The sequence below is a fragment of the Achromobacter aloeverae genome, from assembly GCF_004121055.1.
Lineage (GTDB): Bacteria > Pseudomonadota > Gammaproteobacteria > Burkholderiales > Burkholderiaceae_B > Bordetella_C > Bordetella_C aloeverae.
Window position 1 is genome coordinate 630934 of record NZ_PYAL01000001.1, and the last position, 55419, is coordinate 686352.

Consider the following 55419-nt stretch of genomic DNA (forward strand, 5'->3'; position numbering starts at 1 on the left):
CGCTGGAAGGCATATCCGAAACCTTGGGCAAGGAGGTCCGGCCCTTGGGCATCGCCGTCACCGCCGTCGCGCCGGGCTCGTTCCGCACCGATTGGGCGGGACGGTCCATGGTCCGGACGCCGCGTTCGATCGCCGACTACGATGCGCTGTTCGCGCCCATCCGCCAGGCGCGCGAGGCCAAGAGCGGCAAGCAGCTGGGTGATCCGGCCAAGGCCGCCCGCGCCATGCTCGCGGCGATCGACAGCGACCATCCGCCCGCGCACCTGTTATTGGGCAGCGATGCCTTGGACCTGGTTCGCGGCAAGCTCGCCGCCCTGGCTGACGAGATCAGCGCGTGGGAAACGATCAGCAGATCGACGGACGGATGATGCGACCACCCCGCGCCCGGATGGGTTAAGGTAGCGCATCCCATCCTGCTACGCATGCCTCATGGAAGTCCACGATCAACTCCGCGCGCTGCTCGACGAGCAAGGCGTCACCTACAAACTGCTGCGCCATGCCGCCGAGGGGCGGTCCGAAGCGGTAGCCGCGATACGCGGCACCGCCGTTGGCCAGGGCGCCAAGGCGCTGGTCTGCCGCGTCAAGATTTCATCCAACAAGCGCGCCAATGTGCTGGCCGTGTTTCCGGCCGACCGGCAGGCCGACCTCGACGCCATCGCCCAGGCCTGCGGCGGCAAGAAAGCGTCCCTGGCCAGTCGCGAACTGGCACGCGAGCTGACCGGTTGCGAGATCGGCGCCATCCCGCCCTTCACGTTCAATCCAGACCTGGAGCTGCTGGTCGACAGCACGCTGGGCCAACGCTACGAAGAGATCGTCTTCAACGCGGGCCGGCTGGACGCCTCCATCCTGATGCGGGCGGACGACTACCTGCGCCTGGTCGCGCCACGCACCGCGCCGTTCTCGTCCGAACGCGCGGCGGAGACGGCGTCCGAACCGCAAGCAGCGGCTGCACGAAGCTGAAGACAATAAGGACGTCATCACATGTGCCTGGCCGTCCTCGCCCTGCGTGTACTACCGCACCTGCCGGTGCTGATCGCCGCGAACCGCGACGAATACCATGCCCGCCCCACCGCGCCCGCCGCGCCCTGGGACGACGGCTCCGGCATCATCGCCGGCCGCGACCTGAAATCAGGCGGCACGTGGATGGGCATGACGCGCGGCGGCCGCTATGCACTGGTCACGAACTTCCGCGACCCCATGCGCGTGCTGCCGGATGCGCCTTCGCGCGGTGACCTGGTCGGCGACTTCCTGCTGGGTAAGGAAACGCCCGCCGAATACATGGCGCGCATCGACGCGCAAGGCGCGCGCTACAACGGCTACAACCTCATCGTCGGCGATCTCGACGGCGCCTGGTATGGCAGCAACCGCGGCGGGCCCGCGCGCCCGCTTGCGCCTGGCATCTATGCCCTCTCCAACCATCTGCTCGATACGCCCTGGCCCAAGCTTGCACGCACCAAGGCGGCATTCACGCGCTTGCTGCAAGAACGTGCCCAGCCTGACATCGATGGCCTGCTCGATGCGCTGGCCGACCGCTCGGCGGCGCCGGACGCGGAACTGCCCGATACCGGCATCAGCCTGGAGCGCGAACGTTTCCTGAGCAGCCCCTTCATCGTCGACCCGGTCTATGGCACGCGCAGCTCCAGCGTGCTGGCCCTGGACTCGCGGGAATGCCGCTTGCATGAGCGTCGCTTCGGACCCGACGGCAACAAGGTAGGCGAGGTCGACCTGCGGTATCCCCTGCATGCACCAGCCTGACGGCGACGCGCAAGCTGGGCGGAAAACTGGCAGGCGGAAACAGCAGACGGGGGATACGCGTCCCCAGAACTTTTTCGGATGCCGCCCATCGAAACCTTCAGGTCAGCAAGCTATGCGGCCGGCGCGGCCGTCCCGCGCCGCACCGGCCCAACCCGCGCATTGCGCGTTTCCTGGAGAAAAACCATGAAGCAAGAACCGACCCGCTTTTTGACCCCCGTTTTGACCTCCACTACGCAAATCCATCGCTATCGTGCGCTCACGGTCACCGCCCTCGCTGGCGCGCTGCTATGGGCCGTCGCCATGGCCAGCGCCCATGCCGCCCTGCCCGCCACGCAGACGCAAGGCAACGTCGAATACGTCACGGGCGGCATCGGACTGGACGAATCGGAGTCGCTGAAGGCCGCGGAAAAAAGCTATCCCCTGTCCCTGCTGTTCGCCCGCAAGCTTGACGGCAAGAACGACTACACGGCGGATGTGAAGGTGGTGATCACCGATGCCAAGGGCGCCAAGGTGCTGGACGCCACCAGCGGCGGTCCCTATATGCTGGTGAAGCTGCCCCCTGGGCAATACAAGGTTTCCGCCACGCTGGATGGCAATGAGCAGACGCGCCAGGTCTCGGTGAAGGGCAATGGGTCGGCGCATGCCGGCTTCGAGTGGAACGCGAAGAGCACGAAATAAACCTGGCACCTTGCGTCTAATCCCAGCGCCTGGCGACTAAAGCCGGCGCCTGGCGTCGGCAAAGCATCTCCCGCACGCCGTCCGGCCGGCTCCGCTTGCTTTGCTGCGCACCCAAGAAAGAAGGCGCGGTACCCGCGCCTTCTTGCATTGCCCGGATGCCCGGCGTCAGGCGGCCTGCAAGGCCGGATAGTCCGTATACCCTTCCTCTGTGCCCGAATAGAACGTCGAGGGATTGGGCGTGTTCAACGGCGCATTCAACTCGAAACGCTTGGGCAGGTCCGGATTGGCGATGAACAGCACGCCGTAGGCCACGGCATCGGCCTCGCCCGCGCGCAGCACGGTCGCCCCGGTATCCTGCGTGAAGCCGTCGTTGGCGAACACCACGCCGCCGAACGCCTGCTTGATGCGCGGCAGCAGGCGGCTGTCGCCCAGGGGTTCCCGGATGCACAGGAAGGCCACCTTGCGGCGGCCCATTTCACGCGCCACGTATCCGAAGGTCGCGGCCGGATCCGAATCGCTGATCGAATGCGACTTGCCTTGCGGCGACAGGTGCACGCCCACATGGTCCGCGCCCCACACGGCAATGGCCGCATCGGTCGCTTCCAGCAGCAGGCGTGCGCGGTTCTCGATGGAACCGCCGTAGGCGTCGTCGCGCTTGTTGGTGCTGTCCTGCAGGAACTGGTCCAGCAGGTAACCGTTGGCGCCATGCAGCTCCACTCCGTCGAAGCCCGCCAGCTTGGCGTTTTCCGCGCCCTTGCGATAAGCCGCCACGATGCCCGGTATCTCATCCAGCCGCAGCGCGCGCGGCGTCACGTAGGGACGCTTGGGCCGCAATACGCTGACGTCGCCTTCCGCCGCGATGGCGCTGGGCGCCACGGGCAGTTCACCATCGAGCAGGCTGGGATCGGAGATGCGGCCTACGTGCCACAGTTGCAACACGATGCGGCCGCCATGCCGGTGCACCGCGTCCGTCACCTTCTTCCAGCCCGCCACCTGTTCGTCCGACCAGATGCCCGGGGTGTTGGGATAGCCCACGCCTTGCGGCGTCACCGACGTTGCCTCGGTGATGATGAGGCCCGCGGATGCGCGTTGCGTGTAGTACTCCGCCATCCGTTCGGTGGGAACGCGGCCGGGGCCGGCCTGCATGCGCGTCAGGGGCGCCATGATGACCCGGTTGGGCAGGGTCAGTCCGCCGACCCGCAGGGAAGAAGAAAAAGTGCTCATGAGGGAGATCCTTTACGCGAGAATATGCGTGGATTCTAAAGAAGGCCGGCCCGGAATATTGAACGGCGCCGGCGACAACAGTTGTCGGGGCGTCACTCCTCCCCGACCCGCCCGCGCAATTGCTTGACGCGTCCATGCGTCACCTTGCGCTGCACGCGCCGCTGCTGCGAGGCCCGCGTGGGCCGCGTGGCCTTGCGCGGCTTGACCGGCCGCGCCGCGTGCCGCAGCAGGGCCACCAGCCTGTCCAGCGCATCGGCTCGGTTCTTGTCCTGGCTGCGATAGGCCTGCGCCTTGATGATCACCACGCCGTCCTTGCTGATGCGCCGGTCGTCCAGCGCCAGCACCGCCGCCTTCAGGTCGTCCGGCAGCGAGGACGCGCGGACATCGAAGCGCATGTGCACCGCGCTGGAGACCTTGTTGACATTCTGTCCGCCCGCGCCCTGCGCGCGGATCATGTCGAATTCGATCTCGCGCTCGTCGAGCGCGATGTGTTCATTGACGGGAATCATGGGCCGAGTCTACTCCAATACCGCGGTCCGCCAGGGGAACGGCGCCGTCCCAAGGCCTCGCGGCGGAAGGCAGACCATTCCAGCGGAAGGCAGCTCATTCCATATCGTGCACCAGGTGACCGCTGGAAATCGTGTCCAGTTCGTTGCCGGGAATGACCATCACCAGCCGGCTGCGCAGCGGCGTGGCCCGTATCACCAGGTGCTGGATGGGCTGCTGGCGGTTGTCGTGGACCAGGCGCGTGGCGCGCAAAAGGGGCGAATTGACCTTGACCTGGAGGTGCTGGGCCGCATAAGGATCGGCCATTTCCGCGGTGACCTCCTGCACGACCTCGCCCAGCTGCGTGCCGTCGCTGGTGAGCAGCTCGTACAGCGGTCGCTTGCGCAACGCCGGGGGCGTAAGCAGCGGCGCAAAGCGCGCAGGCATCCAGGCGTCCAGCAGCATCAGGGGCGTTCCCTTGCGCTCGCGGACACGGACGACATGCATCGCGTCCACGCCGTCGGCCAGGGCGAGCAAGCGCGCCACAGCCAACGGGGGCCGCGCCAGTTCCGATACCAGCACCGCCACCTTGGTCTCGCTGGCGACACGCTTCAGGCCTTCGAGATAGGTCAGCGAAACGGCGGCTGGGGCCTTCTGCTTGACCGCCAGCACGAAGGCGCCTACCCCCTGCTCGTTCCGGATCAAGCCCTCCGCCTGCAATTCGGAAACCGCACGCCGCACCGTGATGCGCGACACCCTGTAATGCTCGCTCAGGGCTTCCTGCGTGGGCAGGCGATCGCCCTCCCGGTAGACGCCGTCCAGTATCTGCTGCCGCAACGTCAGGAAAAGCTGGTGATGCAGGAGCGCACCCTGGGCTTTTAGAGAGATACCGTTTTTCGGCATAAAGATCCGGACAGCGTTGGAGGACTATGGGTTCAGCACATGATGAGCAGCGTATTTTGCCACGCGGACGCCACGCACGCGCCACGTCGCCCGCGTGCGGGCATCATGCTCAGGGCGCATCTTCGCTCAGGTGCAGCCGCTTGATGAGGTCCTCGTATTCGTTCATGTCCGCCTGGAAGCGCTGGCTGAACCGAGCCGGTGTCTCGCCGCCGGGATCCGCGCCAAGGAACCTCAGCTTGTCCTGCACTTCGGCATCCGCCAGCACGGCCTTCACATCATGATAGATGGCCTGGACCGTGTCCGGCGGCATCTTGCCAGGTCCGAAAAGGCCATACCAGCTGTGCGACTCCAGGTTCTTGACGCCCTGCTCGAGAAAGGTCGGCACTTGCGGCACCAGGGCGCTGCGGTGCGTGGACGCCACGCCCAGGATCTTGACCTTGCCCTCATTGAGGAAAGGCAAGGCGGACGTGATGCTGGCGTATCCCGTATCGACCTGCCCGCTGATCAGGTCGGACATCCACTGCGGCGAGCCTTTGTACGGGATATGCCGCATGCTGAAATGCTCGCTGTCCTTGAGGCGCTCCCCGTACATGCGGGTGCTGGTCTCGGCACTGCCGAACGTGAACTTGTCAGGATTCTTCCTGGCCTCGGCGATGAAACCCTGCACGTCGCTGGCCTGCACCTTGGTGGAGGCGACCATGACCACCACCGGAAAAGCCAGCGTGGTGATGGGCGTGAACGCCGTCCGCGTGTCGTAAGGCAACTGCTTGGCCATCATATAGGGGTTGATCGCGATGGAAGCGACCGACAGCAGCAGCGTCGTGCCGTCCGGCGCTGCCTTGGCCACGTAGGCGGCGCCGATCGCGCCATTGGCCCCGGCCCGGTTTTCCACCACGACGGGTTGACGCCACATGGCGCCCAGCTTCTGGGCAAAGAGCCGTCCGACGACATCGGTTCCCCCGCCGGCGCCATAAGGCACGACCAGGGTGACGGGCCGGGTGGGATGGAAGGCGGCGGCTGGCGCCGCGGCCGCGAGACCTTGTGCCAGGCTCCCGGCCACCAGCGCAGCGATGCAACGGTGCAGGTGTTTCATGATCTTCATGTTTTTCTCCATGCTTGGCGCCTCTACAGGCGCATGCCCATGCTTCGCGCCTGCTCCGTGTCGAAGCGCAGGCACTGCTCGTCATAGCGGTGGCCCTTGGTGACGCCGCGTACCGTGCCGGGCTCGGTCGAGCCCAGGTATTGGGCCCAGCCACCCGGTAGGCGCAACGAGTCGGGCACGGCCAGCCACAGGCGGTACAGCGTGCGTTTCCTGTCTTCGTCGGGATGGTCCTCGAAGCTCGTCCGCGAATGGAGCATGGTCTGGTTGCTGAGTAGCTGCAGGTCGCCAGGCTCCATGTGCATGCAGAACATCAGGTCGGGGCGGCGAACCACCGCGTCCAGGTAGCCTATGGCCTCCGACTGCAGGCTGGTGAGCCGCGGCACGCCTTCGATTTTCTGGGCATTCAGTACGCGGTTACGGTTCCATACGCAGAAGGTTCTTCCCGCTTCGAAACCGTAGATAGGCACATGTATCCAGGCCGGCTCGTGCGGCTGCTGGTCGCCGTTGCGGCTATACGGGTACGGGCTTTGCAAAGCTTCGAGCAAGTCCGGACGTTCGCTCGCGATCGTTTCGAAGACCTTGACCGAACTCGTACACATGCTCATGCCGCCCACCGGCGCCTGGTTGTAGCAACTTAGAAGCACGACGTCGGAACCGTCGATGTGGAAGTCCAGCTGCGCATTGGACGAATAGCCACGCCCGGTGGGACTGCGGTAGCTGGCGCCCACGTCCTTCACTTTGTTGATGTAGGCGCTGTTCCGGTCTTGCGGACGCGCCACGCCGAAATGCAGGCCGATTGCCCAGGTGAGCAGTTCGAATTCCTCCGGGCTGACGTCTGCGCGCGGCAAGCCCTTGATCAGCGCCATGCCCCGCCCATCGCGGACCTCCCGGAAGGCCGCGCGGATGACGTCCAAGGTCGCGGGCGCGAAGGGGAAATCGGTTTTGCGGTAGTCCAGCAGCGCAGCATCCGTGAGCCGGCCGGCGCGCACCACGGCGAGGAGCCCGGCAGCCTGCTCCGGGGAAAGACGATAGGTCCAGCTGGTGTCCAGGGTGACTTCCTGCACCGTCCAGGCGGCACGAGAGTTCGGGTTGATGTCGGTAGCGGTATCGGTCTCTGGGGCCGGGCTCATGGTTGTCTCCTGATGTGGGGCCTGGGTGGGCACTTGACCAAGACCTTGGCGAGGGTCGCGGTGGATTGATATCTGATAGTTGGTATGTGTGTATATAAATATACCAACATAAAAACAAAAAGGCTACGCGACAGGACGCGACATCCCGCCGGCTGGGCCAGGATCCGCGCGGCCACAAACCCGGAAGCCCATAAGGTTGCTGCCTCGCGTGCTTGAAAACGCCGATACACTGCCCCAGTTAGTGTCGATAACGCACATTCAAGGAATCCCCATGACCGCCCTGTCGGACGTCCCCTTTTCCGTCCTCGACCTGGCCCCCATCGCGCAGAACCGCAGCGCCGCGGATGCATTCCGCAACACGGTGGAGTTGGCGCAGCACGTTGAACGCCTGGGCTACAACCGGTTCTGGCTGGCCGAGCACCACAATATCAACGGCATCGCCAGCAGCGCCACGGCGGTCCTGATCGGGCACGTGGCCGGGCATACGAAGACGCTGCGCGTGGGCTCGGGCGGCGTGATGCTGCCCAACCATGCGCCCCTGATCATCGCCGAGCAATTCGGCACGCTGGAAACCTTGTATCCCGGCCGCATCGACCTGGGCCTGGGCCGCGCTCCCGGCAGCGACGGCCTGACCCAGCGAGCCTTGCGCCGCGATCCCCGCAGCGGCCTGGAATTCCCCGAGCTGCTGGAGGAATTGCGCGCGTTCCTGCGGCCCGCGCATCCGACCCAGGCCGTGCGCGCGATTCCCGGCGAAGGGCTGAATATCCCCATCTGGCTGCTGGGTTCCAGCGACTTCAGCGCCCGCCTTGCCGCGCAATTGGGGCTGCCGTTCTCCTTCGCGGGCCACTTTTCGCCCGAAGGCATCGCCGCGATGCGTCTCTATCGCCAATTGTTCCGCCCCTCGGAAACGCTGCATCGCCCCTATTCGATGATAGGCGTGCCCGTCATCGCAGCCGATACCGACGAGGAAGCGCGCCGCCAGTCCACCACGCAGCAGCAGAAATTCCTGTCCTTGGTGCGCGGCAACCGCCTGCAACTGCAACCTCCTGTCGACGACATGGACCAGCGCTGGAACGACTGGGAACGCGCCGCCGTGCAGCAGAAACTGGGCGCGGCCATCGTCGGCGGCCCGGAGAAGGTCAGGCGCGAACTGGAAGCCCTGGTCGAGCGCACCGAGGCCGACGAGGTGATGATCGTGTCGGATTTCTACGATCCCAAGGACAGGCTGCGCTCGTACGAAATCGTTGCCGCGCTGAAGCAGGCGCCCTCGGCGGCGGGCGCGAATGCAGAGGGAACCAGCACGGCGGGCACGCCGGCTGCTGGCCTCTCCGGCTGGTAAGCCGGCGTGTGGCTGGACTTGCCGGGCCATGACCATGACCCGGCGGATCGGCCTACCCCGAAGTGAACTGGGAGCAAGGCCGCGCATGTGCAGCACCGCCGGTGCGGTACCGCAGGTGCAGTACCCCATGTGCAATACCTCAGGCGCAGTACCCCGAGGCGCGGTTCCGGCAGTCCCGCTTGATAAACCGGCATCTTGCCCCCAACTTCTTCCCGACAGCACGCGTCGCGCGGCGATTATCATGCTGCCGATGAACCCGGAAGCCTCCGCGCGCCGCGCGCGCGAGACCGTTTTTCTACCCACGCCCCGGCATGGCGTCCATGAAATCCTGGACAACAGCCTCGGCGTCAAGCCGCCGATGCGGCAAGGATGTGTGAAATGACCGTAATGGAAATGAACAAGGACACGTTCCAGGAAGCCGTGAAGGGCGACGGCACGGTGATCGTCGATTTCTGGGCGCCGTGGTGCGGCCCCTGCCGCGGCTTCGCGCCGGTCTTCGAGAAGGCCGCCGAAAGCCATCCGGACGTAACGTTCGCCAAGGTCAACACCGACGTCGAACAGGAATTGGCGGGCGCGTTGAACATCCGCTCCATCCCCACGCTGATGGTGTTCCGCGAACAGGTGCTGCTGTTCTCGCAGCCGGGCGCCTTGTCGCCCGGCCAGCTGGAAGAGCTGCTGACCAAGGTCCAGGCCCTGGACATGGAGAAGGTGCACCAGGAAATCGCCACCGCCCAGGCCCAGGCCGGCGAACAGCAGGCATAATCGCCCGCTCCGGAGGCGCCTCGCGCGCTTCCGCCCTCCTTCCGCCTCGCCTTCCGCTTTTTAGTCCTGCTTTTTAGTCCTGCTTTCCATTCTTCTTCTACTCCGTCCCGGCGCGTGTCCCCACCACCAGCGTGCTGCGACCCCGCGTCCCGTCGGTGATGGCCTGCGCCAGGTCGGCCACCGCCACGCGAGGAACATCCAGCGTCAGCGTCGCTCCGGTGGCGTCGAAGTCTTCCGCGACGATGACCGCGCCCGCTGCCGCCAACCGCGACTGCAGCCACTGCAGGTCGGCGTAGGCGCAATGGCAAGCGGCCCGCGCCATCTCCACGATGTCCACGCGCGGCGTCAACCGCAAGCAGTTGGCGGCGCAGCCGCCATAGGCCCGCACCAATCCCCCCGTTCCCAGCTTGATGCCGCCAAACCAGCGGATCACGAGCACGGCCACGCGGTCGCACTGCTGGCCGTCGATGGCCTGCAGGATGGGCCGGCCGGCGCTGCCGCCCGGCTCGCCATCGTCGTTGAACCGGTAATGGTCGCCCACGCGATAGGCCCAGCAGTTGTGGGTAGCGTCGGGATCGCTGCGCCCGGCAATGAACGCCATGGCCGCCTGCGCGTCCGCGACGGGCGCCGCCAGCGCCAGGAAAACGCTCTTCTTGATCGTTTCCCGATACTCGCCGGGGTGGGCCAGCGTGGTCGCCATCAGGCCGCGCCGGCGCGCCGCACGGCTTTCGACAACAGCACGATGATGCCGATGGACAGCATGGATGCGAGCGCCGCCAGCAGGAAGATGGACGGATAGCCATAGGCCGACACCGCCAGGCCCACCACCGGGCCCGTGATGCCCAGCGACAGGTCAAGGAAAACCGAATACGCGCCCAGCGCCGCGCCGCGATTGCCGGCCGGCACGCGCGCCACCGCCTCCACCCCCAGCGCCGGGAAGACCAGGGAAAAGCCAAAACCCGTGAGCGCCGCGCCCGCCAGCGCGAAGCCGGGCATGGGCGCCAGCCACAGGCACAGCAGGCCCAGCACCTCCACCGCGATGGAGCAGATGGCGACGCGAAAGCCGCCGAAGCGCGGGATCATGTTGGCCAGCAGCAGCCGCGCGCCGATGAAGGCGCAGCCGAACACGCTCAGCGCCAGCGCCGCGCCGTCCCATTTGAAGGAGGCGTAATAGAGGGTGATGAAGGTGGCGATCGCGCCGAAGCCGACGGACGCGAGCCCCAGCGACAAGCCATGCGGCAGCACCTGCGCCATCACGTGCTTGAACGCCATGCGCGCGCCGCCTACCACCGCGACCGGCGCGCGGGGCGCCGCCAGCGCGATGCCGAACAGGCCCACGCCCAGCACGGCCGCGCCCACCGCGCCCATGCTCAAGTGCGCTTGCAGCATCACGCCCAGCGGCGCGCCGATCGCCAGGGCGCCGTACGTGCAGATGCCGCTCCAGGAAATCACGCGTCCGGTATGGGCCGCGCCCACCTTGCCTATGCCCCACGTCAGGCCGCCCGTGCCCACCCAGCTTTCGCCGAAGCCCAGCACCAGGCGCCCCAGCAGCAGCGCAGCCAGGCTGATCGTGGGAGACCGCTCAAAGGCGTAGGCCATCAAGAGGAACACCCCGCTGGCGGCGCAGGCCGCCAGGCCCACCAGCACCGTCTTCCTGGGCCCCACGCTGTCGGACATGCGGCCGGCATGGGACCGGCTCAACAAGGTCGCCAGGTACTGGATGCTGATCACCAGCCCCGCCAGCACCGAACCGTAGCCCAGTTCGTTGTGCACGTACCCGGGCAGCACGGCCATGGGCAGGCCCACGGTCAGGTAACCCAGGAAATTGAACAGGAGGATGGAAAGGATCTGCCCGGTCACCTTCAGGGAACCGGGCGCCGCCGACGATGCGCGCGGCGCGCCTGGGGAAGACATGGCTGGCCGCGCCCTCAGACCTCCACGCCGCGCGAAGCCAGGTAGTCCTCGTAGCCGCCGCGGTAGTCGATGATCTCCCCGCTGGGCATGATCTCGATCACGCGGGTGGCCAGGCCGGAAACGAATTCGCGGTCATGAGAAACGAAGAACAGCGTGCCGGCGAATTTTTCCAGCGCGAACTGCAGCGACTCGATCGATTCCATGTCCAGGTGGTTGGTCGGTTCGTCCATCAGCAGGACGTTGTGCCGGCCCAGCATGAGGCGGCCGAAGGTCATGCGGTTCTTCTCGCCGCCGGACAGGACCTTGGGCGCCTTGGGCAGGTCGTCCGCGGAGAACAGCAGGCGGCCCAGCACGGAACGGATGGCCTGGTCGTCGTCGCCGGGCTGGCGATGGTCGGTCATCCAGTCGAACAGGTTGATGTCGGTCTGCTGGAACTGGTCGGACACGTCCTGCGCCATGTAGCCCCTGTCGGCGTTATCGGACCACTTCACTTCGCCCTTGTCCGGCGCCAGGTCGCCCGCCAGCAGGCGCAGCAAGGTGGTCTTGCCCACGCCGTTGGCGCCGACGATGGCGATCTTCTCGCCCGCTTCGACCATGGCGGAGAAATCGCGGATGACCGGTGCGTCGTAGGCCTTGGAAAGATGTTCCACCGTAACCGCCAGCCGGTGCAGGACCTTGTTCTGCTCGAAGCGGATATACGGGTTCTGGCGCGACGAGGGCTTCACTTCGACCTGTTCGGCCTTGATGCGGTCGATCTGCTTCAGGCGCGAGGTCGCCTGGCGGGCCTTGGACTTGTTGGCGGAGAAGCGGCGCACGAAGTCCTGCAGCTCCGAAATACGTTCCTTGGCCTTGGCATTGTCGGCCGACAGGCGTTCGCGCGCCTGCGTGGACGCCAGCATGTAGTCGTCGTAGTTGCCGGGGTAGATGCGGATTTCGCGGTAGTCCAGGTCGGCCATGTGGGTGCAGACCTGGTTCAGGAAGTGGCGATCGTGGCTGATGATGATCATCGTGCTCTGGTAGCTATTGAGCACGTTCTCCAGCCAGCGGATGGTATTGATGTCCAGGTTGTTGGTGGGTTCGTCCAGCAGCAGCACATCGGGGTTGGAGAACAGCGCCTGCGCCAGCAGGACGCGCAGCTTCCAGCCCGGCGCCACTTCGCGCATCGGCAGGTTGTGCTGCTCGACCGGCAACTCCAGGCCCAGCAGCAGCTCGCCGGCGCGCGCCTCGGCGGTATAGCCGTCGTATTCAGCGAACTTGGCCTCGAGGTCCGCGGCGCGCATGTAGTCGTCGTCGGTGGCCTCGGGGTTGGCGTAGATGGCGTCGCGCTCGGACATCGCCGCCCACATCTCGGTGTGGCCCATCATGACCACGTCCAGCACCCGCACGTCCTCATAGGCGAACTGGTCCTGGCGCAGCTTGCCCAGGCGCACGCCCGGTTCCAGCGCGACGTTGCCGGAAGACGCTTCCAGGTCGCCCCCGATGATTTTCATGAAGGTCGACTTGCCGGAACCGTTGGCGCCGATAAGGCCATAGCGGTTGCCTTCGCCGAACTTGACGCTGACGTTCTCGAACAGGGGTTTGGGGCCGAACTGGATGGTGAGATTGGCGGTGGAGATCACGGCGTGTGGGTAAAAGAGGCGGGAGATGACTGAAGAAAGAACCGGACAGTGTACCAATCCCTTGTGCTGCATCGCAAAAAATGCACGACAAGGCGGGCGTCACCGAGGGACTCGGGCGCGGCGCGAGGCGCCACGACCCGGATGGCTACTTATGCCCTAATCCTTTTGTTCAGTCAATTGTCAACCACGAACAACTTCTATGTAATAGCGATCTGTCGCGTGGCGCGACCTGCCACATGGCGCACCCAGCCGCCGCCGAAGGACGGACATCATGCCGCAAACATTGGAAATCGAATACAAGCCCCAGGCGGCCGTGGTGTGGCTTTCCCGGCCCGATGTCCGCAACGCCGTCGACCCGCTGATGGTGCAGGAATTGTCCGAGGCGTTCGAGGCGCTGGGCCGGGATCCGCAGGTGCGCGCGATCGTGCTGGCCGGGCGCGGGATCGGCTTCTGTGCGGGCGCCGATATCGGCCAGGCCCGCTACGGCGCGCAACCCGGCGAACAGGACGATCGCACCGACGCGCTCGCCTGCGCCGCCATGCTGCACACGATCTATTCCTGCCCCAAGGCCACCATTGCCCGGGTCCACGGCATCTGCATGTCGGTGGGCATGGGTTTGGCGGCCGCCTGCGATATCACCATCGCGTCCTCCCAGGCCACCTTCGCCCTGCCGGAAACACGGCTGGGCCTGGTGCCCGCGGTGATCGCGCCTTATGTGCTGCGCGCCATCGGCCCGCGCCACGCGACACGCTGGTTCCTGACGGGCGAGACCTTCAGCGCGACCGAAGCGTGGCGCATCGGGTTCGTGCACGACCTGTGCGAACCGGAATCGCTGGACATGCGGATCGCCGCGCTGGTGGATACCTTCATGCTGACCGCCCCGGATGCCGTCTCGGCCACCAAGGACCTGGTGCATGAATTGCCGGTGCGCGCCACCACGGACGACGCGGCGCCGGCCTCCCCCGATGGCGGCTTGGTGGGCCCCATGGGCCCCACGAGCGGGACGGGTAGCGCTGGGGGCCCGGGGACCAGCGTCGCGGGAGCGTCCCCCGCGCCGGATGTCATGGGCGCCGTCGTCGCCAGCGCCGTCCTGCCCGGCGCAAGACTGCCGCAGTGGATCGTCACGGGGGACTTTCCGTCGGGACTGGTCTCGATATAGCGCGGCTGCATGCGATGGCCGCGGCATGCTGGCCGGATGGCGCGAGGCGTGTTCCGCGCACGGAAGCGTTTCAGACGCCCGGATCGGGCTGTCCCGGGGGCAAAGGCGTATCGTCGCTTCGGCTGCGATACCGGTCCAGCAGGTTGAACAGCAGCGGGTTGAGGAGAATGGACAGGATGGCGCCCCCCAGCACCAGGTCCTGGGCCTCGCTGGGCATGATCTGCTGCGTGATGCCCAATCCCGCCAGGATGAAGGAGAACTCGCCGATCTGCGCCAGGCTGGCGGAAATGGTCAGCGCCGTCATCTTGGAATGGCGAAAGGCGCGCACGATGAGATAGGCGGCGATGGACTTGCCGACCACGATGATCAGCGTCGTGCCCAGCACGCCCCAGGGATCCCGCAAGAAGGACAGCGGATCGAACAGCATGCCCACCGATACGAAGAACAGCACCGAGAACGCATCGCGCAAGGGCAGCGACTCGTCGGCGGCGCGCTGGCTGAACTCCGATTCGGCCATGACCATGCCGGCGAAGAAGGCCCCGAGCGCGAACGACACGCCGAACAGCGCGGTGGCGCCATAGGCCACGCCCAGCGCGCATGCCAGCACGCCCAGGCGGAACAGCTCGCGGTTCCCCGTGTAGACGACCCGCTCCAATATCCACGGAATGATGCGGCGCCCGAACACCAGCATGATGGCGACGAAGGCCGCCACCTTGACCACGGTCATGCCCAGCACCCACCACAGGGACGGCCCGCCTTCCGCGCCACGCCCACCCAACACGCCGGACAAGGCCGGAATCAGCACCAGGGCCGCCACCATGACCAGGTCCTCGACGATCAGCCATCCGACCGCGATGCGCCCCACCCCCGTCTCGACCATCTGGCGATCGTCCAGCGCCTTGATCAGCACCACGGTGCTGGCCACCGACAAGGCCAGCCCGAACAACAGCCCCCCGCCCAGCGACCAGTGCATCAGTTGCGACAGCCCCAGCCCCATCAGGGTTGCCACGCTGATCTGCACAATGGCGCCCGGCACGGCGATGCCCTTGACCGACAGCAGATCCTTGAGGGAGAAATGCAGGCCGACGCCGAACATCAGCAGGATCACGCCAAGTTCGGCCAGTTCCTGCGCCAGGTGGCCGTCCGCGGTGAATCCGGGGGTGTGAGGTCCGGCCAGGATGCCGGCGAACAGATAGCCTATCAGTGGAGGCAGCTTCAGCCGGACGGCGATCGCGCCCAGGATGAAGGCCAGTACCAGGCCGCCCACGATGGTCGTGATGAGCGGGGTCGAATGGGGCATCAAGTCTCCAGGGAAAAGATGAACGGCGGCACGGCGCCTGGGCGGCCCGATCGTTCAATCTATTGTCAGGTAGAAAGAATATCACGCGATTTTTACCAGATCGGAACAGTGTGACAGGCTCGCGTCGCTGTTGCGTAGGCAAGGCGGAAAAATGTGGAACGCCCGCGTGCCATTGGCTCCCCTGGACACAAAAACTTCACCATTCGATGAAAGCAAAATGACAGCAAGTTCGCGCAGCATGGCGGGACGGTGCCGCTTGCATCGCCTGAACCAAGGACGCGCATGATCCAGGTCTTATCGTGGGATGCCATTTATGCCGGCGCCGAAGGCGTCGCGCCGGACGCCTGGGTGCGCCTGGATGGCCATCCGGTTTTCCCGGACGCGGCCCAGGCCGCGGACACTTTCCTGCTGGTCCAGCAGGCCGCCTGTTGCGCCACCCATGGCTGCTGGCATGCGGACATGGTGGTGGAAGTCCATGCGGACGCGCCCGTGGACTGGCGCAGCGGCCCGGTCAGCGTACGCGGCCGCTGGGAGCGCTTGATCGACGATCCCGCCGGCTGGCGCTACCGGATCCGCGCCGCCCAGGTCGTGCCCGTAAGGGAACCGCGCGCCGCCTGGGCCATCGGCCGCCGCAGCGTCCTGGGCCTGGCCGCCTTCGCCGGCCTGGGCGCGATGGCCGGCCTGGCCGGCTGCGCGCCGGCGCAAGGGGGGGACGGCGCCCCGGGAGAGAGGGCCGGCCAGCCGGGTGCGGCGAATCCAGCGGTGAATGGGGCCGCGAATGGGCCGGTGAATGGGCCGGTAGACCGCGCCGAACCCGACGCCCAGCCAGCCATTCCCGCCTGGCTCGCCACCCAGAGCACTGTCGACATCCACAGCCACGGGGGCCGCGTCAGCCTGGGACGGCGCCCCGTGCCCCTGCCGTTCACCGCGCTGGCGGCGCCCATGCGCGCCGGCGCGATGCATGTGGTCTGCCTGGCCATCGTCACCGATTCCAGCGCCGACCACGTCGTCACCAGTCCCAGCGGCCGGCGGCGCATCGTCGCGTATCGGGACCCGGCGCCGGGCGAGATGGCGGCGCGCGGCGAGGCCGGTTTCCAGCGCCTGGCCGACCTGGTGGCGCAACAGAACCTGCACGTGGTAACCACCGCGGCACAACTGCGCGCGGCGTGCCGCGACGGCCCGTCCGTCATCGTGTCGGCCGAAGGCGCGGATTTCCTCGAAGGCGACCTGGCGCGGCTGGACGACGCCTATCATCGCCACGGCCTGCGGCACCTGCAGTTGACGCACTACCGCGTCAACGAACTGGGCGATATCCAGACCGCGCCGCCGGTCCACCAGGGCCTGACCGATTTCGGCGCGGCCGTCATCGAACGCTGCAATGACCTTGGCATCGTGGTCGACGTGGCGCACGGCACGTACGCGCTGGTGGAACGCGCCGCCCGGGTCACGCGCCGGCCACTGGTGCTGTCGCACACATCGCTAAGCCCGCATCCGGGGCGCTACTCGCGCACGATCTCGCCGGCGCACGCGCGGCTGGTGGCCGATACCTGCGGCGTGATCGGCGTATGGCCGGTGGCGGGCACCTTCCCCACGCTGGCGGCCATGGCGCAAGGCATGCGGGCCCTGGCCGACGAGGTGGGCGTGGCGCACGTGGGACTGGGTTCCGATATGCTGGGCCTGCTCGGACCGTCGGTCCTCGACAGCTACCGCAAGCTACCCCTGCTGGCGCAGGCCCTGCGCGACGCGGGCTTCAGCGAGCAGGACGCCAGCGCCATCCTGGGCGGCAACTATGCGCGGGTCCATGCGGCGACCATGAAGGCTTGAACCGCGCTTGAACCGCGCTTGAACGAAGGCTCGCCCCAAGGCCTGGACGGCGCGGACTATCCGTGCCCGCGCCCGGGGCGGCCGTGATCATGGCGGTGATCATGGCCATCGTCATGATCGTGGTCATGATGGTGATCATGGCCGTGCCCGTCCTCATGCTCGTGATCGTGTTCATCGAGCACCAGGTGCACCAGCCCCGGTTCGGTCGCCACGCCGATCTTCTTTCCGATCGGCAGCGTTGCCTTGCTGGCGATGTGCCCGTAAGGCAGGCCGGTGAGCACCGGCACCTTGACGGTCTGCCGCAACCACTTCACCACTTCCGGCATGTCGAAGCCGGCATCGTTCGGCGCCAGCCGGTAGTTGGTGAAATGCCCCAGGAGTATGGCCTTCTGCTTCTGCAGGATGCCGGCCTGCCAAAGCTGGGTCAGCATGCGTTCGACGCGATAAGGATGCTCGGCCACGTCCTCCAGGAACAGGATGCCGCCGCGTATGCGCGGCATGTACGGCGTTCCCACCAGCGAGGCCACCATGGCCAGGGTGCCGCCCCAGAGTATCCCGCGGCAGTCCACGGGATCGGCGTCCGCGGTCTCGAAGCTGAGGATCTCCAGTTCGCCGCGCATCAGCTCGCCGAACAGCGCGCTGGTCAGTTCATCGACCTTCTTGCCGCCGAAGTCCGCCATCGCCGTGGCGCCGGTATAGCTGACGGCGCCCGTCCGCGCCAACAGGGCCAGGTTGAAGGCGGTGAAGTCGCTCATGCCGACGAAGCGCTTGCCGCTGTCGGCCACCGCCTTCCAGTCGATCATGGGCAGCAGGCGGCCCAGGCCATAGCCGCCGCGGGTGGCCATGACGATGGGCTGCTTCTGCTTGAGCGCGCGATCCAGCGCGGCCAGGCGCTGCGCGTCGGTACCGGCGAAACGCTGGTGCACGGCCAGCGCGCCGCGGTCGACCACGGTGCGAAAGCCCTGGGCCGTGAGGTTGTGCCTGGCGCGTTCGACGGCTTCGGGGTCGGCCACCGCCGACGAGGGCGAAATGAGATAAATGCCTTGCTTGTTGCTCATGTCTGGATTTCCTTGCGGCGGCGCGCCCGGAAAAAACCGCGCAGCAGGTCGCCGCAGGGTTCCGCCAGGACGCCGCCATGGAAGGTGGTTTGATGATTCAACTGGCCGACCGCGCCGATATCCAGCACGCTGCCGCAGGCGCCGGTTTTCGGGTCCGCCGCACCATAGCAAACGCGCGCGAGCCGCGCATGCAGCATGGCGCCCATGCACATGACGCAGGGTTCCAGCGTGACGTACAGGCTGAGCCCCGGCAGCCGGTAATTGCCCAGCCGCCGGGCGGCGGCGCGCAAGGCGACGACTTCGGCATGCGCGGTGGGATCGTGGTCGATGATGGTGCGGTTGTAGCCGGCGCCCAGCACATTGCCGTCGGCATCGACCAGCACCGCGCCCACGGGCACTTCGCCGACGGCGATCGCGGCTTCGGCTTGCGCCAGCGCCAGCCGCATCATGGCCGCATCGTGTTCCTCCCGCGCCGCCGGCGCGCCTTGCAGCGCCGGCGCCTCAGCCACGGTACACCCGGGACTTCAAGGCGATGCGCCCCGCCAGGCTGGTGACGGCCTCTTCCAGCCATTGATAGAGCTCGGCCTCGTCGTCGTAGCGCGCCTGGTTCAGGTTGGACACCCTGCCGTCCTCGATAAAGCCCCAGGCCCGGCTGCGCTTGTCGCGATGACGCGGGTCCCAGACGCCGAAGGCATAACCGCCCGCGCGCCGAAGCAGGGAAAAGCAGGGAATATCGGTATAGCCGTCGCCCACGAAGATCATCTGGTCGAAAGGAATGCGCAGGCGATCTTCCGGGACCTTGCGATTGACCTCGAACGGCTTGCTGCGGAAAGCCGGGCCGACGATGCCCTTCTGGATATGGAACAGATAGCGGGTCTTGTCCGTGAAGCTCACGATCCTGCGCGGAAAGCGGATGCCGCCGTCCTCGCCATAGACGAATTCCGAGGCCCAGATATCGGTGAATTCATGGGCGACCGGCGTGGCCCGCACCACGTCGCCGATGCCGCTGGAAATCAGGTAGAACTCCAGCTGCACTTGCGGATGGGCCGCGCGCACGGCGTCGCGCAAGCGCTGGAACAGGGTGCGCACGCCCGTGTGCAGCGGCAGTTGCCCACCCCATTGCGCCAGGCGTTCGCGCGTGAACCGGCCGTGCTTGCCGCTATGCGACAGCTCGATCATGCGATAGAGGTAGGCGGGCACGGGATCCCAGTCCTGCTCGAACATCAAGGGATCGACCTGTTCCTTCCAGAACGTGGCCGTGTCCACGCCCACGCTCTCGAGGAAACCCGACGTGCTGTCGGGCGCCAGCGTGTCGTCGAAATCGAAGATCAGGGCGATGACGTCGGACATGAAGCGGGGGACGGAAACAAAACAACCGCCATTTTGCCTGAAAGCGGCATCATGCACCGTGCGCGCGCCGGTCCGCGCCCCCGCGGACCGTTACCGGGTATGCAGATTGCTCAACCGAGCGACATTTCGCCCGTCGGAGCCATCATGCCCCCCACCTCCCCCATTCGTGTGGTCACCGGCCAGGCACCGGAAAAGCTGGACCGCGCCACATTTCGCGAAAGATTCATGCAGCGCTTCTACGATCCCGCTTTCGCCCCGGAGGAGGCGGCGCTACGCCGCCTGGAAGATATCGCCTGGCAGAACTACCAGGCCAGCCGCAAGTCGCCGGTGACCGCCAAGGCGGGACCCGGCCATGCCGACCCCGACTACGATCTCTCGGTGGAGTGGACCGCCGCCCGCCAGCGCATAGAACAGGCGCAAGCGCGCCAGCGCGATCCGGCGACCCCGTCGCGCGTCCTGCTCATTTCGGGGTCTTCCCGCAACGATGGCAGTTGCCCGGGCGAAATGTCGAAGACGTGGCGCCTGGCCACCCTGGCCGCGGGCCAGTTGCGCGCGGCGGCCATCGATGTGGACATCCTGGACCTCAGCCTGCTCACGTCCGAATACCAGCGCGTGATCCATCCCTGCAAGGGTTGCGTGTCGACCGCCATGCCGCTGTGCCATTGGCCCTGTAGCTGCTACCCCAACCATGCGCTGGGCCAGGTCAACGACGCCATGAACGACATCTACGAGCGCTGGGCCGCGGCGCACGGCATCCTGATGGTCACGCCAACCTATTGGTACCAATCGCCGAGTCCCTTGAAATTGATGATAGACCGGCTGGTATGCGCCGACGGCGGCAACCCCGATCCCACGTCCACCCACGGCAAGGACGCCGAAAAGGCCAAGCAGATTGAATTGGCGGGTTGGGACTACCCCAAGCACCTGCCCGGACGGGTGTTCGGCCTGGTGGTGCATGGCGACGTCGCCGGCATCGAGGGGCAACGGCGGGCGCTGGTCGACTGGCTGCAGTGGATGGGGCTCAGGCCGGCCGGCAGCAGCGCGATCTTGGATCGGTATATCGGCTATTACAAGCCCTACGCCACCAGCCACGCCGATTTGGACGCGGACCATGCCGTGCAGGAGGAAACCCGCAATGCCGCGCGCGCCCTGGCCGCGGCCATCGCGGCAAACCGCGCCGGCCGGCTCGCCGCCCCGTCCGCGGCCCAGGTCGACCCGCGGCCGAAATAGCCCGAAGTAGCCCGAAGTAGCCTGTATTCCGCGCGGACCTTGCCCGGGCGGCGCCGGGCGGAAAAATACAAAGCCGGGCGGCCCCGAAGGCCGCCCGGCTTCATCTTGCCGTGGCAACGTTCAATAACGCGGCGAAGACCCATAAGGCGTCGTGCTGGGGGGCACTGCCGGCGGAGGAGCCATCGGCGCCGATCCGCCCGACGGATACCCCGAACCCGGCGCATAGCCCGAGCCCGACCCGCTGGAATTCGGCGCATAGCCCGGCGCAGTGGAGCCGGACGTGCCGGCCGGCACCTGGATCACGGTCTCGCGCAGGACGCCGCCGCCGGCGACGCTACCCTGGACCGTCGTCTGGCCCTGCCCCGACATGAGGTACATGCAATCCTGGCGCTGGTCGGCCGGCAAGGCATTGCAGCGCTGTTCCGCGTTGCGCGCCTCGCCCGAGCTGCCCACGTCGCTCAGGCCATTGCGGCGACGCTCGACCTGGGCCGCGCCCGCTTCCCGCAGGCAGGTGGCCTTGGCCTGGCTGGTGTGGCCGCTGTTGCAGGCGGCGACGTCGCGCTTGTATTGCTCGTCGGCATGCGCGCCGGCGCTGAGGCCCATCAGGCCGGCGGCGCACAGCGCCAGCCCGGCGGCCGACAATCTCAGGCGGCGACCGGTTCGCGGTTGTGCAAGAGCCGATTGCGTAGCGGTTCCGAAGTCCATTGTGTTTACCTCCCACCAATTTCAGTTCAGGTTGGCGCCATTGCGCTGGCGGCGGGCAAGAAACCGGACAGTCACACCGTCCGGCGCCCTTGCGGACATGCTCAGCAATTAGCGTACCCGGGATGCACAGCGTGGCGCCCTGAAGACGTTGCCGCATGTAACAACCGCACGCCGGCGCCGTGGCGCGATGCGCGGGCGGTTACATGTAGGGACAGAACCTCAAGAGGCTCCCCGGGCTGTCCGCCTGCCGTTGAGCAGGTCCGCGTCCATGCGGCGAAAGACGAGCCCGGACACCAGGGTAATCGTCCCGACGATGGCGAAGGTCAGGCGGAACGCCGTCGCGGACGGCTGCGCGGCGCCGCCGGAAAACCATCCGACCATGGTGCCGCCCAGCGTCACCCCCAGGCTGATGGCCAGCATCTGCACCATGGAGAACAGGCTGTTGCCGCCGCCGGCGTCCTCCACGCTCAAGCCCTTGAGCGTCACCGTATTCATGGCGGCGAACTGCATGGAATTGGCCCCGCCGAAGATCGCCAGCTGGACGACCTGCACGGCCAGCGGCCATCCGGGCGCCAGGGCGGCGAAGGAAACGATGGACGCCCCGACCACCACCGTATTGACCAGCAGGAAGTTGTCATAGCCATAGCGCCGCACCAGGGGCGCCACCCAGGTCTTGCAGATGACGCCGGCGACGGCGGTCGGCAGCATCATCACGCCCGAGTACAAGGGACTGTAGCCCATCTGCAATTGCAGCAGCAAGGGCAGCAGGAAAGGCACGGCGCTGCTGCCTATCCGGCACACCAGGTTGCCTACCAGGCCGACGCTGAAGTTGGGCTCGCGAAACAGGGCCAGGCGAAACAGCGGCAGCGGATGGCGCCGCGCATGCGGGATGTAGAGCAGCACGGTCAGCGCGCTGAGCAGGAACAGCCCGGCGCTCCAGGCGGCATGATGCGGACCGGCCGGCGCGTCCAGCGCCAGCGAGAACGCGACCATGCAGCCCGACAGCAGCACGAAGCCGATGGCGTCGAACGGGGGCGCGATGCCGCTGATGCCGGCGGGCAGGTAGGCGCGCACGGCGAACAGGCCGATGATGCCGATGGGCAGGTTGATGAGGAAGATCCAATGCCAGCTGATGGCCTGCACCAGCCAGCCGCCCGTCATGGGCCCCACCAGCGGCCCCACCTGGCCGGCGACGGAGATGAAGGCCAGCGCGGCGATATAGGCGTCGCCGCGCATGGTGCGCAGGATGGACAGGCGGCCGATCGGCAGCAGCATCGAGCCGCCCACGCCTTGCACCACGCGCGCCGCCACCAGTTGCGGCAGGTTGCCGGCCATGGCGCAGAACAGCGAGCCCAGCGTAAAGACGAGGATGGACGTGAAGTACACCCGGCGGGTGCCGTAGCGGTCGGCCAGCCAGCCGGACGCCGGCGTCAGCATGGCCATGGTCAACGTATAGGCCACCACCACGGCACGCATGTCCAGGACATCCTCGCCCAGGCTGTGGGCCATGGCTGGCAAGGCGGTGTTGACGATGGTGGTATCCAGCGCCTGCATGAAAAAACCGGCCGCGACCACCCACTGCATGCCGCGATACGATGAACTTTCCGTCATGTGCTCTCTCTGTGCGTCGACCCGCCGGCATGCTTGCACCTGGCCGGCGGCCGGCGCGCCGGTATCCGCTCGGCCATGCCGCGGGCCGACCGCAATCATAGGCGCATCGCCTATGATCACGTAATCCCGCGCGCGGACGGCGTCCGATTTAAGTGGATCGTCAGCCGGCGCGCCTCGACGGCGCATTTCCGATGCCGATTTCCTGGAGTTTCCCGGTGTCCAGTTCCCTCCCCGCCCCGCAAGCCGCGGGCATCGAAATATTCGGCGCCGAGCCCACCGCCGTCGCCGCCGAGCGCGATCGCGCCCTTGCCTACCTACGGGAGCTGGGGCTGGCGGACGTGGCCGAAATTCAGGACGAAAAACAAGACGAAAAGCAGGCCAGCGAGAAGAACGGCGCCTGGCTGGCCCGCCTGCGCCTGCGCCCCGATATCGCCGCCGCGTGGACGCCCGGCTTCGACACCACGGGCCTGCGCCCTCTCCTGGACCAGCGCCATCCCGGGGACCCGGAGCGCAACCTGGAGCGCGAGATCGTTGTCGCCCTGCTGGCCGCGCCGGTCGCCTTCCGCTATCCCAGCCACGACGAGCTGGCGGCCGCCGTGCGCATCAAGCGCGACATCGTGCAGGCCGCCTACAAGACCGAACTGGCTTTCGACACCGAACAGGCGGAGCGCCCGGCGGACTACTGGACCTATGCCGAGGACACCGGTTTCACCGTGCTGCCCGGCAAATCGCTGATCGAGGCATTGCGCAAGGCTTCGCAGCCGGAGGACTCCGGCAAGCTCTATTCCTTCTCGTGCTACCGCGCCACCGAATACGTGACGCTGCTGGGGATCGCGCAGGAGCTGGCGCGCAGCAACCCGGCCCTGCTGGCGCAATTGCAACGGCGATGGGAAACGCGCGCCATCATGTCGGGCCTGTTCCACGACGTGTTCCTGCGCGAGTATGGGTCCATGGAAGCCCCGCTGCCGCCGAAGTACTACGTGCCGGGCGACCGCCTGTGGTTTCGCAACCCCGATGAACGCTCGGCCGACGCCGAGGGCTTCGAGGGTTCGTGGGTGTTCTACCTGGGCAGTGGTTTATTCAACAATTTCTGGAAGCACGAACAACCCTTCACGCTGACCACCAAGTGCGTGGAGATCTACCACTGGCGCGACGGCGTGTACGTCGACGCGGCGGGCAAGACGCGGCTGGACGAGAGCATCGTGGAAGCCAAGGTCCGCGTCTCGCTGGCCGACCCGGCCGAGGTCGAACGCATCCTGAAGCTGATGGTGCGCCTGCGCGAGCCGCGCGGTGTCTATGTCGACGGCGGTTGCATCGACACCACGCGCGAGTGCGTGCGCTGGGTTTGCCCAGGCACGGCGGACCTGGTGATCCCGCCGGCCTGAGACTGCCCTTCCCGCAGCGCCGGCGGCGTCTTCTTCCCACAGCGCTTGCGGGACCTCGCTGTGGGCCTCGCTGGCGACCTCGCTGTGGGGCCTCGCTGTGGGACCTTCTTCTTACTGCGCTTGCAGCGCCTTCAGTATCCGGCTACCCGGGCGGCCATCTTGCGGCAAGCCCAGGCGCGCCTGCTCGGCGGACACGGCCTCGCGCGTGCGGCTGCCCGGAATGCCGTCCGGCGTGCCGACGTCGTAGCCACGCGCCGCCAGCAATTGCTGCAACTGCTTGATCTGCGCGCGCGACAGGCCAGGGTCGTCGGTGGGCCATGGCGTCACCAGCGGCCCGTCGCCCTTGAGGCGATTGGTCAACAGGCTGACCGCCAACGCGTACTTGCGCGCCTGGTTGTAATGCAGGATGGCGTCGAAATTGTTGGTCGCCAGGAATACCGGGCCGCGCGCACCCGTCGGCGCGAAGATATAGGCAGGCACCCCTGCCCAGGGCGGCCCGCTGCGCACGCTGCTCAAGGGCTTGCCGTCGGCCAGGGTGACGCCCGCCGTGGACCATTGCGCCAAGGTGCGCCGGTCCTGCGGATTCATGATTTCGACGTCGGGCGTCTGCGGCAAGGCCGCGGCCAGCGCGCCGGGCAGCTTCACCTCGACCACCGGCGGCAGGCCGCGCGTCCACCTGGCCTTGCGCTTGAGCAGGTGATTGGCCGTGGACGCCAGCGCATCGGGCAGAGAGTTGTAGAGGTCGATGCGACCATCGCCATCGCCATCGGCCGCCAGTTCGTAGAAAGACGTCGGAATGAATTGCGTCATCCCGAACGCGCCGCTCCAGGACCCGATGAAGTTCTCGCGCTGCACGACGCCGTCACGCAGCAGGCGCGCCGAGGCATAGACGTTCTTGGTCCACAAGGGCTTCTGCTCGGTGCAGGCGCGCGTCAGCCACGCATCGAGCACGTCCACCTTGCCAAACTGGGTGCCGTAGTTGGTCTCGATGCCGAAGATGGCCACCAGGGGTTCGCTGTCGATTTGATAGGTCTGGTCGATATTGGCCAGTTGCGGCGCGTATTTCTGCAATACCGCCTGGCCCTCGGCCACGCGCTGGTCATCGACGGTCTTGGCGATGTAGTCCCACCAATACTCCTTGCTCTCGGGCTGCGCCTTGGCGGCGGACACCGTGGCTGCCAGCAGCTTGGAGCCCTGGGTATAGCGGTCGAAGTCGGCCACGCTGATGCCGTTGGCCGGCGCGTCCGTGCGCAGCCTGGCCAGGCAGGCGGAGGCATCCCGGTCCTGTTCGGGCGCCGGCGGCGTCGCCTGGGGAGCCAGGATAGGCGCGGGCGGGCTGTCGGCGGGAACGGGACGCAGCGCGGGGGCGCCGGTCTGTGCCAGCACGGAATGGGACACGGCCACCCCGGCGCCCAGGCCGGCGAGGACCAGCAAGCGCGACCAGCGCAAGGAAAACGGATGGCGGGACGAAGGCGTAGCAGCGGGCATGAGGATCCAGGCGTACCGGTTGAATGGGCCTTATGGTTGAGCGGACCTTATGGTACCAAGGTGCAGGACGGGCAATGGCGGGGCAATGGCACGGCAGTGCCTGGCGACGCGGGCCGGGCAAAGTGGCGGAGGAGCCAGGAGCCGGCCGCGGGAGCTCGGGCCTGGGCGCTCCCGGGCCTACTGCTTCTCCAGGCGTTCAAGCAGGGCCATGGCGGCCGCGGGGGCTTTTTCCTTGGCGCCGTTGATGAAATAGAGATAGACGTCACGCTGCGCGACGCCCTGCTTGCCCGACGGCGCGCCGGACGCGCGCCTCGCGTCGACCCGCGGCAATGCTTCCGGCGTGCCGCCGGCCGCCCACGTGCGCGCATGGGCGGCCCAGGCGTCCAGTTCGCGCGGCGGATAGCCGGCGCGCAGCCGCGCGTTGGCGCACATCAGGCGGGCGTAGACGAAATCCGCCGTCAGGTCCGCCATGGAGGGAAATTTGGGGTTGTCCGTGTAGACCGTGGCCACCTTGTATTTGCGCGCCAGCGCGAGATAGGCGGGATCGAGGAAGCTGTCGTGGCGGACCTCCAGGGCGTGGCGCAAGAGGACACCGTCCTGCCGCGTCGGCAATAGATCGAGAAAGCCCTCCAGGTCCTCGGCGTCGAAAGCCTTGGTTGGCGCGAACTGCCACAGGATAGGACCCAGTTTCGCGCCGAGTTCCGTGATGCCGCTTTCCAGGAAACGGCCGATCGACGCCGCGCCCTCGGTCAACACGCGACGATGCGTGGCATAGCGGCTGGCTTTCAGGGTAAAGACGAAATCCGCGGGCGTCGCGTCGCGCCAGCGGGCGAACGAGGCGGCCTTTTGCGTGCCGTAATACGTGCTGTTGATTTCGATGGCGGTGACATGGGCGCTGGCGTATTCCAGTTCGCGGCTCTGCGGCACGCCGTCGGGATAGAACACGCCCCGCCAGGGGGCGTAGTTCCAGCCGCCTATGCCGACGCGAACGCCGTGGGCCGGCGGGTGCGCCTTCTTCGATGCAGATGCCGTCGTCATTCGATCAAGGCCCCCAGAACCAATACCGCCAGCACCACCCAGAAAACAAAACCGAGCAGGGATCGCCGGACCAGGGCGCCGATGGCGGCCCATAGCAGCAAAAGTCCCAGTATAAGCAGCGCGAAGTTGAACAGGGTCGGGTTCATTCCCAAGGCGCGCGCCAGGCCGCCGGAAAACTCCCCGATAGCGTGGCCGAAGCCGCCCAGGACGTACTTGAGGGCGCCGACGATGGTGCGGATGACCTCGCCGAAGGTATTGCCCAGGGACGTGAAAAAACTGTCGGATTGCATGGATGTCACGCGGCATGGATCCGGGATGGCCCGGGATGGCCCTGCTCAGCAGGAAGCATGCCCGCCGCGGGCTGCCATCGGGCTGCCATCGACTGCCCACGCCGGGCTGCTCAGGATGCGCCATGAGATCGGCACCCGTGGCCGCCGCCGCTCGCCCGCGCTAACATGCGGGCCTGTCGATGCGCCGCCGCCTGGGACGCAAGCAAGGATATACGCCGGATGGAAGAAATCGAACTCAACGACGGCACCGCCGATCGTTTTCTGCTGGACGCGCCCGGCCTGTCGCTGGTCGTCTTCCATAGCCGCACCTGCGCCAACTGCAAGCTGGCGCGCGAGCAACTGCCCAGAATGGACCTTCAAGTCCAGCGCCTGTGCTGGATAGATGCGGGGGAGAACGGCGGCCTGGTGCAGCGCTACGAAGTCTTCCACCTGCCGGCCATGTTCGTGGTGCGCGACGGCGTCTTCTATGGCGCGGTGCAGGCTTCCCTGCAGATGTGGGATATCCGCCGCCAGATCGCGCTGGCGCTGGACAGCTATCCCGCGACCCTGCCTTAGACCCCGTTCCCGCGACGCCGACCCCGGCGCACGCGGCGGCGGCATGCGCGCCGCCGCCGTGCGCCGCAACGTGCGGCTACCCACGTCAGGTCCACGCCATTGCCCCGGTCAGTTCACCGTCGCCCCCGTCTGCTTCACCACCTTGCCCCATTTGGCCGATTCGCTTTCCAACAGCTGGCCGAACTCCGCCGAACTGCCCAGGCTGAGCGTCAACCCCGCCGTGGCCAGCGCCTTGCGTGCGTCCTCGGTCCGCATGACCTGGTCGGTGGTGTCGTGCAGGCGCCGCACCACCTCCGGCGGCGTGCCGGCGGGCGCGAGCAGGCCCAGCCAGATCGTGGCCTCATAACCCTTCAGTCCCGCCTCGTCCAGGGTAGGCACGTCGGGCAGGTCCGGCGACCGTTGCATCGTGGTGACCGCCAGCGCGCGCAGGCGCCCGGCCCGTATCTGCGGCAAGGCCGCGGTGACGCCCAGGAATCCCATCGAGACCTGGCCGCCCATGATGTCCGCCAGCGCCTGGCCGCTGCCGCGGTAAGGCACGTGCATCAGCTGCAGGTCCGCCATGCTGGCGAACAGTGCCGCCGCCAGGTGCTGGCTGCTGCCATTGCCGGAAGACGCATAATCGAGCCGCCCGGGCCTGGACTTGGCCAGCGCGATCAATTCGCCGACGCTGGCGGCCGGCACCTTCTGCGGATTGGTCACCAGCACGTAGGGGCTGTCCACCAGCTTGGCGACGGGCGCGAAGCTCTTGATGGGGTCGTACGGCAGCGTCTTGTACAGCCACGGCGCGATAACATGGGTGGTGGAGATCAGCACCAGCGTGTAGCCGTCGGCCGGCGCCTTGGCGACGTAGTCCGTGCCTATGGTCGACCCGGCGCCCACGCGGTTCTCGACCACCACCGGCTGGCCCAGCGCGGCGCCCAGCTTGTCGCCAAGCAGGCGCGCCACCACATCGGTGAAGCCGCCCGGGGCGAACGGGACGATCAGGCGGATGGGCGCGCTGGGGTATGGACCCGCCTGCACGGGCCCCTGCGCATGGACAGGAACGGCGGGCAGCACGCCGCAGGCAAGCAGGACAGCCCAGGAACGAACGGCGCGGACAACAGCGCCTGCAAAGCAAAGTCGCATCCTCGTCTCCTCGTTTTTCCGCCTGGTCGCCGACGGACGCCCAGGCCCGGCCCGGTGGTCCGGACTCGCCCTTCTTCTCCACGCGGCCCGGTGGTCCGGGCTCCTGTCCGGTCCTAGCGGTAGACCGGGTCCGGCTGCGTGTAGAACGCATGCAGGATGTGATAGACCATGTAGTAGTTCTTCTGTTGGAAGCTGGCGTGCGAGATGCCCGGCATCACCGTGAACTGCTTGAAAGTGTTCGGCAGCCGGGCGAAGAAGGCCATCAGGTCTTCGAATGAGGCGATGCCGTCGTATTCGCCCCGCATGACGATGACCGGCAGGTCGATCTTCGCGGGATCGACCAGCGGCAGTCTGGAGCACATGTCGACGTAGGTGCCGGTGGGCATGGAGTTGTCCAGCGACAGGATGGCGTCGGCGAAGGCGGACACGGTGTTGTCGTCGGCGCAACCGGGATGGTCGCGCGTGAAGATGCTTTGCACGAAGGCGCGATCGATGGGCCGGCGATTCCTGGCGATGAATTCCGGCAGGCGCTGCTTGCGCTGCGCCAGCGTGGGGCTGCCCTCCCCGGTCCAGACGAAGGCATCCAGCGCCAGGCGCGCCACCCGTTCCGGATACTGCTGCGCGAACAGCGCCGCCTTCAGCGCGCCCGAGGAAATACCGTACATGTGCAGGCGCGTATCCCGCGCGCGCGCCAGGATGTACGCGCTGCCGGCGGCCAGGTCCAGCGCGCCGTTGGCAATGTCGGAATTGACGGGCCGATGCTTGCTGGAACGGCCATAGCCCTCGTTGTCCATGCACCAGGTGTCGAAGCCGCGCGCGGCGAACCAGTCCATGGCCGAGGAATCGGGCCGTCCCGGGACGCTGAGATCGAACGTGGGCTGCGAGGCCATGGACGAGCCGTGCACGAAGAATATCGTGCCGGCATGCGGCACGCCGGCGGCGGCCGGCTTGTGCCAGAGGAACAGGTCGACGTCGTCGCGCCGGGTCCAGTGTTCCTCGCCGCCATGCCAGGTCACGGCGTTGGTGCCGCCCAGGGCGTCGTGCGCGGATGCTGCTGATGACATGAATCGACCTCTCATCGTCTGCGTTTGAAGCTTGCGATGTTGAGCGCCGGCGCGCGGCGATTCAATGCCTATCGATGAACAGACTGTTCACGGGCCGTCCGCGCGCGTCAATTCGCGCGGGTCAATCCCAATAGGGCTGTTCGCCGAATTGCGCCACCAGGAAATCGACGAACAACCTGGTGCAATGCGCCATGGTGGGATTGGGCAGATAGGCGGCATAGAGCGCCCGCTCCGGCAGGCGATAGTCCGCCAGCACGCGCCGCAGCCTGCCATCGCGCAAGGCCTCGCTGGCCGCGAACGTCGGCACCACGGCGATGCCCAGGTCCGCGAGCGCGGCCTCCACCACGGCGTCGGCGCTGTTGGCCTTGAAATTCCCCTTGGGCTTGACCGCGCAATCGCCGTCCGGTCCCTGGAAGGTCCACTCCCCCCGCGCATTGGCGAAGTAGACCAGGCAGTTGTGCGCCGCCAGGTCGGCCGGCGTGAGGGGCGCCGGGCGGCGCGCCAGGTAGGCCGGGCTGGCGCAGGCGACCATGCGCATCGGCGCCAGCCGCCGGGCGACCAGCGACAGCAGCACCGGTTCGTCGGCCTGCCGGATGACCACGTCGGCGCCGCCGGTGATAAGGTCGGGAAACTGCTGGCTCAGGTCCACGTCGACCGATACCTCGGGATAGCGCGCCAGGAAACGCGCGATGGCCGGCAGCAGATGGCGCCGGCCGAAGGTCATGGCGGAGCTGATGCGGATGTGCCCGCCCGGCGAACTGCGGAATTGCTCGATTTCGTGGCGGGCGTCCTCGGCGTGGGCGATCAGTTGGCGGCAGCGATCGTGAAACAGCTCGCCGGCCGGCGTGAGGCCCAGCTTGCGGGTGGTGCGGTGCAGCAGCCTGACGCCCAGCGATCGCTCCAGATCGGCCATGTGCTTGCTCGCCAGCGCCTTGGAGATGCCCAGCTTTTCCGCCGCCCGGGAGAAGCTCTTGGTATCGGCGATGGCCGAAAACGTCAGGAATTCGTTCAGGTCGAGCATGGGGTCTACCCGGAGATGCCCGCGGTCCGCGCGCCTGTCGCGCGGCGCCCGGGCGCGGCCTCGGATCCAGGCTGCGGCCATATTAGCGCAGCAGCGCTCGTCGACGGCAGGGCCGGGACGCTCGCGGGACAGGGCCCGGCGGCGGTGGGAACGCGGATGGCGATGGGACGGACCACGGCGACGGGCGCGGAACTTGCGGGCCGGGCGCGGCCCGCGGCCCGCGGCACCTGGCAGCCGACTGCCGGACCGCCGGACTGCCGGACTGCCGGACTGCCGGACCGCCGGACCGCCGAACCGCCGAACCGCCTACGGAAAACAAGGAAGACGCCGCACTCCGGCTCTCCGCCAGCATGGATCGCCCCCCGCCCATCGCCAGCATGAACCGCCTACCGCCTCCCACCCAGGTGAACCAAGGCCCGGAGCCGCCACCGGACAGCATCACCAGCGACATCCCCGCCCGCCTCGACCGGCTGCCCTGGTCGGGTTGGCACTGGCGCATCACGCTGGCGCTGGGCGTGGCCTGGGTGTTGGACGGCCTGGAAGTGACCCTGGTCGGGTCCATCGGCGGCGTGCTGCAACGCGCCGACACGCTGGCCCTGTCGGCGACCGAGGTCGGCTGGGCCGGATCGCTGTACATCGCCGGCGCGGTGATCGGCGCCCTGGGATTCGGCCGCCTGGCGGACCGCCTGGGACGCAAGAGACTGTTCCTGCTCACGCTGGGCATCTACATGGCGGCCACGCTGGCGACCGCGTTTTCCCAGGGTTTCGTCTTCTTCGCGGTTTGCCGCTTCGCCACCGGGCTGGGCATAGGCGGCGAATATGCCGCCATCAATTCGGCCATCGACGAGCTGATACCCGCCCGCGTGCGCGGCCGCGTCAACCTGGCCATCAACGGCAGCTTCTGGCTGGGCGCCGCCCTGGGCGCGGGCCTGAGCCTGCTGCTGCTGGACCCCCGGGTATTGGGGCCGGCGCTGGGCTGGCGCGCGGGCTTCGGCCTGGGTGCGGTACTCGCGCTGGCGATCCTGCTGGTCCGGCGCGACGTGCCGGAAAGCCCACGCTGGCTGCTCTCGCATGGACGCGCCGACGAGGCGCGGCGTGTCGTCGACGCCGTCGAGGCGCACGTGCGCGTCCGGCACGGCGACCTGCCGCCCGCGCACGGCAGCATTACCTTCCATCGCCATGCCGGCGCCAGCCTGCGCGACGTCGCGCGCGTCCTGCTGCGGCGATACCGGCGGCGCAGCGCGGTGGCGCTGGCCCTGATGGTGTCGCAGGCGTTTTTCTACAACGCCATCTTTTTTACCTATGCGCTGGTGCTGACCCGCTACATGGGCGTATCCGGGGAGCGCGTGGCGCTGTACGTCTTTCCCTTCGCGCTGGGCAACGTGCTGGGCCCGCTGGCGCTCGGCCCCCTGTTCGACCGGGTTGGGCGCCGGCGCATGATCGCCGTGACCTATGTCTGCTCGGGGCTGGCCCTGGCGGCGACGGCCTGGGTATTCCTGCGCGGATGGCTGGGGGCCGATGGCCTGGCCTTGTGCTGGTCGGCGGTGTTCTTCCTGGCGTCGGCGGCCGCCAGCTCGGCCTATCTGACCGTCAGCGAGGTATTCCCGCTGGAAACGCGGGCGCTGGCGATCTCGATCTTCTATGCCGTGGGTACGGGCGTGGGCGGGGTGGCCGGCCCGGCCTTGTTCGGATACCTGATCGAGACCGGCACCCGGGCCGACCTGGCGGGCGGCTACCTGGCGGCCGCCGCGCTGGTGATCGTCGCGGGCGGGCTGGCCTTGCGCCACGGCGTGGACGCGGAACGCAAGCCGCTGGAGGAAATCGCCACGCCCCTGGGGGCGGAATAGGCCGCGCAGGATGGCGACCGGCCCTGCCGGCGGGGCGCCGGGCCGGCGGTACGCGATTCGATATGGGCGTTATTGTCAAGTTGCGACGACTTGTACTCCCCGGAACCTGTGGATGCAAACCTTGGTCTATGATCGGAATTCGTGTCGACTCACGCAAGCCGAGGTATGCATGAACTGGAAGTTCACCGCCGTTTTCCTAATCGCCGGGCTGACCGCCTGCGCCCACAACAACGACACTATTTCGTCGACCAGCGATAGTAGTTCGAGCAGTGCCAGTAGTTCGAGCAGCGCCAGTAGTTCGACCGGCGCCGGCAGCTATGGCGGCGGCAGCACGTATGGGGGCGGCAGCTACGGGGGCGGCAGCTACGGCGGTAGCGGCTATGGCGGCGCGGCCACCGGCGGCGCGCGGGTCAGTTGCGACGCCCAGCCCGTGCAGAACATGATAGGCAAGACGCTCACCAACGAGACGACGGAGCAGGCTCGCACGGGATCGCATTCCGCCAAGGTACGGGTGCTCAAGCCTGGCCAGGTGATGACCATGGAATACGATCCGACCCGCATCAACCTGATCACGGACAAGAACAACGCGCTGACCGCCTTGCGTTGCGGTTGATCGCCCGATCACCCGATCACCCTTACGGTTACGGGCCGCCGCCGGGCCGCGCCGCAATAACCGGAGTGCCGGGGCGCGGCGCCGGGCGCATCATGCAAGGCATGCCTGCCAATTTACCGCTGAACCTGCCTCTTCCCCCGGCCCAACCCTGGGCCGACCCCTTGCCTGTCTCCGTCCCCGCCCCCGTCCCCGCTCCGCTCGCCGAACGCCTGGCACGCGTGGATGACGCCCGCCTGGCTCGGGATCTGGACGCGGGCGGCTGCGCGATCATCGACCGCCTGCTGACGCCCGCGATGTGCGATGCGCTGAGCGCCGCCTACGACGACAGCGGCCCCCCCGGCCAGCCGCGCTATCGCAGCCGCATCGTGATGCAGCGGCATGGCTTCGGCCGCGGCGAATATCAGTACTTCGCCTACCCCCTGCCGGACCTGGTGGCGGCGCTGCGCCTGGCGTTCTATCCCAGGCTGGTCGGCATCGCCAACGCCTGGAATGCCCGCCTGGGCAGCGACGCGCGCTACCCGGCGGCCCATGCCGAGTTCCTGGAGGCCTGCCATGCCGCCGGGCAGACACGACCCACGCCCTTGATCCTGCGCTACGGCGCGGGCGACTACAACTGCCTGCACCAGGATCTCTACGGCGAACACGTCTTCCCCTTGCAGGTGGCGGTGCTGCTCTCCGAACCCGGCCGCGACTTCGAAGGCGGGGAGTTCGTCCTTACCGAACAACGGCCGCGCCAGCAGTCGCGCGTGGAGGTTGTCGATCTGCGCCAGGGCGACGCGGTGGTGTTCGCCGTCAACGAACGCCCCGTGGCCGGCACGCGCGGCGACTATCGGGTGAAGCTGCGCCACGGCGTCAGCCGGGTGCGCGCGGGAAGCCGCTACACGCTGGGCATCATTTTCCACGACGCCGCCTGAGCCCAGGGGCGCGCGCCAATTGCTCCGCCGCGGCGATGGCCTGCGCCAGGAACGGCGACGCGTCGCCCCGACGCCAGCTGAGTATCACCGGCGACGTGAATGATGGAAGAGCCCCCACGCCGCGCGCCTTGTGCCTGCTACCCTCCGGAAAGGCGTTTTCATCGTGGGGCGGCCCGGCGGCGATGGGCAGGCTGAGCAGATCCGCGCGCAGCGACCGCTGCACGCTGGCCGGCACCACCGTCAAGCCCAGGCCCGCCGCGACCAGGCCCAGCGCCGTCTGCAGCTCATTGGCCTCCTGCACGACCACGGGCTGGTGGCCCGCCGCGCGAAACAGGCCCATCACGTGGTCGCCGTAGTTCGGCCGCGGCCGCGCCGGATAAAGGACGAAAGGCTGCTCCGCGAGTTCGGCCACCGTCAGCCGCTTGCGCGCGGCCAGTCGATGCTGCAGCGGCAGGACGGCCACCAGCGGCTCGTCCATCAACACGCGGCGCTCGATGGCCGGATCGTCGAAGGGGATGCGGCCGATGCCCAGGTCGATGCGGCCGCTCTTCAAGGCCTCTATCTGCGGCAAGGTGGTCATCTCGCTCAGCCCCACCTCGACCCGCGCGTCCGCCTGTCGCAAATGGCGTATCAATTCAGGCACGAACCCGGACAAGGTGGACGGCACGAAGCCGATGCCGAACCAGCGGGCCGCATGCGCGCCCAGGCGCCGCGTGCCGACCACGATTTCGTCCAGGCGCGCACTCAACTGCAGGGATTGCTCATAGAAGAAGCGCCCCGCCTCGGTCAGCTTCAGTCCGCGGGTGCCCCGCTCGACCAGGCTCACGCCCAGCTCTTCCTCCAGCTGGCGGATCTGGCGCGACAGCGGGGGCTGCGCGATATGCAGCGCGGCGGCCGCCCGGGTAAAACTGCCCTCGCGCGCCAGCGCCTGGAAATAACGCAGGTGCCTGAACTCCATGGCTATACCTCAAAAGTATGGACGCCAACCAATATAGTCTTGGACGCCCTCCCTTTCCAGGGCAATACTGCGGCTATTCATGATTACGCTCGTTTCAGGTATGCCTACGCCCACTATCGTGTCGATCGAGACCCTCCTGGTCGATCTGCCCACCATCCGCGCCCACCAGCTGGCCATGACCGTCATGCAGAAGCAGACTTTGGTCATCGTGCGCCTGCGCGCCAGCGACGGCATCGAAGGGCTGGGCGAGGCCACCACCATAGGCGGGTTGGCCTACGGCGAGGAAAGCCCCGAGGGCATGAAGCTGGCCATCGACACTTACCTGGCCCCGGCCCTGGTGGGCCAGGATGCCGGCAACGTCAATGCTGCCCTGCACCGCCTGGACAAGGTCGCGCGCGGCAACCGCTGCGCCAAGTCCGCGCTGGAAACCGCCCTGCTCGACGCCCAGGGCAAACGCCTGGGCGTGCCGGTGTCGGCGCTGCTGGGCGGCCATGTGCGCGATGCCCTGCCCGTGCTGTGGACGCTGGCCAGTGGCGACACGGCGCGCGATATCGACGAAGCGCAGGCCCTGCTGGCCGCCGGCCGGCACGACACGTTCAAATTGAAGATAGGCCGGCGCGCCATCGCCGACGACGTGCGCCACGTGGCAAGCATCAAGACCGCGTTGGGCGAACGCGCGCGCGTCACCGTGGACGTCAACCAGGCCTGGAACGAAGCCGACGCCGCCGGCGCCATCGCCCGCCTGGAGGCCGCCGGCGTGGACCTGATCGAACAGCCTATCGCCCGCGAGAACCGCGCCGGCATGGCGCGCCTGGCCGCGCGCTTCGTCGTCCCCATCATGGCGGACGAGGCAGTGGCCACGCCCGAGGACGCGTTGGAGCTGGCCCGCCTGGGCGCGGCCGACGTGCTGGCCCTGAAGATCGCCAAGTCGGGCGGCCTGCACGGCGTGCTGCGCTGCGCCGCCGTCGGCGACGCGGCCGGCATGGCCTTGTATGGCGGCACCATGCTGGAAGGCTCCATCGGCTCGGTAGCGTCGGCGCACGCGTTCCGCGCCCTGCCCACCATGGCCTGGGGCACGGAGCTTTTCGGGCCCCTGCTGCTCAAGGACGACATCGTGGCCAATCCGCCGCGCTACGAGGATTTCGCCATGCACGTGCCGGCCGGACCGGGGCTGGGGCTGATGCTGGACGAGGACAAGCTGGCGTTCTACAGCCGCAAGGGATAAATCCCGGCGCGCTGGCTACCCCGATTTACCACCCGGGCCGTGCCCGGGCAGGACAGAACAAGGACATAGGAGACTTCCATGCGTATTACCCGAGTTCTCGCGCGCGCCATGCTGGCCGCCGGCTTTCTCCTGGGCGCGGCCGGCGCCCACGCCGCGGGCTACCCCGAACGGCCCGTCAAGTGGGTGGTTCCCTTCCCGCCGGGCGGCGCCATGGACGCCATCGCGCGCACGCTGGCCGAGGCCATGGGCCGCAAGCTGGGCACCTCGTTCATCGTCGAGAACCGCCCCGGCGCGGGCGGCAATATCGGAGCATCGACGGTGGCGCGCGCGGCGCCCGATGGCTACACCATCATGATCGCGGCCAACGGCATGGCCGTGAATCCCGCGCTGTACCACGACATGAACTACGACCCCCAGAAGGACTTCGCGCCGATCTCCCTGCTGGCCATCGTTCCCAACGTGCTGGTGACCAATCCCCAGCGCAACGACGTGCACAGCGTGGCCGACGTCATCGCGCAGGCCAAGGCCAAGCCCGGACGCTACACCTACGCGTCGGCCGGCGTCGGCACCTCCATCCACCTGGCGGGGGAGCTGTTCGCGTCGATGGCGCAAGTCGACATGCTGCACGTGCCCTACAAGGGCAGCGGCCCCGCGATGGCCGACCTGCTGGGCGGCCAGGTCGACTACATGTTCGACAGCATCACGTCGGCCAAGCCCCACATCCTGGCCGGCAAGCTGCGCGCGCTGGCGGTCACCCCGTCCAAGCGCTCCTCGGCCCTGCCCGATGTGCCGACGGTGGCCGAGGCCGGCCTGCCCGGCTATGAATTGCTGCCCTGGTTCGGCGCTTTCGCTCCGGCCGGCACGCCGCCGGAAATCGTGCAGAAGCTCAACACGTCGATGCGCGAGGCGATGGCCGATCCGAAGGTCAAGGACACGCTGGACTCCATCGGCGCGGAACCGGTCGGCAGCACCCCCGACGAATTGCGAGCCCACCTGGCCAAGGAAACCTCGCAGTGGGCCGTGCTGGTGAAAGAACGCGGCATCAAGATCCAATAACGCCAGCAGCACCGCAAAGACACGCCGGGCAGGCATCCGGCGACTGATGGCCGGCGCCCCAGGGCGCCGGCCGTCGGCTTTGCGGCGCCGGCGCCTGGCGCTTGGCCTGGTGCGAGATACCCGGCATCACGCGCGCCAGGACGGCGCCTCGGCCCGGAAGAAGGCCAGGAAGGCGCGCAAGGCCGGACGCATCTGCCGGCGCGACGGATAGTAGATATAGAAGCCGTCGAACGACGGGCACCAGTCCTCCATCACGGCAACCAGGCGCCCCGCCTTGAGGTCCTCGGCGATGGTGTGCTCGAACAGGAAGGCCAGCCCCAGGCTGTCCAGCGCCGCGCGCCGCATGGCGCTTTGCTGGGGCAGGATCAGGTTGCCCCGCACGTCGACGTTGTAGGCCTTGCGTCCCTTCTTCAATTCCCAGCGATAGACGCGCCCGCTGCTGAAGCGGCGCCGGATGCAGTTGTGCTGGGCCAGGTCCCGCGGATGCCGTGGCGCCGGATGCGCGGCGAAATACCTGGGCGTGGCGACGATCAGGCTGCGCTGCGGACCGCTGGCGGGCACGGCGATCATATCCGCGTGCAGGCTTTCCCCCAGCCGCACCCCCGCGTCGCAGCCGCTCTTGATGATGTCCTCGAAGTTGTCGTCGGCGCGAAGGTCCAGCTCGATACCCGGATACCGCGCGCAGAAAGCCGGCAAACGCCCCAGGATCAGGTCCTCCGCCACCGACAAGGCCATGGTGACGCGCAGGGGGCCGGATGGCGCATCGCCCTGTTCCGCCGCGTCTTGCAACGCGGCCGTGATATCGGCAAAAGGCTCGGTGACCCGGGACAGCAGGCGGGCCCCCTCCTCCGTCGGCCGCGTCGCGCGCGTCGTGCGGGCCAGCAGCCGTACGCCCAGGCTGTCTTCCAGCGTCGAGACGGCATGGCTCACCGCCGAAGGCGCGATGCCGAGGCGCTCGGCCGCGCGCCGGAAACTGCCCAGTTCCGCGACGCTGACGAAGACCATGAGTTGCGAGGTTTGCGTCCGGTTCATTGTTCTATCCAATAGATCAAGGTTATCTCGATTACATGGATTATCGAATCAATCGGGATTCCTTACCATGGCGTTGTTCCCACCTTGTCGTTCTCACCTTTTCCATTTCCAAGGAGCTAGCACCATGCAACAGCGCACACTCGCACAATTCCAGGTCTCGGCCGTGGGCCTGGGCTGCATGGGCCTGAGCCATGCCTACGGCCAGCAGGACGAATCGGCGTCGCTGGCCACCCTCGACCGGGCACTGGACCTCGGCGTCAATTTCTTCGACACCGCCGAAGTCTATGGGCCGCTGCGCAATGAAATCCTGCTGGGCAAGGCCTTGAAGGCGAAGCGCGACCAGGTCGTCATCGCCACCAAGTTCGGCTTCACCTATCGCCAGGAACGGACGGATTTCGGCGAAATCACGGGTACCGACGGCAGCCCCGAAAATGCCCGGGCGGTTGCCGAAGCGTCCCTGCGCCGGCTGCAAACCGACGTGATCGACCTGTACTACCTGCATCGTGTCGACCCCGCGGTGCCCATCGAGGACACCGTGGGCGCGATGGCGCGGCTGGTCGAACAGGGCAAGGTGCGGGCCATCGGCCTGTCCGAGGTCTCGGCCGAGACGCTGCGCCGCGCCCATGCCACGCACCCCATCGCCGCGCTGCAAAGCGAATATTCGCTGTGGACGCGCGACGTGGAGAGCAATGGCGTGCTCGACGCCTGCCGCGAGCTGGGCGTGGCCTTCGTGCCCTTCAGCCCGCTGGGACGCGGTTTCCTGACGGGCAAGCTGGCGCCGGTGGCCGAGTTGTCCGAGGGTGATTTCCGCCGCAGCCTCCCGCGCTTCCAGCCCGAACACGCGCAAGTCAACCGGGAACTGGTGCGGGTCATCGAGGACATGGCGGCGGCCAAGGGCGTCACCGCCGCGCAGATCGCCCTGGCCTGGGTGCTGGCCCAAGGCGAGGACATCATCCCCATTCCGGGCGCCAAGCGCATCCCGCACCTGGAGCAGAATGTCGCCGCGGTGGACGTCCGGCTCGACGCCGCCGACCGCGCCCGCCTGGACGAGACCTTCGCGCCCGAAAACGTCTCCGGCAGCCGCTATCCCGCGGCGTTGGCGGCCATGGCGCAGAAGTAAGGCCCGATCCCTTCGCCGCCTGGCGACGGCGTGTCGGCGGCCGGAGCCCGGCGATGCCGGGCACCGGGTAAGCCCTAAGGTTCTCTTTCTCGTTCTGATTGGTAGAATAACGTTCTGTTCTACGCACCCCCTTGCATCCTGCCCCGGCGCTGCAAGGGGGCGAGCGCGCCGCTCCGCCCGTGAGCGCGCCATGCAAGGAGGGAATGTGAACGATCGAAGCAAGGGAGCGCACCTGCGCGCCAACGGGATACGGCAGCATTACCTGCATCTGGCCGGTCCAGGTCCCAGCGTGCTCATCGTCCCCGGCATCGTCAGCCCGGCCATCCTCTGGCGCCACGTCGGGGAGTGGTTATCGGAGGACTACGACTGCTACATTCTTGACGTGCGAGGGCGCGGCCTGTCCGAGGCCGGTCCGCACCTGGACTACGGGGTCGGCGCATGCGCGCAGGACGTGACTTCGTTCGTCGAGGCGGCCGCGCTGCACGCCCCCATCGTCGTCGGCCATTCCATGGGCGCGAGAATCGCGCTGCGCGCGGCCACGCTGGCGCCAGGCCTGTTCGGCGCGCTGGTGCTGGTCGATCCCCCCACCAGCGGTCCCGGCCGTCGCGCCTACCCGGTGCCGAAGGCGAGAACCCTGGGACTGTTGCAGGCCGCCCATCGAGGCGAGGCATTGGAATTCATGCAACGCAGCGGCGCCGCGCCATGGCCGGACGTCCTGCAAGGGCTGCGCGCCGAATGGCTGTGCACCTGCGACGAGCGCGCGGTGCACGTCACCTATGACGATTTCCACGGCGAAGATATCTACGCCGACATCGCGCGGACGCAAGAACCGTTGGCCCTGCTTTGCGCGGGAACGGGCGGCGTCGTCTCGGATGCCGACATCGCCGAGTTGCGCCAATTGCGCGATGACTTGTACGTCACCCGCCTGCCCGGCGTCGGCCACCAGATGCAGGCCGAGGATTTCGCCGCCTTTAAACCCGCGTTGGGCGATATCCTTGCCCGACATCGTCAGACCCTAGCGAGGAACCGCGATTGAAAGTCGATGCGGAAGTACTGGAACTGTTCACCAAAGAAATGGCGCTATGCGGCGTCAAGCCCGGCGAAACGGTGGTCGTGCTGACCGCCGACGACGAATGGCAGGACAACGCCGCGGCCTTCATGGCGGCGATCCAGGCCCTGGGGGCGACCACCTTCAACCTGAACGTGCGGCGCGGGCAGAAGAACGCCGTTGGCGTGCAAGGGCGCCATCCCCTGGTCGGCAACGAACTGGCCATGCGCACGCTGAAATCGGCCGACATGGTCATCGACATGGTGGGCCTGCTGTTCTCGCGCGAACAGGCGGAGATCCAGGCCGCCGGCGCGCGCATCCTGCGCGTGATGGAACCCTTCCACGTCCTCCGGCAGATGTTCCCCACGGAGGACCTGAAACGTCGCGTCGAATACGCCAAGGACCTGCTGGAAAAGGCGAAGGAATTGCGCTTCACGTCCGAGGCCGGCACCGACGTGACGTACCAGCTGGGCCAATATCCCGTGATTTCGGAATACGGCTACACGAACGAACGAGGCCGCTGGGACCATTTCCCTTCCGGCTTTTCGTTCACGCAGGGCAACGATGGCGGCGTCAACGGCACCGTCGTCCTGCAGCCGGGGGACATCCTCTGCGCCTTCAAGAAATACGTCGAGTCTCCAGTCACCTTGAAAATCAAGGATGGCAAGGTCATCGACATTTCCGGCAGCGGCGTCGACGCGCACCTGATCGACAGCTACATCAAGAGCTTCGATGACGACCGCGCCTATGCCATTTCCCATATCGGCTGGGGCCTGAACGAAAAGGCGCGCTGGTACCAGTTCTCGGTCTCCCGCCAACTGTCCACCGAGCACGTGATGAACGCGCTGTCCTTCTACGGCAACGTGCTTTTCTCCCTGGGACCCAACCTGGAGGTGGGGGGCGATAACGACACCGCCTGCCACCTGGACCTGCCCATGCGCCGCTGCAGCCTGTGGCTGGACGGCGAACGGATCCTGGAGGACGGCGAGGTCGTCCATCCGGCGATGCGCGTGGACCGCCACGCCTGACCCAGGCGCATGCCGCCGGCCCCATCCTGCAAGGCTGGACGCCGGGCATGAACGACGCGCGGGTCCAGCGGGCCGTCGCGCCTCAGGCGGCGGACCGCGTTTTCTCCTGCCAGGTATCGAAGGCGGCGGTATCCCCGCCCAGCCGGCGCGTCAGGTCGGCCGCCGCCGCCAGCAGGCGCGCCGACATCGACGGCAGCAGCTCCGCCGAAAAGCGGGCGGCCGGTCCGGACAGGGCCAGCGCCCCGCGCAGGTTTTTCTGCGGACCGAACACGGGCGCCGCAATCGCGGCGATATCCGGCTCGCGCTCCCCCACCGTAATGATGTAGGGCTGCTCCGGCATCCTTGACGCAGGCGTCATGGACGGGTCGAACGCGGTCAGCACGCGTCCGGCCGCGCCCTTGTCGAGCGGCACCAGGTCTCCGGTGCGGATATGGTCGCGAATGGAACGCGGCGAATCCACGCGGAAAAGGCAGACGCGATGGTCGCCTTCGCGCGTGAAGAAGGACGCGCCTTCCTCCGTCTCCTGCACCAGCCGGCGCAGGATGGGCGGCACGTGGTCGTCCAGGCGCAAGGCCGATTGATACAGCCCGCCCCAGTGCAAGAGCATGGACCCCAGCTGGTAGGTGCCGTCGTCCAGGCGCACGATGCAATGCTCCTGGACCAGGGAGGTCAGGAGCCGCAGGATCGTGCTCTTGTACATCTTCGTTCGCCGCGCGATCTCGTTGAGCGACAGGGAACTGTCGCCCGCATGGAAGGCGTTCAATATCGCGATCGCCCGCTCCACTGCCGCAACGCCGCCAGCCTTGGTGTCGCTTTCCGGTTCTTCCGACATTGATTTGACTCGATCTAGTGCATGTCCTAGTTGACATTGTAGCGTACCGTTCTGCAGAATACGATTCTTCTAGACAGAACGTTGATTATCGCACCACCGGATCCACGGCCTCGCTGCCTGCTTCCTGCTCGCTGGCCTTGCTTTTTGCCCTTGCTTCCGGACGTTGCCCTCCCAGCGTTCTTCCTGGACTTCTCCTATAACTCCCGAGGGGTATTAACCATGCTTGACCACCGTTGGAAAAAACGCTTCGCGAGCCTGGCCTGTGGACTTTGCCTGGTCGGCGCTTCCTCTTCCTCCTACGCGCAAACGTTCCCCGACAAACCGATCACCATCGTCGCGCCGTATCCGCCCGGCGGCGCCACCGACCTGTACGCGCGCTCCGTGGCCGCCGGCCTCGGTGAAATGGGCCAGTCCGTCATCGTGGACAACCGGGCGGGCGCCTCGGGCATCATCGGGGCCGACTACGTTTCGCGGGCCGCGCCCGACGGCTACACAATGCTCATCGGTGCGTCGTCGATGTTTTCCGTGCTGCCCCTGCTCAGCAAGCGCATGGACACCGTCTACCAGAAGATCGAACCGGTCTCCATCCTGGGCTTCAATCCCTCCTACGTGGTGGTGCCGGCCTCGCTGCCGGTCAACACGATCCAGGAACTGATCGCGTTCCTGAAGCAGCATCCCGGCAAGTACGGCTACGGGTCCGCGGGAGCCGGTACGTCGCAACATGTGTTCATGGAGCTGTTCAAGCAGCGCGCCGGCCTCGATCTCTTTCCCGTGCAATACAAGGGCAGTTCGCCGATGGTGGTGGATCTGATCTCGGAACGGGTCGTCATGGCGATCGAACAGGGCCCCGCCGTGCTGTCGTACATCAAGGCGGGCAAGTTGAAGGCGCTGGCCGTCACGACGGCGAAGCGGTCCGAAGCCCTGCCCAACGTCCCCACCCTTGCGGAAACCGTGCTGCCGGGGTTCGAGGCCGTGACCTGGTTCGCGCTCTACGCGCCCAAGGGGGTCCCCAGGAACGTCATCGACAAGGTGGTGCCGCAAATCGCCAAGACGATGTCGTCCAAGGAAGTCAAGGAACGCCTGGGCGCGGTCGGCGTCGAGGCCGCATCCAGCACGCCCGAGGAGGTCGTGAAGCGGCAGGCGGCGGAGACCGCGCTGTGGAAAGACGTGATCGCGCGTTCGAAGATTTCGCTCGAAGACTGAGACCCGGACCCTCGCCATGCATTCGAAGCAGCCGTTTTCGCTCGGCACCGAGCCTCGCGCCGACTACCTGGAAAAAGTCACGGGCGCGGCGATCTACGCAAGCGACGTCACGGTACCCGGCATGCTGCACGGAAAAATCCTGCGCAGCACCGTGCCGCACGCGCGTATCGCCAGGCTGGACGTGAGCGCCGCGCTCGCCATTCCCGGGGTCGTGGCCATACTCACGGGCGACGACCTGAAGGACTTGCCGGGCACCGAGACCCACTGGGGCTTGTCGCTGCGCGACCGCCCCGTCATCGCGTTGGACAAGGTCCGGTATGTCGGGGACCCCGTCGCCGCGGTGGCCGCGGTGGACGAAGCCAGCGCCGAAGCGGCCGTCGATGCCATCGTCGTCGCCTACGAGACGCTGCCGCACGCGACCACCGCCCGGGAAGCCCTGGCCGAGGGCGCGGCGCTGGTCCACGAGCGGATGGACGTGCTCAAGGACTATTACTTCCGCGGACATTGCACGCCCGTCGAGGGCACCAACCAGTTCCAGCAATGGTCCTATGAAAGCGGCGACGTGGATGCGGTCTTCGCGGGCGGCGCGCGCGTTTTCGAGGATACTTTCACCTTCCCCATGGTGTTCCATTACGCCATGGAGCCGCACGCCTGCATCGCGCACTGGCAGCGCAATTCGCTGGAGATATGGAGCGGCGGCCAGACCCCCACGGCGATCCAGCGCGTCTGCTCGGAGATCCTGGGCATCCCGCTGTCGTGCGTGCGGGTGCATTCGCCCTACGTGGGCGGCGGGTTCGGCGGCAAGGCATCGGTCAAGATCGACCCCCTGGTGGCGGCGCTTTCCTGGAAAGCGCGCGCGCCTGTCCGCGTCTGCCTGACCATCGCCGAGTCCATGCTCACCTGCCGGCGCCTGGATGCCGAAGTGACGCTGAAGACGGCGGTGGACGGCGACGGCAGGATCGTCGGGAAAGCCGTCCGCGCGGTCGTCAATGGCGGCGCCTACGCGGACACGGGCCCCGCCATCGCCGTCAAGGCGGCGATCCGGGCCATCGGCCCCTACCACATCCCCAATCTGCGGCTGGAAGCCGTCGGCGTCTACACGAACACGGTGCCCGGCGCCGCGTTCCGCTCCATCGGCGGTCCGCAGGCGGTCTGGGCCACCGAGTCGCAGATGGACATCATGGCCGCCGCGCTGGGGCAAGACCCGGTCGAATTCCGAATGCTCAACATGGCGCAAAAAGGCCAGACGCTGAAGCACGACCTGAGGCCCCTGGACGTCGACATGCGGCGGTCGCTACGCGCCGCCGTGGACACGCTCAAGCGCCTGCCGGAGCCCGCGCACCAAGGGCGCCGGGGCATGGGCGTGGCCGTGGGCGCGACCGATCCCGGCATCATGCCCATCGGCGGGGCCATCGTCCGCCTGCGCGCGGACGGGTCGGTCAACGTTTCCGCGAATACGGTGGAGATCGGCCAGGGAAGCCGCGGCGTACTCCGCATCGTGGCCGCCAGGACGCTGAACCAGCCCTTGAAGATGATCGCCGTGGCGCAGCCGGACACCCTGCAGGCGCCGTATGACTGGGGCACGGGCGCCAGCCGCTCCACCGTCATCATCGGCCTGGCGGTGCAGATGGCCTGCGAAGACATCATCCGCCAGGTGCGCGACGTCGCCGCCGACGTGCTGGGCGGCAACGCGGCCGACTACCGGCTGGTCGAAGGCGCCGTCGAAGGACCGGGGGAATCGATCGCGCTGATCGAACTCCTGCGCCGCTTCAATGGCATGGCCGCCGGCGAATTCCTGGGCGTGGGACGCGTGAACCCCAACACCCGCGATGGCGGCTTCAAGCTGCAGCCGCTGTTCTGGGAGACCGGCGCCGGCGCATTCGAAATCGCGCTGGACGAGGGCACGGGCGCCATCCGGATATTGCGGGCAAGCGGCGCCGCCGACCTGGGGCACGTGATCAATCCCAAGGCCGCCGAGGGCCAGGACGAAGGGGCCATGGTGATGGGCCTGGGCCACACGCTGTCCGAGGAATACATCTACGCGGACGGCCAGGTCGTCAATGGCACCCTCTTCGACTACAAGGTGCCGACGATGGAAGAGGTCCCGGAACACGTGGGAACCACCCTGATAGAGAGCGGCGACGGGCCTGGACCGTTCGGCGCGCGCGGCGGCGGCGAAGGCGCCATCCTGCCCGTGGCGCCCGCCGTGGCCAACGCCCTGTTCCAGGGCTGGGGCATACGCGTGAAGGAACTGCCGCTGACGCCCGAGCGCGTCTGGCGCGCGCTGCAAGAAAAAAATCCGACAGACGAATAACACCGACGCCATGGACTTCAGAATCGACGCATTACTGCCCGCGACCGCCTCGCAACTGTGGGCCATCTTCTTCGACGTAAAGCGGGTCGCCACGCTCATTCCCGGCTGCGAGAATGTCGAGGAAGTTGAAAAACTCAAGGTGTTCTCCGCGGTCATGCGGCAGAAGATAGGACCGTTCAAGCTGGACGTTCCCACCCGCATCGACATCGACACCTATGAGATCGAGCGGCAGGTCAGCCTGACGGCCGTGGGCAGCGACAAGGCCACGGGCACCTCCATCGATGTCCGGATGGTGGTCAACCTGGAGGAGCAGGGCGACGGCGACGACGTGCGCTGCAAACTGGACGTAAGCGCCAGCATGCAGGTCGCGGGCCGCCTGGCCTCGCTGGGCTACCCCATCGTGCGCAAGCGCTCCGAACAGCTCTTCGCCGAGTTCGAGGCACGCCTGCGGGCGGAGCTGGCGCAGCTCGATGGCGGTACGCCACCGGCCGCCGGGGCGGCGTCCGGAAACGCCATGGCGGCCTTGCCGGCGCGGACCGGCGCCGGGGAATCGGGCGTATCGGCGACACCGGACGTATCGGGTATATCGGCCGCCGCCGAAGCGCCGCGCGCGGTCCCCGACCCACAGGCAGGGACACGAGGAGCGCAGGCATCGCCGCCCCGGCCTATTGCGCCGGCGGGCGCCGCGCCGTCCAATCGCGCCCCGGGCGGCGCCATCGAACTGGTCTTCCTGTGGCCCAGGCTGGGCATCAACGTCGCCGTGGCGCTGGGCGTCGCCCATGGAGCGGTCGCGCTGGGCCAGTCGCCCTGGTGGTGGCTGGCCGCCCCCCTGCTGGGCATCGCCGCCAGCCTTGGAAAGCGAGCCGGCTGATGCGCGCCCAGCCATTCTTCCTGCACCGGCCGGCGGATCTCGCCACGGCCATCGCGCTGAAGGCGGAGCACGGCGACGCCGCCACCTTCCACGCCGGCGGCACCGAACTGCTGGTCGCGTTGAAGGCGCACGTCCTGCGCTACGAGCATGTGATCGACATCAAGCGGATCCCCGGCTTGAAGGGCGTGCGCCTGAGGGACGACGGCACGATATCGATAGGCTCGCTGACGACGCACGACAGCATCGCCAACGATCCCGTCATCCGCGCGTCCCTGCCGGGCTACGCCGAGCTCAGCGAACATGTCGCCAACATCCGCGTGCGGATGGCCGGCACCCTGGGCGGAGTCCTCTGTTTCGCCGAGCCGCACGCGGACGCGCCCACCCTGCTCTGCGCGCTGGACGCCTGGGTGGTCCTGGCCGGCCCGAACGGGGAGCGCGAAGTCCCCTGCCGCGATTTCCACCTGGGCGAGTTCGCGACGGCGCGCGCGGACGACGAGTTGCTGACGTCGATCGAGATCGCGCCGCAGTCCGCGGGCACGCGCTCCGCCTACCGCGCCTTCGGGCATACGGAGCGCCCGGCCGTCGGCGTGGGCGCGGTCTGGTCGACCGATAACCCGCAGCGGCTGAGCCTGTGGGCCGGCGCCATCGCCGCCTGCCCGACCCGCCTGGCGCGCGCCGAGGAGGCCGCCGCGTCCCTGGACGCCGGCCTTCCCGCCGAGGAAATATGGCGGCGCCTGCGGCCCGCGGTCGACGCCGATGCGCGGGCCCTCGATGCCCACGACGACCTCCATGGCGGCGCCGACTACAAGCGCCACCTCGTATCCGTCCTTGCCGAACGTGCCCTCAAAGCGTGCCTGCCATGAGCCAGACCAACGACGAATTTCCCATGATGCGCGTGGACTTCAAGGTCAACGGCGCGCCCGCCTCCCTCGACATCCAACCGCAGGAGATGTTGATCGACGTGTTGCGCGAGCGACTGCGGCTCACCGGCACCAAGCGCTCCTGCGACGTGCAGGTCTGCGGCGCCTGCACGGTGCTGGTGGACGGCAACCCCACGTCCAGCTGCACCACGCTGTGCGCGGACGCGCAGGACCGCGAGGTGACGACCATCGAGGGCCTGGCGGACGGCAAGCGGCTGGACGCCGTCCAGCGCGCGTTCATCGCGCACGGCGCCTTGCAGTGCGGGTTCTGCACGCCCGGCATGATCCTCGCCGTCAAGGCCATGCTGGCGCGTCATGAACGCCCCTCCGAGGAGACGGTTCGCCACTACCTGCGCGGCAATATTTGCAGATGCACCGGCTACGTGAAGATCCTTGAAGCCATCATGGATCTCGTGCAGAACCCTTCACATTACCAATAGGAGAACCCATGTCCGACTCCAACCACACCCCGCCTCGAACGCACGCGATCATCGCCGGCGCAGGCATGGGCGGGCTGACCCTGGCGCTGGCGCTTTTGAAAAAAGGTTACGACGTCGACATCTACGAGCAGTCCCCGGAACTGCGCGAAGTCGGCGCCGGCTTGTGGATTTCCGCCAATGGCGCGAAAGTCATGGCCGCCCTGGGCCTGAAGGAAAAGCTGGAGCGGATCAACCTGCCGCCCCAGGACAGGCTCATACGGTACTGGAAGACCGGCGAAGGAAAGTCCGTCTACAACCGCGACGCCAACCCGTCGCGGGCCGACCACACGCTGATCCAGGTGCTGCGTTCGGAATTGCAGCGCGTGCTGTACGAGGCCGTCGTGGCGATCAAGCCGGATGCCGTGCATTTCGGCGTGCGCTCCGTCGGCGCCGAGACGGTCGACGGCCGCGCGCGCCTGCTCCTGGACGACGGCAGCCATATCGAAGGCGACGTCGTGATCGGCTGCGACGGCGCGCACTCGCGGGTGCGCCAGTCCATGTTCGGACCCGCGCCGGCGCGCTATACGGGCGCCCTGGCGTGGCGTGGCCTCACGCCCATGGACAAGCTCAAGCCGCAGCATCGCGAGCCGCTGGCATCGACCTGGGTGGGTCCCACCGCGCACGTCACCACGTATCCCGTGCAGAAGAACGGCGAGATGTTCGTCAGCTTTTCCGCGCAGGTCGACAGCGACACGTGGCACACCGAATCCTGGTCGGAGAAAGGCGACCTCGCGGACGCGCTGCGCGATTTCGAGGGCTGGCACCCGGACATCATCGACCTGTTCGTCGGGTCAGAGAACCTGTTCCGCTGGGGCTTGTTCGTCCGCGACCCCTTGCAGGCCTGGTCCCAGGGCCGCGTGACCCTGGTCGGCGACGCCTGCCACTCGATGACGCCCTACCTGGGCATGGGCGTCAACATGACCATGGAGGATGCCTATGTGCTTGCGCGCTGCCTTGAGCAGGGGCCGGACGATATTCCAGCGGCCCTCGCGCGCTACGACCGCGCGCGCATCGAGCGCGCCAACCGCACGAAGGAGGCATCGCTGAAAATGTTCGGCATATTCCATCATCCGGACCTGGCCGCGGCGGCAACCGCCTGGCCCTATATCGACACGCACTGGTCGGCGCAGGCGGTCCGCGAGCGCTACGACTGGCTGCTCCAATATGACGCGACGGCCGTGGAGATCTGACATCATGACCGAAGCAGTGGAAAAACCCGTCCGTCCCTGGGACGGCATCATTCCCGACCGGGAACTCGACATCTATCAGCGCGCCGGCTGGGGAGCGCCGACCGGGATAGGCAAGCGTCCGGCCCTGCTGGTCATCGACGTGCAATACCGGTCGATGGGCTACGAGCCCGTGCCGATCGAACAGGCCATCCAGACCATGCCGACGAGCTGCGGCGAATACGGGTGGCGCGCCGTCCCCCAGATCGCGCGGCTGCTGCGCGCATTCCGGGAGATGGGCGCGCCCGTCCTGTACCCGCATGTCGCGCCCAAGCGCCCGCATGACCGCGGCCAGTTCGAGGCCAAGGTCCCCGGCGTCATGGACGTGTCGGCGCCCGACTACGATTTCGTCAAGGAGGCAGCGCCGCGGCAGGGCGACATCCTGATACCCAAGTACCAGGCCAGCGCATTCCACGGCACCGCGCTGGCGAGCTACCTGGTCGGCCTGGGGGTGGACACGGTGGTGGTCACGGGCTGCACCACCAGCGGATGCGTGCGAGCCACCGTCGTCGATGCCTGCGCGCTGAACTACAAGGTGGTGGTTCCGCAGGACGCCGTCTACGACCGCTCCCAGGTGTCCCATGCGGTGAACCTGTTCGACATGGCGAGCAAGTACGCGGACGTCATGCCCACGGGGGACCTGGTGAAGCTGCTGCTGGCTTGCCGTTGAGCCGGCGCGCAGGGGCGGGATCCCGGCGCGCCGGCGCCGCCGATCCCGCGTCAAACATTCATCAAGGGTAAAAAGGTTTTGATTCCCCGTGCGATTCGCGCGTGGGGAACGACGTCGCGCCCGGATTTACCTACAATGTCCGGGCGCCGACTCTCTCCCGCGCCTTCCACCGAGCAGGAGCATCATGGCCTACCGATACCCCCTCTCCCGCCCCGCCTGGCTGCTGATCGGCAGCGCCACGCTGGCCGCCCTCATCGCGGCCGGTTCCATCGCCGAGACCGTGCCGGCCCGGCCGCCCGGCGCCCTGGTCATGGGTCCCGGCCCGGTGATTCTCGATCCGCTCACCGAATGCCAGAATGCAGTCGGGGACAAGCCCCGCACCGCCCTCGGTCATTGCCTGGGCGATGCCCAGCGCGTCGCCGAGAAGGCAATGGTCGCCTCCTATGGCGACCTCGAAAAGAGCCTGCGCGACGTCAAGTCGGCCGGAACGCCCAAGGCGATATCGACGCTGAAGGAATCCCAGAAGGCCTTCGTCAAGTTCCGGGATGCCGAATGCAAGCGCCAGGGCGCGGCGGCCATGGGAGGCAGCGGCGCCGGCGACATGGAGGCGGCCTGCCTGGTCAAGCTGACGCGCTGGCGCACCAGCATCCTGTCATCCGGTTGAGCGGGGCGCGCGTGGCAAGGGCCGGATTTCAGGCTCGCGCAGCGGGGGCTATTTGCCCTGCGTGATGAGGCGCGCGCTGCGCTGTCCGCGCGTGTGTATCCATAGCCAGCTCAGCGCCACGCTCAGGCGGTTGCGCATGCCGATCAGGAAGTAGATGTGGGCGATGCCCCAGATCCACCATGCCAGCGGCCCTCGCAACTTGATGCGGCCGAAGTCGATCACCGCCTTGCGCTTGCCTATCGTCGCCAGGTTGCCGCTGTGCTTGTAGCGGAATGGTGCCGGCGGCGGAGCGCCGCGCAGGCGTGCCTTGATGGCCGCGCCCACGTAGCGCCCCTGCTGCTTGGCCGCCGGCGCGATGCCGGGAACCGGCGCGCCATCCGGTCCGGCGATGCTGACGGTATCGCCCACCGCGTAGATCTCCGGGTAGCCCGGCACGGTGAGGTCGGGCTCGACCAGCAGCCGGCCGGCCCGGTCGGCGGGAGCGCCCAGCCACTCCGCGGCCGGCGATGCGCGCACGCCGGCGCCCCATAGCACCGTGTCGGCTTCCAGCCGCGTGTCGCCATAGACCACGCCTTGCGCCGAACATTCGGACACCGTCTGGCCCAGCACCACTTCGACACCCAGTTTTTCCAGGGCCTGCCTGGCGTAGTCCGACAAGGACGGATCGAACGCGCTCAGCAGGCGTTGTCCCCCTTCGATCAGCAGCACGCGCGCGCGGCGCGTGTCGATGCGGCGGAAATCCGGCGGCAGCGTGACGCGCGCCATCTCGGCGATGGTACCGGCCAGCTCCACGCCGGTGGGGCCGCCGCCGATGACCACGAAGGTCAGCAGCGCCGCCTGGCGGCGCGGATCGGTTTCCCGTTCGGCGCGCTCGAAGGCCAGCAGGATGCGGCGCCGGATCATGGTGGCGTCCTCCAGGGTCTTCAGGCCGGGCGCATATGGCATCCAGTCGTCGTGGCCGAAATAGGCGTGGCGCGCGCCGGTCGCCAGCACCAGCGAGTCATAGGGAACGCGGCCGCCATCCTCCAGCAGGACCTCGCGCGCCTGCGTATCGACGCCGATGACCGTCGCCAGCAGGGTGCTGGCCTCGGGCCGGTCACGCAGCAGATAACGGATGGGCCACGCGATCTCCGAGGTCGCCAGCGAGGCGGTGGCGACCTGGTAGAGCAAGGGTTGGAACAGGTGGTGATTGCGCCGGTCGATCAGCGTGATGTCGACGTCGGCGCCCTTCAGGCGGCTGATGGCCTCCAGGCCGCCGAAGCCGCCGCCCACGACGACCACGCGGTGGCGACCGGCGGCGCGGGATGCGGGGGGAGAGGAGGACGCGGAGGGAGTGTCGCTCATGATGCGGATTCCTTGATGCAAGACCTTGATGCAAGCGCTGGCAGGTACGGGCAAGTATGTGCAAGTATGTGCCCGTATGTGCACGTAGGTGCATATACGGGCAAGCATGGCCGCGACGGGTCGCGCGCACGGCCGTGAATCAGAGGATACGCCAATTTGCTGCACTGCAAAAATACCGGGCCGCCCTCATCCTCATACTTGAGCCGCGTCAGGTGGTCGGCGTCTCGCTCGCCGTGCATTTGCAGTCGCGCGGCCGCGCGGTGGCGCCAGGCCGCATCAGGCGCATCAGCCGCATCAGCCGCGCTAGGCGGCCCGGCTCACCCTGCCGTCGCGTTGCAGCCGCTGCGCCACGTAGTCCAGGAAGCAGGCAATGCGCGCGGCCAGCTGCGTATTGCGATAGTAGACGGCATGAATGGGTTGGCGGACATCGACGGTGTCGCGCGCCAGCACCTGCACCAGGTCGCCCCGGCGGCGGTCCTCGTGCGACATGAAGTCGGCCAGGCAGACCAGGCCTTCGCCGGCCAGCGCCAGCTGGCGCAGCGTCTCTCCGCTGGAAGCCGCCACCTGCGGACGGATATGCAGGCTGTCGCCCAGCGCATGGCGCAGGGGCCAGTGGTTCAGCGTATCGGGCTCGGTGAAGCCCAGCAGGCTGTGGCGCGCCAGGTCTTCCGCGCTGCGTGGCTTGCCCCGCTGGGCCAGGTAGGCCGGACTGGCCAGAATGCGCAGCGCGTTGCTGCCCAGCGGACGGGCGTGCAGCGTCGAATCGCGCAAGGTGCCGATGCGGATGGCGATGTCCGTGCGCTGTTCGAGCAGGTCGATGATCTGGTCGTTGGATTGCAGGGCGAGTTCGATCTGCGGATATTGCCGGCGGAATTCACCGACCAGGGGCACGATGACATGCAGCATGAAGGGCGACGCGGCATTCACGCGCAGCAGGCCGGCCGGCTGCTGGCGCCGCAGGGCCATCTGTTCCTCGATGGCCTCGACCGACTCGACGACGCGGCGCGCCTCGCCCAGCAGAAGCTGCCCTTCCTCGGTCAGCGCAAGCCGCCGCGTGGTCCGGTGCAGCAGCGTGGTCTCCAGCTTCAGCTCCAGGCGTCCCAGCGTCCGGCTGACGGCCGACACCGTCTGCCCCAGGCGTTCGGCGGCCGCCGTGATGGAGCCGGCATCGACGACCGCGATGAAGGTCTGCATTTCGTCCAGGGTGGTCTTCATGGGAAGAATGATACCCGCCCGGCATTGACGCATCGGGAATTGCCCCGATATAAGGGGGCATGAGCGCCCTCTCCACCGAGGCCGACGTGCTGGATGCCTTGTTTCATCCGGCGGTCGCGGCCTGGTTTCATCGTACGTATGACGGGCCCACGCCTGCCCAGCAGCGCGCGTGGCCCTTGATCCATGGCGGACGCCCTACCCTGGTGGCGGCGCCGACGGGGTCGGGCAAGACGCTGACCGCCTTCCTGGCCGCCATCGATGAACTGGTGCGCATGGGCGTGGCCGCGGACGGCCGCTTGCCCGACGCCACGCTGGTGCTGTATGTGTCGCCGTTGAAGGCCCTCTCCAACGATATCCGCGTCAACCTGCAGGCGCCGCTGGAAGGCATCGCCGGGGAATTGGCGGCGCGCGGACTGCCGGCGCCCGTCATCCGCAGCGCCGTGCGCACCGGCGACACGCCGCAGAAGGACAGGCAGGCCATGCGGCGCCAACCGCCGCATATCCTCGTCACCACGCCGGAGTCGCTTTACGTGCTGCTGGGATCGGCCGGCGGCCGCGCCATGCTGGCCGGCGTGCGTTCGGTCATCGTCGATGAAATCCACGCCGTGGCGGGCAGCAAGCGCGGCAGCCACCTGGCGCTCAGCCTGGCCCGTCTCGACGCCCTGTGCGCCCGGCCGCCAGTGCGCATCGGCCTGTCCGCCACGCAAAAGCCCTTGCAGGCCGTGGCCCGCTTCCTGGTCGGCCGCGACGCCGACGGCACGCCCGCCGACTGCGCCATCGTCGATATCGGCCATGGCCGGGCCCGCGACCTGGCGCTGGAAATCCCGCCCGTGCCGCTGGAAGCCGTGATGGCCAACGACGTCTGGGAACGGGTCTACGACCGCATGGCGGAACTGGCCGCCGCGCATCGCACCACCCTGGTCTTCGTCAATACGCGGCGCATGGCCGAGCGGGCCGCGCGCCATCTGGCCGAACGCCTGGGCGCGGAAGCCGTGGCGGCGCACCACGGCAGCCTGTCCAAGGAAACCCGGCTGGATACGGAGCAGCGCCTGAAGCGCGGCGCGTTGAAGGTGCTGGTGGCGACCGCGTCGCTGGAACTGGGCATCGATATCGGCGAGGTCGAACTGGTCTGCCAGGTGGGCTCGCCGCGCGCCATCGCGGCCCTGTTGCAGCGCGTGGGCCGGGCGGGCCACCAGGTGGGCGGCATTTCCAAGGGCCGGCTCTTTCCCACGTCGCGCGACGACCTGATCGAATGCGCCGCGCTGCTGGACAGCGTGCGGCGCGGCGAGCTGGACACCCTGCGCGTGCCGCGCGCGCCGCTGGACGTGCTGGCCCAGCAGATCGTGGCCGAAGTCGCCAACCAGGAATGGTCCGAGGACGCGCTCTACGCCTTGCTGCGCCACGCGGAGCCCTATGCCGACCTGCCGCGCGCGGATTACGACGCGGTGCTGCGCATGCTGGCGCAGGGCTACACCAGCCGCCACGGCGTGCGCGGCGCCTATCTGCACCGCGATACGGTCAGCGGGACGGTTCGCGGACGGCGCGGCAGCCAGTTGACCGCGGTGACCTCGGGCGGGACCATCCCCGACAATGCCGACTATGCGGTGCTGCTCGAACCGCAAGGCCAGCAGATCGGCACTGTCAACGAAGACTTCGCCGTCGAAAGCCTGGCCGGCGACGTGTTCCAGCTGGGCAACACCGCCTATCGCATCCTGCGCATCGAAA

Annotated in this window: 54 protein-coding genes (2 of these 54 cut by a window edge); 29 read left to right on the top strand and 25 right to left on the bottom strand. The window is 67.6% G+C overall.

Annotated features, from left to right (window positions below; genetic code table 11):
- The 4 genes from C7R54_RS02715 to C7R54_RS02730 form a co-directional block, all read left to right on the top strand.
- Positions 1-368: the 3' portion of an oxidoreductase gene (locus C7R54_RS02715; RefSeq protein WP_129148641.1), read on the top strand. It extends 466 nt beyond the left edge of the window; only the last 368 of its 834 coding nucleotides appear in the window; its start codon lies beyond the left edge, outside the window; its stop codon occupies positions 366-368.
- A 61-nt stretch (positions 369-429) separates the two neighbouring features.
- Entirely contained in the window at positions 430-960 is a 531-nt protein-coding gene (locus tag C7R54_RS02720; protein WP_129148642.1) for a YbaK/prolyl-tRNA synthetase associated domain-containing protein, read from the top strand.
- A 21-nt stretch (positions 961-981) separates the two neighbouring features.
- On the top strand, positions 982-1755 hold the full coding sequence (locus C7R54_RS02725; RefSeq protein ID WP_129148643.1) for an NRDE family protein: 774 nt from the start codon (positions 982-984) through the stop codon (positions 1753-1755).
- Positions 1756-2055: 300 nt separating this feature from the next.
- Positions 2056-2433, top strand: a complete 378-nt coding sequence (locus tag C7R54_RS02730; RefSeq protein WP_240039403.1) for a flagellar hook assembly protein FlgD — start codon at positions 2056-2058, stop codon at positions 2431-2433.
- Positions 2434-2598: 165 nt separating this feature from the next.
- On the opposite strand, the gene C7R54_RS02735 is transcribed toward C7R54_RS02730, so the two are convergent.
- The 5 genes from C7R54_RS02735 to C7R54_RS02755 form a co-directional block, all read right to left on the bottom strand.
- Positions 2599-3657 (bottom strand): alkene reductase, encoded by a 1059-nt coding sequence (locus tag C7R54_RS02735; RefSeq protein ID WP_129148644.1) that lies wholly within the window; start codon positions 3655-3657, stop codon positions 2599-2601.
- Between the two features lie 92 nt (positions 3658-3749).
- Positions 3750-4166, bottom strand: a complete 417-nt coding sequence (gene arfB, locus C7R54_RS02740) for an alternative ribosome rescue aminoacyl-tRNA hydrolase ArfB (RefSeq protein ID WP_129148645.1) — start codon at positions 4164-4166, stop codon at positions 3750-3752.
- Positions 4167-4260: 94 nt separating this feature from the next.
- Positions 4261-5046, bottom strand: a complete 786-nt coding sequence (locus C7R54_RS02745; protein ID WP_129148646.1) for a GntR family transcriptional regulator — start codon at positions 5044-5046, stop codon at positions 4261-4263.
- A gap of 109 nt (positions 5047-5155) precedes the next feature.
- Positions 5156-6148, bottom strand: coding sequence for a tripartite tricarboxylate transporter substrate-binding protein (locus tag C7R54_RS02750; protein ID WP_158021132.1), 993 nt, complete (start codon positions 6146-6148; stop codon positions 5156-5158).
- A 23-nt stretch (positions 6149-6171) separates the two neighbouring features.
- Complete coding sequence (locus C7R54_RS02755) at positions 6172-7278, bottom strand: TauD/TfdA family dioxygenase (protein WP_129148648.1); 1107 nt, start codon at positions 7276-7278, stop codon at positions 6172-6174.
- 271 nt (positions 7279-7549) lie between these two features.
- On the opposite strand from C7R54_RS02755, the gene C7R54_RS02760 reads away from it, so the two are divergent.
- From C7R54_RS02760 to trxA, 3 genes are all read left to right on the top strand, one after another.
- Positions 7550-8617 carry an LLM class flavin-dependent oxidoreductase gene (locus C7R54_RS02760; protein ID WP_129148649.1) on the top strand — a complete coding sequence of 356 codons (1068 nt, stop codon included), beginning with the start codon at positions 7550-7552 and terminating at the stop codon, positions 8615-8617.
- A 241-nt stretch (positions 8618-8858) separates the two neighbouring features.
- Positions 8859-8999: a hypothetical protein gene (locus C7R54_RS28795; RefSeq protein ID WP_158021133.1), complete on the top strand. Its 141-nt coding sequence runs from the start codon at positions 8859-8861 to the stop codon at positions 8997-8999.
- On the top strand, positions 8996-9379 hold the full coding sequence (gene trxA, locus C7R54_RS02765; RefSeq protein ID WP_129148650.1) for a thioredoxin: 384 nt from the start codon (positions 8996-8998) through the stop codon (positions 9377-9379). The genes C7R54_RS28795 and trxA overlap by 4 nt, the downstream gene beginning before the upstream one ends.
- Before the next feature lie 97 nt (positions 9380-9476).
- Here the strand turns inward: trxA and C7R54_RS02770 are convergent, their stop codons facing one another.
- The 3 genes from C7R54_RS02770 to C7R54_RS02780 are packed head-to-tail and all read right to left on the bottom strand — an operon-like array spanning position 9477 to position 12912.
- Positions 9477-10079 carry an IMPACT family protein gene (locus C7R54_RS02770; RefSeq protein ID WP_129148651.1) on the bottom strand — a complete coding sequence of 201 codons (603 nt, stop codon included), beginning with the start codon at positions 10077-10079 and terminating at the stop codon, positions 9477-9479.
- On the bottom strand, positions 10079-11293 hold the full coding sequence (locus C7R54_RS02775) for an MFS transporter (RefSeq protein WP_129148652.1): 1215 nt from the start codon (positions 11291-11293) through the stop codon (positions 10079-10081). Before C7R54_RS02775 ends, C7R54_RS02770 begins: the two co-directional genes overlap by 1 nt.
- A gap of 14 nt (positions 11294-11307) precedes the next feature.
- Positions 11308-12912: an ABC-F family ATPase gene (locus tag C7R54_RS02780; RefSeq protein ID WP_129148653.1), complete on the bottom strand. Its 1605-nt coding sequence runs from the start codon at positions 12910-12912 to the stop codon at positions 11308-11310.
- A 271-nt stretch (positions 12913-13183) separates the two neighbouring features.
- On the opposite strand from C7R54_RS02780, the gene C7R54_RS02785 reads away from it, so the two are divergent.
- Entirely contained in the window at positions 13184-14071 is an 888-nt protein-coding gene (locus tag C7R54_RS02785) for an enoyl-CoA hydratase-related protein (RefSeq protein WP_129148654.1), read from the top strand.
- Positions 14072-14141: 70 nt separating this feature from the next.
- Here the strand turns inward: C7R54_RS02785 and C7R54_RS02790 are convergent, their stop codons facing one another.
- The gene (locus C7R54_RS02790; protein WP_129148655.1) at positions 14142-15371 is read right to left on the bottom strand and encodes a cation:proton antiporter domain-containing protein; all 1230 of its coding nucleotides are present in this window, start codon (positions 15369-15371) and stop codon (positions 14142-14144) included.
- Between the two features lie 282 nt (positions 15372-15653).
- Between C7R54_RS02790 and C7R54_RS29120 the strand changes: the two genes are divergently transcribed.
- Positions 15654-17195, top strand: a complete 1542-nt coding sequence (locus C7R54_RS29120; protein ID WP_129148656.1) for a dipeptidase — start codon at positions 15654-15656, stop codon at positions 17193-17195.
- Positions 17196-17251: 56 nt separating this feature from the next.
- Here C7R54_RS29120 and C7R54_RS02800 read toward each other — a convergent pair whose 3' ends face one another.
- From C7R54_RS02800 to C7R54_RS02810, 3 genes are read right to left on the bottom strand one after another with little or no spacing between them, the layout of a single operon-like run.
- Positions 17252-18253 carry an LD-carboxypeptidase gene (locus tag C7R54_RS02800; RefSeq protein WP_129148657.1) on the bottom strand — a complete coding sequence of 334 codons (1002 nt, stop codon included), beginning with the start codon at positions 18251-18253 and terminating at the stop codon, positions 17252-17254.
- Positions 18250-18744 (bottom strand): tRNA adenosine(34) deaminase TadA, encoded by a 495-nt coding sequence (tadA, locus tag C7R54_RS02805; RefSeq protein ID WP_129149413.1) that lies wholly within the window; start codon positions 18742-18744, stop codon positions 18250-18252. Before tadA ends, C7R54_RS02800 begins: the two co-directional genes overlap by 4 nt.
- Before the next feature lie 10 nt (positions 18745-18754).
- On the bottom strand, positions 18755-19603 hold the full coding sequence (locus C7R54_RS02810) for a haloacid dehalogenase-like hydrolase (RefSeq protein WP_129148658.1): 849 nt from the start codon (positions 19601-19603) through the stop codon (positions 18755-18757).
- Positions 19604-19747: 144 nt separating this feature from the next.
- Here C7R54_RS02810 and C7R54_RS02815 point away from each other — a divergent pair, with 144 nt between their 5' ends.
- A complete protein-coding gene (locus tag C7R54_RS02815; RefSeq protein WP_129148659.1) occupies positions 19748-20833 on the top strand; it encodes a flavodoxin family protein in 1086 nt (361 codons plus the stop codon).
- 120 nt (positions 20834-20953) lie between these two features.
- On the opposite strand, the gene C7R54_RS02820 is transcribed toward C7R54_RS02815, so the two are convergent.
- Positions 20954-21538 (bottom strand): hypothetical protein, encoded by a 585-nt coding sequence (locus tag C7R54_RS02820; RefSeq protein WP_129148660.1) that lies wholly within the window; start codon positions 21536-21538, stop codon positions 20954-20956.
- A 219-nt stretch (positions 21539-21757) separates the two neighbouring features.
- Positions 21758-23149, bottom strand: coding sequence for a DHA2 family efflux MFS transporter permease subunit (locus C7R54_RS02825; RefSeq protein ID WP_240039345.1), 1392 nt, complete (start codon positions 23147-23149; stop codon positions 21758-21760).
- Between the two features lie 191 nt (positions 23150-23340).
- Between C7R54_RS02825 and C7R54_RS02830 the strand changes: the two genes are divergently transcribed.
- Entirely contained in the window at positions 23341-24534 is a 1194-nt protein-coding gene (locus tag C7R54_RS02830; RefSeq protein WP_129148661.1) for a hypothetical protein, read from the top strand.
- A 111-nt stretch (positions 24535-24645) separates the two neighbouring features.
- On the opposite strand, the gene C7R54_RS02835 is transcribed toward C7R54_RS02830, so the two are convergent.
- From C7R54_RS02835 to C7R54_RS02845, 3 genes are all read right to left on the bottom strand, one after another.
- Positions 24646-26022: a lytic murein transglycosylase gene (locus C7R54_RS02835; protein ID WP_129148662.1), complete on the bottom strand. Its 1377-nt coding sequence runs from the start codon at positions 26020-26022 to the stop codon at positions 24646-24648.
- A gap of 177 nt (positions 26023-26199) precedes the next feature.
- On the bottom strand, positions 26200-27060 hold the full coding sequence (locus C7R54_RS02840; protein ID WP_129148663.1) for a DUF72 domain-containing protein: 861 nt from the start codon (positions 27058-27060) through the stop codon (positions 26200-26202).
- On the bottom strand, positions 27057-27350 hold the full coding sequence (locus C7R54_RS02845; protein WP_129149415.1) for a hypothetical protein: 294 nt from the start codon (positions 27348-27350) through the stop codon (positions 27057-27059). The genes C7R54_RS02840 and C7R54_RS02845 overlap by 4 nt, the downstream gene beginning before the upstream one ends.
- A 219-nt stretch (positions 27351-27569) precedes the next feature.
- On the opposite strand from C7R54_RS02845, the gene C7R54_RS02850 reads away from it, so the two are divergent.
- The gene (locus tag C7R54_RS02850; protein ID WP_129148664.1) at positions 27570-27905 is read left to right on the top strand and encodes a thioredoxin family protein; all 336 of its coding nucleotides are present in this window, start codon (positions 27570-27572) and stop codon (positions 27903-27905) included.
- A gap of 108 nt (positions 27906-28013) precedes the next feature.
- On the opposite strand, the gene C7R54_RS02855 is transcribed toward C7R54_RS02850, so the two are convergent.
- From C7R54_RS02855 to C7R54_RS02865, 3 genes are all read right to left on the bottom strand, one after another.
- Positions 28014-29030, bottom strand: a complete 1017-nt coding sequence (locus C7R54_RS02855; protein ID WP_129148665.1) for a tripartite tricarboxylate transporter substrate binding protein — start codon at positions 29028-29030, stop codon at positions 28014-28016.
- A gap of 113 nt (positions 29031-29143) precedes the next feature.
- Positions 29144-30094 (bottom strand): alpha/beta hydrolase, encoded by a 951-nt coding sequence (locus C7R54_RS02860; protein ID WP_129148666.1) that lies wholly within the window; start codon positions 30092-30094, stop codon positions 29144-29146.
- 121 nt (positions 30095-30215) lie between these two features.
- Positions 30216-31115, bottom strand: coding sequence for a LysR family transcriptional regulator (locus C7R54_RS02865; protein WP_192903573.1), 900 nt, complete (start codon positions 31113-31115; stop codon positions 30216-30218).
- Between the two features lie 377 nt (positions 31116-31492).
- Here C7R54_RS02865 and C7R54_RS02870 point away from each other — a divergent pair, with 377 nt between their 5' ends.
- The 3 genes from C7R54_RS02870 to C7R54_RS02880 all read left to right on the top strand — a co-directional run bounded on the left by C7R54_RS02870 (position 31493) and on the right by C7R54_RS02880 (position 34489).
- Positions 31493-32962 carry an MFS transporter gene (locus tag C7R54_RS02870; RefSeq protein WP_129149416.1) on the top strand — a complete coding sequence of 490 codons (1470 nt, stop codon included), beginning with the start codon at positions 31493-31495 and terminating at the stop codon, positions 32960-32962.
- Between the two features lie 169 nt (positions 32963-33131).
- Positions 33132-33575, top strand: a complete 444-nt coding sequence (locus C7R54_RS02875; RefSeq protein WP_129148668.1) for an I78 family peptidase inhibitor — start codon at positions 33132-33134, stop codon at positions 33573-33575.
- 101 nt (positions 33576-33676) lie between these two features.
- Positions 33677-34489: a 2OG-Fe(II) oxygenase gene (locus C7R54_RS02880; RefSeq protein WP_129148669.1), complete on the top strand. Its 813-nt coding sequence runs from the start codon at positions 33677-33679 to the stop codon at positions 34487-34489.
- Here C7R54_RS02880 and C7R54_RS02885 read toward each other — a convergent pair.
- Entirely contained in the window at positions 34467-35447 is a 981-nt protein-coding gene (locus tag C7R54_RS02885; protein ID WP_129148670.1) for a LysR family transcriptional regulator, read from the bottom strand. The genes C7R54_RS02880 and C7R54_RS02885 overlap by 23 nt on opposite strands.
- 100 nt (positions 35448-35547) lie before the next feature.
- Between C7R54_RS02885 and C7R54_RS02890 the strand changes: the two genes are divergently transcribed.
- Positions 35548-36672 carry a muconate/chloromuconate family cycloisomerase gene (locus tag C7R54_RS02890; protein WP_129148671.1) on the top strand — a complete coding sequence of 375 codons (1125 nt, stop codon included), beginning with the start codon at positions 35548-35550 and terminating at the stop codon, positions 36670-36672.
- 78 nt (positions 36673-36750) lie between these two features.
- The gene (locus C7R54_RS02895; RefSeq protein ID WP_129148672.1) at positions 36751-37728 is read left to right on the top strand and encodes a tripartite tricarboxylate transporter substrate binding protein; all 978 of its coding nucleotides are present in this window, start codon (positions 36751-36753) and stop codon (positions 37726-37728) included.
- 126 nt (positions 37729-37854) lie between these two features.
- Here the strand turns inward: C7R54_RS02895 and C7R54_RS02900 are convergent, their stop codons facing one another.
- Positions 37855-38760, bottom strand: a complete 906-nt coding sequence (locus C7R54_RS02900) for a LysR family transcriptional regulator (RefSeq protein ID WP_129148673.1) — start codon at positions 38758-38760, stop codon at positions 37855-37857.
- Positions 38761-38884: 124 nt separating this feature from the next.
- On the opposite strand from C7R54_RS02900, the gene C7R54_RS02905 reads away from it, so the two are divergent.
- The 3 genes from C7R54_RS02905 to C7R54_RS02915 all read left to right on the top strand — a co-directional run bounded on the left by C7R54_RS02905 (position 38885) and on the right by C7R54_RS02915 (position 41956).
- Positions 38885-39880 (top strand): aldo/keto reductase, encoded by a 996-nt coding sequence (locus C7R54_RS02905; RefSeq protein WP_129148674.1) that lies wholly within the window; start codon positions 38885-38887, stop codon positions 39878-39880.
- Between the two features lie 205 nt (positions 39881-40085).
- The gene (locus C7R54_RS02910; protein ID WP_158021134.1) at positions 40086-40916 is read left to right on the top strand and encodes an alpha/beta fold hydrolase; all 831 of its coding nucleotides are present in this window, start codon (positions 40086-40088) and stop codon (positions 40914-40916) included.
- Positions 40913-41956: a 2,5-dihydroxypyridine 5,6-dioxygenase NicX family protein gene (locus C7R54_RS02915; protein WP_204524279.1), complete on the top strand. Its 1044-nt coding sequence runs from the start codon at positions 40913-40915 to the stop codon at positions 41954-41956. Before C7R54_RS02910 ends, C7R54_RS02915 begins: the two co-directional genes overlap by 4 nt.
- An 82-nt stretch (positions 41957-42038) precedes the next feature.
- On the opposite strand, the gene C7R54_RS02920 is transcribed toward C7R54_RS02915, so the two are convergent.
- Entirely contained in the window at positions 42039-42788 is a 750-nt protein-coding gene (locus tag C7R54_RS02920; protein WP_129148676.1) for an IclR family transcriptional regulator, read from the bottom strand.
- Between the two features lie 219 nt (positions 42789-43007).
- On the opposite strand from C7R54_RS02920, the gene C7R54_RS02925 reads away from it, so the two are divergent.
- The 8 genes from C7R54_RS02925 (at position 43008) to umoC (ending at position 51135) form a co-directional block, all read left to right on the top strand.
- Positions 43008-43991 (top strand): Bug family tripartite tricarboxylate transporter substrate binding protein, encoded by a 984-nt coding sequence (locus tag C7R54_RS02925; RefSeq protein WP_129148677.1) that lies wholly within the window; start codon positions 43008-43010, stop codon positions 43989-43991.
- 16 nt (positions 43992-44007) lie between these two features.
- Positions 44008-46305, top strand: coding sequence for a xanthine dehydrogenase family protein molybdopterin-binding subunit (locus tag C7R54_RS02930; protein ID WP_129148678.1), 2298 nt, complete (start codon positions 44008-44010; stop codon positions 46303-46305).
- 10 nt (positions 46306-46315) lie between these two features.
- Entirely contained in the window at positions 46316-47176 is an 861-nt protein-coding gene (locus tag C7R54_RS02935; protein ID WP_129148679.1) for an SRPBCC family protein, read from the top strand.
- Entirely contained in the window at positions 47176-48039 is an 864-nt protein-coding gene (locus C7R54_RS02940) for an FAD binding domain-containing protein (protein WP_129148680.1), read from the top strand. The genes C7R54_RS02935 and C7R54_RS02940 overlap by 1 nt, the downstream gene beginning before the upstream one ends.
- Complete coding sequence (locus C7R54_RS02945) at positions 48036-48536, top strand: (2Fe-2S)-binding protein (protein WP_240039347.1); 501 nt, start codon at positions 48036-48038, stop codon at positions 48534-48536. Before C7R54_RS02940 ends, C7R54_RS02945 begins: the two co-directional genes overlap by 4 nt.
- Before the next feature lie 8 nt (positions 48537-48544).
- Entirely contained in the window at positions 48545-49765 is a 1221-nt protein-coding gene (locus C7R54_RS02950; protein ID WP_129148681.1) for an FAD-dependent oxidoreductase, read from the top strand.
- A 4-nt stretch (positions 49766-49769) separates the two neighbouring features.
- Positions 49770-50471 (top strand): isochorismatase family protein, encoded by a 702-nt coding sequence (locus tag C7R54_RS02955; RefSeq protein WP_129148682.1) that lies wholly within the window; start codon positions 49770-49772, stop codon positions 50469-50471.
- Between the two features lie 184 nt (positions 50472-50655).
- Positions 50656-51135 carry a lysozyme inhibitor LprI family protein gene (gene umoC / locus C7R54_RS02960; RefSeq protein ID WP_129148683.1) on the top strand — a complete coding sequence of 160 codons (480 nt, stop codon included), beginning with the start codon at positions 50656-50658 and terminating at the stop codon, positions 51133-51135.
- Positions 51136-51183: 48 nt separating this feature from the next.
- On the opposite strand, the gene C7R54_RS02965 is transcribed toward umoC, so the two are convergent.
- Both C7R54_RS02965 and C7R54_RS02970 read right to left on the bottom strand, forming a co-directional pair.
- Entirely contained in the window at positions 51184-52479 is a 1296-nt protein-coding gene (locus C7R54_RS02965) for an NAD(P)/FAD-dependent oxidoreductase (RefSeq protein ID WP_129148684.1), read from the bottom strand.
- Positions 52480-52782: 303 nt separating this feature from the next.
- On the bottom strand, positions 52783-53694 hold the full coding sequence (locus tag C7R54_RS02970) for a LysR family transcriptional regulator (RefSeq protein ID WP_129148685.1): 912 nt from the start codon (positions 53692-53694) through the stop codon (positions 52783-52785).
- A 59-nt stretch (positions 53695-53753) separates the two neighbouring features.
- Here C7R54_RS02970 and C7R54_RS29125 point away from each other — a divergent pair, with 59 nt between their 5' ends.
- Positions 53754-55419, top strand: the 5' end (the start) of a protein-coding gene (locus tag C7R54_RS29125) for a DEAD/DEAH box helicase (RefSeq protein ID WP_240039348.1). It continues 3047 nt past the right edge of the window; the window shows 1666 of its 4713 coding nt (coding positions 1-1666); its start codon is at positions 53754-53756; its stop codon lies off the right edge, out of view.

What these genes read in the sequence shown, in the direction of transcription:
- C7R54_RS02720 (WP_129148642.1), top strand. Translation starts at nt 430, where the DNA reads ATGGAAGTCCACGATCAACTCCGCGCGCTGCTCGACGAGCAAGGCGTC.
- C7R54_RS02725 (WP_129148643.1), top strand. Translation starts at nt 982, where the DNA reads ATGTGCCTGGCCGTCCTCGCCCTGCGTGTACTACCGCACCTGCCGGTG.
- C7R54_RS02730 (WP_240039403.1), top strand. Translation starts at nt 2,056, where the DNA reads ATGGCCAGCGCCCATGCCGCCCTGCCCGCCACGCAGACGCAAGGCAAC.
- C7R54_RS02735 (WP_129148644.1), bottom strand. Translation starts at nt 3,657, where the DNA reads ATGAGCACTTTTTCTTCTTCCCTGCGGGTCGGCGGACTGACCCTGCCC.
- arfB (WP_129148645.1), bottom strand. Translation starts at nt 4,166, where the DNA reads ATGATTCCCGTCAATGAACACATCGCGCTCGACGAGCGCGAGATCGAA.
- C7R54_RS02745 (WP_129148646.1), bottom strand. Translation starts at nt 5,046, where the DNA reads ATGCCGAAAAACGGTATCTCTCTAAAAGCCCAGGGTGCGCTCCTGCAT.
- C7R54_RS02750 (WP_158021132.1), bottom strand. Translation starts at nt 6,148, where the DNA reads ATGAAGATCATGAAACACCTGCACCGTTGCATCGCTGCGCTGGTGGCC.
- C7R54_RS02755 (WP_129148648.1), bottom strand. Translation starts at nt 7,278, where the DNA reads ATGAGCCCGGCCCCAGAGACCGATACCGCTACCGACATCAACCCGAAC.
- C7R54_RS02760 (WP_129148649.1), top strand. Translation starts at nt 7,550, where the DNA reads ATGACCGCCCTGTCGGACGTCCCCTTTTCCGTCCTCGACCTGGCCCCC.
- C7R54_RS28795 (WP_158021133.1), top strand. Translation starts at nt 8,859, where the DNA reads ATGCTGCCGATGAACCCGGAAGCCTCCGCGCGCCGCGCGCGCGAGACC.
- trxA (WP_129148650.1), top strand. Translation starts at nt 8,996, where the DNA reads ATGACCGTAATGGAAATGAACAAGGACACGTTCCAGGAAGCCGTGAAG.
- C7R54_RS02770 (WP_129148651.1), bottom strand. Translation starts at nt 10,079, where the DNA reads ATGGCGACCACGCTGGCCCACCCCGGCGAGTATCGGGAAACGATCAAG.
- C7R54_RS02775 (WP_129148652.1), bottom strand. Translation starts at nt 11,293, where the DNA reads ATGTCTTCCCCAGGCGCGCCGCGCGCATCGTCGGCGGCGCCCGGTTCC.
- C7R54_RS02785 (WP_129148654.1), top strand. Translation starts at nt 13,184, where the DNA reads ATGCCGCAAACATTGGAAATCGAATACAAGCCCCAGGCGGCCGTGGTG.
- C7R54_RS02790 (WP_129148655.1), bottom strand. Translation starts at nt 15,371, where the DNA reads ATGCCCCATTCGACCCCGCTCATCACGACCATCGTGGGCGGCCTGGTA.
- C7R54_RS29120 (WP_129148656.1), top strand. Translation starts at nt 15,654, where the DNA reads ATGATCCAGGTCTTATCGTGGGATGCCATTTATGCCGGCGCCGAAGGC.
- C7R54_RS02800 (WP_129148657.1), bottom strand. Translation starts at nt 18,253, where the DNA reads ATGAGCAACAAGCAAGGCATTTATCTCATTTCGCCCTCGTCGGCGGTG.
- C7R54_RS02810 (WP_129148658.1), bottom strand. Translation starts at nt 19,603, where the DNA reads ATGTCCGACGTCATCGCCCTGATCTTCGATTTCGACGACACGCTGGCG.
- C7R54_RS02815 (WP_129148659.1), top strand. Translation starts at nt 19,748, where the DNA reads ATGCCCCCCACCTCCCCCATTCGTGTGGTCACCGGCCAGGCACCGGAA.
- C7R54_RS02820 (WP_129148660.1), bottom strand. Translation starts at nt 21,538, where the DNA reads ATGGACTTCGGAACCGCTACGCAATCGGCTCTTGCACAACCGCGAACC.
- C7R54_RS02825 (WP_240039345.1), bottom strand. Translation starts at nt 23,149, where the DNA reads ATGACGGAAAGTTCATCGTATCGCGGCATGCAGTGGGTGGTCGCGGCC.
- C7R54_RS02830 (WP_129148661.1), top strand. Translation starts at nt 23,341, where the DNA reads ATGCCGATTTCCTGGAGTTTCCCGGTGTCCAGTTCCCTCCCCGCCCCG.
- C7R54_RS02835 (WP_129148662.1), bottom strand. Translation starts at nt 26,022, where the DNA reads ATGCCCGCTGCTACGCCTTCGTCCCGCCATCCGTTTTCCTTGCGCTGG.
- C7R54_RS02840 (WP_129148663.1), bottom strand. Translation starts at nt 27,060, where the DNA reads ATGACGACGGCATCTGCATCGAAGAAGGCGCACCCGCCGGCCCACGGC.
- C7R54_RS02845 (WP_129149415.1), bottom strand. Translation starts at nt 27,350, where the DNA reads ATGCAATCCGACAGTTTTTTCACGTCCCTGGGCAATACCTTCGGCGAG.
- C7R54_RS02850 (WP_129148664.1), top strand. Translation starts at nt 27,570, where the DNA reads ATGGAAGAAATCGAACTCAACGACGGCACCGCCGATCGTTTTCTGCTG.
- C7R54_RS02855 (WP_129148665.1), bottom strand. Translation starts at nt 29,030, where the DNA reads ATGCGACTTTGCTTTGCAGGCGCTGTTGTCCGCGCCGTTCGTTCCTGG.
- C7R54_RS02860 (WP_129148666.1), bottom strand. Translation starts at nt 30,094, where the DNA reads ATGTCATCAGCAGCATCCGCGCACGACGCCCTGGGCGGCACCAACGCC.
- C7R54_RS02865 (WP_192903573.1), bottom strand. Translation starts at nt 31,115, where the DNA reads ATGCTCGACCTGAACGAATTCCTGACGTTTTCGGCCATCGCCGATACC.
- C7R54_RS02870 (WP_129149416.1), top strand. Translation starts at nt 31,493, where the DNA reads ATGAACCGCCTACCGCCTCCCACCCAGGTGAACCAAGGCCCGGAGCCG.
- C7R54_RS02875 (WP_129148668.1), top strand. Translation starts at nt 33,132, where the DNA reads ATGAACTGGAAGTTCACCGCCGTTTTCCTAATCGCCGGGCTGACCGCC.
- C7R54_RS02880 (WP_129148669.1), top strand. Translation starts at nt 33,677, where the DNA reads ATGCCTGCCAATTTACCGCTGAACCTGCCTCTTCCCCCGGCCCAACCC.
- C7R54_RS02885 (WP_129148670.1), bottom strand. Translation starts at nt 35,447, where the DNA reads ATGGAGTTCAGGCACCTGCGTTATTTCCAGGCGCTGGCGCGCGAGGGC.
- C7R54_RS02890 (WP_129148671.1), top strand. Translation starts at nt 35,548, where the DNA reads ATGCCTACGCCCACTATCGTGTCGATCGAGACCCTCCTGGTCGATCTG.
- C7R54_RS02895 (WP_129148672.1), top strand. Translation starts at nt 36,751, where the DNA reads ATGCGTATTACCCGAGTTCTCGCGCGCGCCATGCTGGCCGCCGGCTTT.
- C7R54_RS02900 (WP_129148673.1), bottom strand. Translation starts at nt 38,760, where the DNA reads ATGAACCGGACGCAAACCTCGCAACTCATGGTCTTCGTCAGCGTCGCG.
- C7R54_RS02905 (WP_129148674.1), top strand. Translation starts at nt 38,885, where the DNA reads ATGCAACAGCGCACACTCGCACAATTCCAGGTCTCGGCCGTGGGCCTG.
- C7R54_RS02920 (WP_129148676.1), bottom strand. Translation starts at nt 42,788, where the DNA reads ATGTCGGAAGAACCGGAAAGCGACACCAAGGCTGGCGGCGTTGCGGCA.
- C7R54_RS02925 (WP_129148677.1), top strand. Translation starts at nt 43,008, where the DNA reads ATGCTTGACCACCGTTGGAAAAAACGCTTCGCGAGCCTGGCCTGTGGA.
- C7R54_RS02930 (WP_129148678.1), top strand. Translation starts at nt 44,008, where the DNA reads ATGCATTCGAAGCAGCCGTTTTCGCTCGGCACCGAGCCTCGCGCCGAC.
- C7R54_RS02935 (WP_129148679.1), top strand. Translation starts at nt 46,316, where the DNA reads ATGGACTTCAGAATCGACGCATTACTGCCCGCGACCGCCTCGCAACTG.
- C7R54_RS02940 (WP_129148680.1), top strand. Translation starts at nt 47,176, where the DNA reads ATGCGCGCCCAGCCATTCTTCCTGCACCGGCCGGCGGATCTCGCCACG.
- C7R54_RS02945 (WP_240039347.1), top strand. Translation starts at nt 48,036, where the DNA reads ATGAGCCAGACCAACGACGAATTTCCCATGATGCGCGTGGACTTCAAG.
- C7R54_RS02950 (WP_129148681.1), top strand. Translation starts at nt 48,545, where the DNA reads ATGTCCGACTCCAACCACACCCCGCCTCGAACGCACGCGATCATCGCC.
- C7R54_RS02955 (WP_129148682.1), top strand. Translation starts at nt 49,770, where the DNA reads ATGACCGAAGCAGTGGAAAAACCCGTCCGTCCCTGGGACGGCATCATT.
- umoC (WP_129148683.1), top strand. Translation starts at nt 50,656, where the DNA reads ATGGCCTACCGATACCCCCTCTCCCGCCCCGCCTGGCTGCTGATCGGC.
- C7R54_RS02965 (WP_129148684.1), bottom strand. Translation starts at nt 52,479, where the DNA reads ATGAGCGACACTCCCTCCGCGTCCTCCTCTCCCCCCGCATCCCGCGCC.
- C7R54_RS02970 (WP_129148685.1), bottom strand. Translation starts at nt 53,694, where the DNA reads ATGAAGACCACCCTGGACGAAATGCAGACCTTCATCGCGGTCGTCGAT.